Source organism: Corynebacterium sp. LK26 (assembly GCF_014335085.1).
GTDB classification, from domain to species: Bacteria; Actinomycetota; Actinomycetes; order Mycobacteriales; family Mycobacteriaceae; genus Corynebacterium; species Corynebacterium jeikeium_D.
In genome coordinates this window covers 1-57671 of sequence record NZ_PDHB01000017.1, presented here as the reverse complement: position 1 = coordinate 57671, position 57671 = coordinate 1, and the positions used below count along the sequence as shown (strand labels likewise).

Genomic DNA, 57671 nt, shown 5'->3' with positions numbered 1-57671 from the left:
TGCCGTTGGCTCAGCCGTCCTACTCACCGGCATCTGGTTCCACTTCCCATCACTTCTGGTAGGACGTCTTATCATCGGCATTTCGATGGGCATGGTAATGGCCGCCGGTGCCTCGTGGATCAAAGAAATTGCGCCCGTCGCACCTCAAATTTCTGCCCGGCGCGCAACCGTTGCACTCTCCGCTGGATTCTCCCTCGGCCCACTGGCTTCAGGGCTGGTCGCGGAGTTTGCTCCCCGCCCCGACGTCATCCCCTATCTTGTTCATCTCGCACTGCTGCTTTTTATCGCACCACCGACATGGAACGCCTCCGGCGGATTACCGGCGGCAGGGCACAGCGACTCTCCGCAACGGTTCTTCTCCTCCGCCACTCTAAGCCCGAGGTTCCTGTGGGCAGTCGCCGCTTGGGCACCGTGGGTCTTCGGTGCTGCATGCACATCCTTCGTCGTCCTGCCGACAATCGCCGAATCCCGCTACCCCATCGCCTTCGCAGGACTCATCGCCTGCCTTACGATGGGCACCGGTGTTCTGGTGCAACCACTGGTCACTCGCATCAGTTCCAGCAGCTTTATCCCGCCAGCTATTTTCGGTCTTGGCTTAACGACGGTCGGAATGCTGCTCAGCCTCATCGTCGCACTCACCCAGAATGTGTGGAGCGTTTTCCCCGCTGCCCTGGCTCTCGGTGCCGCGTACGGCGTGATGATGGTCTCCGGCCTCCGCGAAGTGCAAATTATCGCACCGCCAGCCGAGTTGGGTGCTGCCACCGCTATTTACTATTCGCTGACCTATGTTGGTTTCTTCGCCCCTTTTGTTATTTCTTTCGCAGCACCGAAATTCGGATTCGTGCCCGTTTTCATCTTCGGTGCGATTGTTGCGTTGGTATCCACGTATCCCGTGGCAAAGGTTGCACAGTCTGCGGTGAGGTCCGACGGAGCGTCGTAAAGCAGACGCGACTGAAATTCTTGTTTTTGGGAAGCGTGCCGAGGCGAGCTCTTGTATTCTTTCTTTCACAAAATATTGGCTCCGGCTCAGGACATCTGAGCAGGTTGCATAGGTTGTTGAAATTCAGCTCGATGGAATGAGGAATCATGAAGCAGCGCAGCTCTGGAATGTGGAAGAAAATTGCGACAACCGTCGTCGCAGGTTGTACAAGCGCCGCCCTGCTCACCGCATGCGGCTCGGGGGAAGAAAGCAGCAATGCCGGTGGCGAGGCAGGCAAAGAGTCGACCAGCAAGATGACGAAGGCAGACGGGTCAGCTCCAGCTGCAGCCGAAGATCAGCTCCTGCTCACTAATGAAGTTCAAGGTGTGGACTTCTCCGGAAACAAAATCACCGGGTTCAAAGATGCCATGGAGATGTTTTCGGAAGACTCAATGAAATTTGAACCGGCCGAATGCGCCACTTTCACCAACTCAACTGAGGAATTGGAGAATGCTGCCGGTGCTTACACGGACATTAAGGAAGAGAACGTCGCTGTCAGCGTCTCAGTATTGAAGAACACTGATGCGTACCAGAAGTACGAAGACAGCCTCGAAAAGTGCTCCGACGTGACAGCTACGATGGATGCTTCCGACATTCTGAAAGACTCCATGGAAGGTCAGGAGATTTCTCCTGAGATGCAGGACATGTTTAATGACATGGACATGACGACCACAATGAAACTGCACCGAGAAAAGTGGAAGCCAAATCTTTCCGTCAAGCCAGCTGAATTCACTGCACACGAGACCAGTGCGAACATCAACGCCGGTGGCACGGATACTACGGCCACCAGCTACGACATTGTCGGCATCGTCAACGGCGTAATGGTAATGGTGTCCGCCGCCCCGACTCCGGATGCATCAGCTGGCAACATGGAAAACACGACGGATCCCATGCAGATTCCAGAGGCGACCCCAGAGTCCAAGGAAGCGGCAAAGAAGCGCGCCTTGGAGGTCTTCGATGCCCAGGCAAAGAAGATTATGGATGCCGCTTAGTTTTTCTTCTTAGGCTACTGTTTTCTGAAACCACAGTTTTTGTGAAGTAGCGGGGACGTAATCGCTGAGGCACAGCAGCACACAAGTACTGGAGTCTCCCTAGAACTCCGTTAATTCCTGCACTTTGGGACTCCAGAACGCAGCGCGTGGTGCACTAAGAGTTTTGAAGTGCGGGCTTGTTAGTTCATCAAGAGCCCGGACGTAACCGGGAACCATATCCCGCGGGATTCGCAGCCCCATAGTCAGGTGCGGAATCCAGCGGGAGCCGCGACCTTCAGGGTTAAGACGACTGATCTCGCGAGCAGCTTCTTCCAGCTCATCGCTTGTTTCTAATAACCATGCGACAGTCTGTTTACTCTTTGTCCCGAACACCACCGTTCCTACCCTGCGAAATTCCGCAGGCATCAGCGGTGGGAGAATTTCGGCTGCTCGTTGGATTACCTCCGGGCTCATGGTCGGTGCGAAAGTAACGGTGATGTGGGGCTTTTGATTCTGCTGCGGGAATCCACGCTCTGCCAGTTGCACAAAGATCTCTTTAATCTGCGCCTCTTGCTCAGGCAGAAGGTACATCAGGATGTTGTCGGGTGACACCATGTGACGTTTACTCCTCCCCTATTGCTGTCGGTCGACACGTTTGAAGCACTTTCCAAGGGCGCCGTTACTAAAGCTCCTCACCTAAGGCACTTAGGACCTTGCACCCCAGAGCATAGCGTAGGGATTTTCCACAATTTATAACCTACCTATAGACATTTCTAGCCTCTTATTATTTCTCCTGGTAATAACTACTTTTATTGGGATAATGGAGATGGATAAGCTTCCTGAAAGCTTTCTAGACCATCTTCAAAGACAGTGTGGAGTGACGGCCAATTCTCCGCACTGCACAAATACCGACACGGCTGGAAAGGTAAGTAAAGACATGGCACCGAAACCTAAAAAGATTACGCCCCCGAAGAATCAAAAGCTGGTGAAGAGCAAGGCAAGCTTCAACCGCGATGAGCTCGCGGATCTACTGGAGACGCTGGCAGCTCGCATCCGCGCCGGGGAAATGACTCTCGGCACTGGCGAGTCCGCGGTGACGATGACCATGCCGACATCGTTTAATACCACGATGGAAGTCGTCGATTCTCGAAAGCGTGCTGGCATCGAGCGCGAGCTGGAGCTGGAAATTGACTGGATGGTCGACGAGGCTGGCGAGCCCGTTGAAAAACCTGGACCAGCATCTGGCTTCGCAATCTCCTAGCGGGCTTGTTGCTGTCCGGTTTGTTCCGCGCAGCACAGTAACCTGCATCGAAGGCGGCGTTCCACTGTTTGTACTGGTCGCCGAAACAACTCACTACCGCTCGCCATTTCCGCAGGTCACAGTAAACAGACCTGAGTCGTTTTGGTCGGTTTTGCGTCCTTTGGCTGTCATTTACCGCTGCGGCACTGGCCGACAAGCAAGCCGTCGTCAAGCAACACCCAATTACACCCGTCAGGCACCCACGCCTCCCCACATCGCATGAGGTGACGCTAACCTAATTCAGGAAAATTCGCGACGAAGGGAACGCGCATGGCCAAGGGCAAGAAAGGCGACAAGGGCAAGAAGAAGGACGCCGCCAAAGCCAAGAAGAAGGCTGCGGCAACGACCTCGCTACGCCTGCCCGAATACTCGAAGGCCGAGGCCAAAGCCGCGAAAAAGCTCGCCGGCAAGGACCCCTTTAAACTGGCTGCGATGACGCCGAAGAAGAAGTGCTGCAAATCCGGCATCCGCTGCCTGCGCTGCCCCGTGGTGCTACACAAGCTCAATCGCGAGATCAAAAACGGCGAAGTCGACCATGCCGCCCTGCTGCTCGTCGCCGCGAAAGCCCGAATCCGGTAGCCGGTCCTCGCCCCCCCAGCCCGCCGTCGGGCCCGTCCTATGAGCAGTGGTGTCGCGCACTGTATGGCACTGGTACCGATTCTCCCGGGCTGTCTGCTCTTCGGACACCGGCTCACACGCGTCACTCCAAGCACCGCGACAACGCTCCAGCGAACTCCCGCCAGGTCAGGAAGTTTTATTCCGTCGACATGAGGCCTCGGCCAGAACCGGGAATGCGGCCGTCGGAGGATGATACCTTGTGTATCCTTTGAGTGTCATTGAGCCCTGAAGGAGCAAGAAAGTAGCATGACCCGCCCCTCCTCCGCCGCCTCTACGGTGGGCTTCCAATCTCGTGCCCTGCGTTTCGCACCGCGCCGCTCGGACTGGTCCCGCGCGACGATTGGGCGCGACCTCTCGGCAGGCCTCATGGTGGCCCTCGTCGCACTCCCTCTCGCGCTCGGCTTCGGCGTTGCGTCCGGTGTCGGCGCGGCGGCCGGAATTACGACGGCCATCGTTGCGGGTATCCTGGCCGCGATCTTCGGCGGTAGTAACGTCCAAGTAAGCGGCCCGACCGGCGCAATGACCGTCGTGTTAATCCCCATCGTGGCCAACCATGGTGCCGATGGGGTTCTCGTCGTCGGCGTGCTGGCAGGGCTCATGCTGCTCGTACTGGCGTTCACCGGCGCTGGCCGCGCGATGAAGTACATGCCACTACCTGTCGTCGAAGGTTTCACCGCCGGTATTGCGTTAATCATCGGCTTACAACAGCTGCCTGCAGCACTTGGTGTTGACGTGGAGGGCGAGAAAGTCCTCGGGTTGGCGTGGGGCTCAATCAATGCTTGGTTAGATACTCCGGCATGGCAGGCGCCCGTGATGACCCTTGCAGTAGCGGCTGGAATCGTGCTTGCTGCGCGCGTCCGTAGTGGCTTCCCCGCGGCGCTAGTGTTGGTAGCTGCAGCAACGGCCATCAACATGCTGGCAGACAGCGGCCTGAAGACAATCGGCTACATCCCGTCGACATTGCCTGCTCCGCGCTGGCCAGAGATTCCGTGGGAGCACCTGGATTCCTTGCTGTTTGCAGCGGTCGCCGTCGCAGCTCTCGGTGCGCTGGAATCGTTGCTGTCTGCGACGGTTGCCGACGCAATGACTGTCGGCGACCGGCACGATCCCGACCGCGAACTCTTCGGGCAGGGCGTGGCCAACGTCGTCGCGCCCCTGTTCGGCGGGATTCCCGCAACCGCCGCGATTGCCCGAACTGCCGTCAACGTGCGTGCAGGCGCAGGCACACGCCTGGCAGCGGTGTTCCATTCGCTGCTCCTGCTCGTGGCCGTGCTCGTCGCGGCCCGGTGGGTGGGCGAGATTCCTCTCGCCGCGCTCGCCGGCGTGCTCATCGCCACTGCGATTCAGATGATCCACCCGCGGAACCTCCGCTCGGTGATACGCGCCACCAAGGGCGACGGGGCGACCCTGCTCATCACAGCTGCCGCCACCGTCGTGTTCGACCTTGTCGTCGCCGTACTCATCGGCCTTGTAATGGCGGGCTTCTTCGCACTGCGCGAGACCGCCCGCACTGCGGTGTTGGAAGCCGCCCCACTAGACGAGGGAGACCACCGCGACAAGGAACGCGAGCTCCTCGACGAGCACATCGCCGCCTTCCGTATGGAAGGCCCTCTCTTCTTTGGCGCAGCGCACGATTTCCTCCTCGAGCTCGCTGATGCCTCGTCGGTCAAGGTTGTCGTACTCCGCATGCGCTACGTCACGACGATCGATGCCACCGGCGCCCAGATGCTCGCCGACACAATCGGGCGCCTCGAACGCCGCGGTACCAGAGTCCTGCTCGCAGCCACGAAGCCCGAACATTTTCCGGTGTTGCGCGAACTCGGCGTATTCGACCAGCTTGCACACGAGAATCACGTCTTCGACAACACCCCTGACGCCATCGCCCACGCCCGACTGCATGCCTCACGCATTCAGCACGAAGAGTCTGATGGCACATCCGCAGCATCGCAGAGTCAATAGCTTGGCTGAGCCAGACAATGGTCACTCCGTCGCAGTCGACCCTGCAATCGTGGGTCCACGTCCCCATCGCGCGATGCTTGAAAAACCTTTACACGTTGCACTTAAACTCCACGACGTGTCGTTGCAAAGTCACCTTCTCATTCGTGAAGCCGATGTGGGTGTAACCGCTTGGCGCGTAGCATTGGCGACATGCGCATTTTCACCGTGGGCCACTCCAACCTCGAGTTCGAGGACTTCGCTGAAATGATCAAAGCTGCCGGTGTGGCATCCATCGTGGATGTGCGCAAGCTGCCCGGATCCAGGAAGTACCCGTGGTTCAACGGCGACTACCTTGCCGAACACCTTCCTACATGTGGCATCACTTACAGCAGAAGCGAGGGCCTCACCGGGCGGCGCAACGTGTCCCACTCGGTGCCGTTTGAGGTTAACGGCAACTGGCGTAACCGCAGCTTCCACAATTACGCCGACCATGCGCTGGGCGAGGAGTTCTCCGACGCAATCTCGCAGCTACGGGCGAACGCCGCGGAAACCCCCACCGCAATCATGTGCGCCGAGGCGGTGTGGTGGCGCTGCCACCGGCGTATCATCGCCGACCACCTCATCGCCCACGGTGACGAGGTTGGCCACATTATGGGTCTGGGTGCAGCCGGGGCGAAGGTGAGCGAGGCAACGCTCAACGACGGCGCAGTCATCGGCAACGATCTCCTCGTGCGCTACCCCGAGCGGGGCTAGCGCGTACACCAGAGGCCAGTGGGTGCGGAAACTCGGACTACGACCCAGTGAGCCACGGCATCCTCCTCGGCCTGACCTAAGGCGCGACTTACGCCTTGTATTCATGGAGCGCCCACCACCTTATGAGCAGCAGCATCGGAGGCACACCAGCGGATAGCACGCTCAAACGAGCTTTAGGTTAGGAAATCTGAACCGCGCAATCTAAGAAGAGCACCGGCAACCCCGGTAGTGTGCCCCAAAGCGTCGAATCGAAAAACGTACTACCGACTTGCCACGGCCCTAGACGTCGAGCTTGAACTCCACGGCATCTCGTTGCAAAGTTACCCCCTCTCGTTAACACCATCAAAAGGAGTGTTATCCAATGAAAGCGTTCGGCTTCTTAAGCTTCGGGCATTACGCCTTCGGCAGCTAGCGCGGGCCATCTGCAGAAAAGATCGCCAAGACTCATCTGGAGATCACCCAGGCTGCGGACGAAATCGGCGTGAACAACGCGTCCTTTCGTGTCCACCACTTCGCGCCGCAGGCCTCCGCCCCGATGCCGCTGCTGGGTGCTGTCGCGGCCACTACCAAACACATCGAGGTGGGCACCGGTGTCATCGACATGCGCTATGAAAACCCGCTCTACCTCGCCGAAGAGGCCGCGTCGCTGTACCAAATTTCCGGTGGCCGCGTGGCCCTGGGCATCTCGCGCGGCGCCCCCGAGGTGGCTGACCGCGGCTGGGAGGCCTTCGGCTACTGGGGTAAAGCGCCCAACGGCGCGGACGTGGCGCGAGCCCACCTCGAGGCGTTCATGGCTGCAGTGGACGGCAACGGATTCGCCACCGCCGCACCGCTGGACCGGCAGTACCCCAACATATTCCAACCCGGCTCCGCCCTGCCGGTCTTCCCCATGGCGCCCGAGCTGCGTAAGCATATTTTCTACGGCTCCGGCACCCACGCTTCTGCCGAGCAAACCGCCAAGGACGGGCTCAACCTGATGTCCTCCACCCTGGTCTCCGAGACCACCGCCGAGACTCTGGGCGAAATCCAGGCGGATCAGATCAGCCGCTATCGCGCCGCGTGGAAGAAGGCGGGCCACGATTGGACGCCGCGCGTGTCGGTGTCCCGCTCTATCTTCCCCATCGTCGACGGCGCGGACATGCAGTTGTTCGGCATGCAGGCCTCCGGCTCCGATCAGGTGGGCATGCTTCCCGACGTCGGCGCCTCCACCTTCGGCCGCACCTATGCCGCCGAGCCGGACAAACTCATTGAGCAGCTCAAAGCCGACGCCGCCGTCATGTCCGCCGACACCCTGCTCATCACCATCCCCACCGGGATGGCGTCGACGTCAACGTGAAGATCTTGGACAACTTCGCCACGCATGTCGCCCCCGCGTTGGGTTGGCAGCCGAATCACGAAGGCCCAGTTACCGGCTATCTCATCGACTAATTCCTGCAGTTCGCAAGCTCTTCGCTTCAATGTCAGTTCAGTGCGTGTTGAATAGTTCAGTAATTGCTGTATAGTTCAGTATATGCTGACTATTGCTTCACGCCTCGACGTCATGAACCGGCTCGGCCGGGCCATGGCGGATCCGACGCGCTCCAGAATCCTGATCACCCTACTCGACGGCCCGAGCTACCCGGCCGTGCTTTCGCGCGACCTGGACCTGACCCGCTCGAACGTCTCGAACCACCTGACCTGCTTGCGTGACTGCGGCATCGTCGTCGCCGAGCCGGAGGGCCGCAAGACACGCTACGAAATCGCCGATCCGCACCTCGCGACAGCGCTCAACGCACTAGTGAACGCGACGTTGGCTGTCGACGAAAACGCCCCGTGCATCGACCCTGAGTGCTCGGTGCCCGGCTGCGACGGAAAAGGAGCGGACGCATGAGTTCAGCATGTGGATGCGAACACGAACCAGCCACGGAGATCGAAGATCTCGATCGGCCATGGTGGAAGGACCCCGAGTTGCTACTGCCGATCTTCTCCGGCGTAGCCCTCTGCATAGGTCTGGCGCTGGACTGGTCCGGACTAGAGACACCCGCGACAGTTCTGTTCTGGATCGGCCTGCTGCTAGGGGCGTATACGTTCACGCCCGGCGCTATCCGGAACCTTGCCACGAAGCGCAAGCTCGGCATTGGTTTGCTGATGACGATCAGCGCGGTCGGCGCGGTAATCCTCGGTTACGTCGGAGAGGCGGCGGCGCTAGCGTTCCTGTACTCGATCGCCGAGGCACTGGAAGACAAGGCGATGGACCGGGCCCAGGGCGGACTGCGGGCACTGTTGAAATTGGTACCGCAGACCGCGACGGTGCTGCGCGACGGTACGACGGTCGAGGTCGCAGCGAAGGATCTCGTGGCTGGCGAGCTGATGCTCGTGCGCCCCGGAGAGCGGATCGCCACGGACGGCATCATTCGGTCTGGGCGCTCCAGCCTTGACACCTCAGCGATCACCGGAGAATCCATTCCGGAGGAGGTTGCGCCCGGCGACGAGGTGCCCGCGGGAGCAATCAACTCCGCCGGCGTGCTGGAGGTCGAGACGACCGCAGCTGGAACGGACAACTCGCTGACCACACTCGTGGACCTGGTCGAGCAGGCGCAGGCGGAAAAGGGCGACCGCGCCCGGATCGCCGACCGGATTGCCCAACCCCTAGTGCCCGGGGTGATGATCCTGGCGGTGCTGGTCGGCGTGATTGGCTCGCTGCTGGGCGACCCCGAGACGTGGATCACCCGCGCGTTGGTGGTCCTGGTCGCAGCATCGCCGTGTGCGCTGGCAATCTCGGTGCCGCTGACGGTCGTGGCCGCGATCGGCGCGGCCAGCCAGTTCGGCGTGGTCATCAAATCCGGCGCGGCGTTCGAGCGACTCGGCGGCATCCGCCACCTGGCGGTGGACAAGACCGGAACCCTTACCCGCAACCAGCCCGAGGTTACCGACGTGGTCCCGGCAGACGGATTCGATCGGGCTCAGGTGCTTGCTTTCGCGGCGGCAGTTGAGCAGCAATCGACGCACCCCCTCGCCGCTGCGATCGCGGCAGCGGGGCCCGAAGCGCCCGCTGCCTTGGACATCAGCGAGGAAGCCGGGCATGGCATCGGCGGCACCGTCGAAGGTCGACGGGTACTTGTGGGCAGTCCCCGGTGGATCGACGCCGGGCCACTGAAGGCAGACGTTGAGCGCATGGAGTCCGAGGGCCAGACCTGCGTCCTTGTCACCGTCGATGACGCTCTCGCCGGGGCGATCGGGGTCCGCGACGAGCTGCGGCCCGAGGTACCCGAAGCTGTGCAGACCCTGCACGCCAACGGCGTGGAAGTGAGCATGCTCACCGGCGATAACGCTCGCACCGCCCGGGCTCTGGCTGAAATCGCCCGAATCGACGATGTGCGCGCTGAGCTGCGCCCGGAGGACAAGGCAAGCATCGTCGCCGAGCTCTCCTCCAAGACGCCGACGGCGATGATTGGCGACGGCATCAACGACGCTCCTGCGCTGGCGGGCGCGACGGTGGGCATAGCAATGGGAGCGACCGGCTCTGATGCCGCAATCGAGTCCGCTGACGTCGCCTTCACCGGCCACGACCTCCGGTTGATCCCGCAGGCGCTGCAGCACGCCCGTCGAGGCAGCAGGATTATTAACCAGAACATCGTGCTGTCTCTGGCCATCATCATCGTGTTGATGCCGCTGGCGATCAGCGGCGTGCTGGGTCTGGCCGCCGTCGTATTGGTTCACGAGGTCGCTGAAGTTATCGTGATCTTGAACGGCCTGCGGGCTGCGCGAGCGAAGCGCTGAGGCGCACCTTCGCCCAGCGCGCTGGCTCTCCAGCGCGGATCTTTGAAGGATCGAGCTGCTCAGGGACCAAGCGTCGTCTCAAAACTTTTGATGCCGCGCTTCATCGACACGACCCGCGACTACCTAGGCAGCGTATTTAGCAAAAGGACCCGACACCTATCAGGGTTGCCGAACCGTCGCCGGTCCAGTTGCCGTAACCAACTAGATGGAGATTCTTCACCGCGGTTTCGCGGTCGCGCATGAGGTGGCGGAATGGGCCGAGGGCCGGACGGAAACCAGTGCACCAGATCAGATGGTCGTGGTCGAGCTCGCTCAAACTATCGAAGATGGGGGCAGCGGTGAGCTGGCCGGAATCGCGGAGCTCACGTAGATGAGGAAGCGCGAGAATGTCCCCGAGGTTCGGGCCGGAATCGCCACCGAGAATCCGGCGGCGGCTGCCCGCGTTAAACGTTGAATTTGAACTCGACCGAGTTTCAGTCGAAAGCTACCTGCCTTTTCGCACCATCAAGCGTGGTAAAATCCTCACCATGGAGCGCACGTATAAGTGGGAGCATGTCAAGACTCCCCTCATCCGGAACGAGGCCGCAGTTCATTTTTTAGGAGCCGGTTTGACCGCTTCCGGAGTGCAATACGGCGATGGATACAAGGCCACGTGGGAGCTGCGCGCCGCGGAGAACTGGGTGACCGAACGTGTGTCGGTGAACGTTGAAGGCGACGGATGGGGGCGAAGCCTCGAGCTGTTTAGGTCCGAGCAAGGCGTGTGGTCGGCGGAAACCAATGAAGAGGGCGCCCAGCCTGAAGATCTGCCCTCCCCCGGTATCGTCCAGTCAGCCGACCTGAAAGCCGCACTCGATTGCGATCTCGGTCTGTGCCCTCTCACCAACACAATGCCTATTCGTCGCTTGACGCTGCTTGAGACTCAGGTCCCGAAAACGCAGCTGATCATGGCTTGGATTGATATACCGTCCCTCCAGGTGATCGCATCAGACCAGTACTACAGCTCCGTCGATGCTGAAACTGTCCGATACAAAAGCGGAACACGGGGAGTCGACGTCGAGTTGGAGGTCGACGGTGACGGCGTGGTCGTACACTACCCTGATCTCGCACGGCGGGTCTGATCCGGAAACAACTCTAACTAAGCTGGGCGGTATGAACGACCTGACCATCGCGCCTGGCCCAGGGATCCCCGGGGGTCTGGTCATCGTCGCCGCCGACCTGACGGAGCGGTTCGCGAAGTCGTCGGGACCAGGCGGCCAAGGCGTCAATACTACGGACAGCAAAGTGCAGCTTTCCGTCGATATCGCTACGTGCTCATCGCTTTCCGACGCCCAGCGTCGCCGCGTCCTCCACAACCACGAGCACCGCCTAGACGGCACCGTCCTTACCGTTACCGCATCGACCCAGCGATTGCAGGTACGCAACCGCGCCGAGGCACGCGAACGCATGGCCGCCCTCTTGCGCGAGGCGCTCGCTCCGCCTCCTCCCCCGCGGCGCAGGACCAAGCCGACGCGGAGCTCGGTGCGACGCCGTCTCGAAGCGAAAAAGCGGCGCTCGGAACTCAAGTCCACGCGACGGCGGCCCCAAATTCCCTAGTTCGAACCATCCGCATGCATATCCTCACGCTGACGGACCTGGTTCGGGTAACCGCTACGCTGAGACAGCTTGGACCGGTTGAATCCGCTCGATTTCCGAGAGGATCTTGTCTTCCGCAACGTCCAAGTCATATTGAGTCTGTAACCCGAGCCAGAACTGGGGGCTCATTCCGAAGAACTTAGCCAAGCGAAGAGCAGTGTCCGCGGTTACAGCCCGCTTACCGTGAACAATTTCGTTGATCCGGCGGGGCGGAACGCCGATGGAGACTGCGAGCTTGTGCTGGGTGATCCCCATTTCCTTGAGAAAGTCCTCCATGAGGATCTCACCGGGGTGAACCGGAGGGAGCTTGTCAGTGGTAGTCAACGATCTCAACCTCCTCTGGCCCCGCGGCGGACCAACGAAAACAGATCCGCCACTGGTCGTTGATTCGAATGCTGAACTGACCCCGCCGATCACCTTTCAACGCCTCGAGCCGGTTTCCCGGGGGAATCCGTAACTCATCAAGAGTCTGCGTGTACCCAAGCTGGCGAAGCTTGCGCAGCGCTACTGAGTGAATGCGGGAATCGATCGAGCGAACTCGCTCTCGATTCCACAAACGCTCAGTGTCCTTGTCAGCGAACGACTGGATCATGCTTCACCCTATCCCCCATAACGCGAAGCGTCAATAACGCTACACGTTAAATTTGAACTCCACGGAGTGTCGGCGATAAATAACCATTTTATTCGCAAGTGCGGAAGTAGCAACGAAATACCGCTAAAACGGACAACATGGGGGTGCACAGAAATACATATAGGTTCTGCGGAAAACCTATAGGGATCGTCGCTATAAACCGCTGTGCGTGGAAAACATAAAGGGTTTACGGACCCGGTCCCAGCCCCCTCAATACTCTGAGCCGGGAGAATGGAAAATGGAAGTCGATGTATCCCCACTATTCATTTTTCCGTTCTTCGGAGTACACCGGGAGCTACTCCTTCGGACCAGCTCCGTGTGAACTAGATGAGAAAGCGCAGCAGCGAATCATCGACGCTGGACAGTTGGTACTGCGGGCCCGCGAGCGGCACCCCGAGGGGTCACTCGCGGAGCACTACAACCCGTTAGCGATGGACCAAACTCTGCTCAAGGCTCACGACGAAATGGACCGAGAAGTAAATAAAGCTTTCGGTGTGGCACGCAAACTCACCAACGAGCGCCAGCGCCAGGAGCTACTGTTCGCCAGCTACGGGGAGTTGTCGAGGGGCTAATCTCCTCGCTTCCATCAAAATCGAAACCACCAGCAGGGTCGTTCCCCGTGCGGGTAATTTTGATCGGCCCCGCTGCTGGGTATAGAACCCTGTCGCCGGCAACGCCGGGAACTATGACTGTGCCCGACGAGAACACGTCACTGTCATAACCCGGCTCACGGTAGACCAGCACTGGTCGTCCACTACTACTGGTGGATTTCGGTTTGGGTGGCGGGGAGATTAACGCCGCCGGCCTCGTTTTTTGCGTTGAGGAGGGCGTTGACTACTTCCCGATTGTGAAATTGGCCGATGGTGCGATGGAGAGGAACCAGTCACCTGAAAGAGATCGATCCAGTCGCTGGTGCGCAATCTGGGGGGTAGGGTTGCGGGGTCGATTCCTCGCGAGCGCAACCATGATTGTGTATCTGAACGTGATGAAAACAACCCTGCCCTTCGGAGAATTTCCCCTATCCCGCGTCCCCGGGCGGTGAAAACGGTGTGCACCATAGCCTGAAAGGCTTTGCGTTGCTCTATCGGGATCTTCGGGTCACCCACCCGGCGGATCACTAAGATCCCCCCGTCAACGTTAGGCTGTGGACGGAAAGCAGACCTTGGTACTCGGGAACCAAGGTGAAACGTGAACCATGGGGACCACTGAGCCGTCATCATCGTGCTTGCGCCTACCCCGGCCCGGCGGCGAGCGACTTCCCACTGCATGAGGAGTACAGCGTCAGTCCATGCCGGCGCATGCAACAACTTTCGAAGAATGGCAGTGGTGAGGTGAAAGGGAATGTTTCCCACAATGACGCAGGGAGTGGCGGGTAACGGGAAGTTAAGGAAATCATCATGGACCACTTCGACCGACGCCGAGGCGGTCTTTTTTGTGAGTTTGGCAGCTAGTTTTGCGTCTACCTCAACTGCCGTTATTGCCCTCCCCAAGCGGGATATCGGGTGAGTGAGGGCACCGCTTCCCGGCCCGATCTCGATGATGGGGCCGGTGGTTTGTTTTACAAGATCGACGATGGTGTTGATGATCTTTTGGTCTGTGAGAAAATTTTGGCCATGTTCGTGACGGCCGTATCCGTATGTAGACATCAGGTGTGCTCCGTGGAGTTGAAACGGAGCCGGGCATGGCAAATGGCCGCCCGGCTAAAGGACCGGAGCGGTTTTTGACCCGCGGGAGGGAGAAAACCGCCTTAGCGGTTGGTGAGCGGCCGCATGAAAACGGAACCTGAAATCAACATGGTTCTATCGTATCCAATTAATTTCGCAGGGTGCAATACGGTGAGAAAGAAGACAACCGCACCGCAACAGTGCAAGACCTCTCTGGATTGGAATTTGTCCTACCTTCGGGGCGTCATACAGACGCCACTGGCGTATTTTGTCTCTGGGCAACGAGGGGGAGTTACCCCCACCTCCGAATGTTTTTAAGGTGCACCCCTGATTACGCTGGGGTGCGGGAGTAATTCTGTCCGACCGATCGGACTGTCCAGCGAGGTCCCAGCAGATGATCGCGTCGATTTCGCCGCGTTCGAGGGATGCCACCATGGCGTCGTAGTTGGGGCGAGCCACATTCTTCTTTGACGCGGAAATGGACTGATCGACGTCGTTATGTCCTATGTCCAACGTGCAAGCCACGCTGCTTTGCAATGACTTCACAGTCCTGAGGCTGCAGGTCGATGGTGCGGCCATCCACGTCAGCGTCTCGTGAGATACGACGGCAAATAGGAGCGCGTGTTGTCAAACGCTATTAATAAGGCCTAGCTACACATTGAACTTAAATTCAACCACGTCGCCGTCGTGCATGATGTAGTCCTTGCCCTCCTGGCGGACCTTGCCCTTGGCCTTCGCTTCAGCGATTGAGCCGGCCTCAACCAAGTCATTGAAGGACACAATTTCAGCCTTAATGAAGCCACGCTCGAAATCAGTGTGAATCACGCCGGCAGCCTGCGGGGCCGTAGCACCCTTCGGAATGGTCCAGGCGCGAGACTCCTTCGGGCCAGCGGTCAGGTAAGTCTGCAGACCAAGAGTGCGGAAACCAGCGCGAGCAAGCGAATGCAGACCCGGCTCGGTCTGGCCAATTTCAGCCAGGAGCTCATTGCGGGATTCCTCATCCAGCTCCAGAAGGTCCGACTCAGCCTTGGCGTCGAGGAACACACAGTCCGCCGGTTCCACAGCAGCGGCCAGATCCGCGCGGCGGTTCTCGTCGGCAAGCACTTCCTCATCAGCGTTGAAGACGTAGAGGAACGGCTTTGCGGTGAGCAAGTGCAGCTCGCGCAGAGCGGAGAGCTTCACGTCATCGGAAGCTGCGAAGAGAGTGCGTCCCTCTTCCAGCACAGCGAGAGCCTGCTTGACGGCTTCAACCTCACCGACCTTTTCCTTATCCTTCTTGGCTTCCTTTTCCAGACGCGGCAGCGCCTTCTCAATAGTCTGGATATCAGCCAGGATAAGCTCGGTTTCAATCACACCGATGTCAGAGGCCGGGTCAACCTTGCCGTCGACATGCACAACGTCATCATCATTGAAGACACGGACGACCTGACAGATAGCGTCAGCCTCGCGGATGTTGGCGAGGAACTTGTTACCAAGACCTTCGCCCTCCGATGCACCCTTGACGATGCCGGCGATGTCCACAAACGACACCGTAGCCGGAAGAATACGCTCGGAGCCGTAAATTTCGGCGAGCTTATTCAAACGGGGATCGGGAAGCTCCACAACGCCGACGTTCGGCTCGATGGTGGCGAACGGATAATTCGCAGCCAGCACATCGTTGCGTGTCAAGGCGTTAAACAGGGTTGACTTTCCGACATTGGGCAGACCGACGATTCCAAGTGTAAGACTCACATTGCTCATCTTACGGGCTCGGGGAGAAAGATTTGAACTCGCCCTAACTTCGTGAAGTTGCCCCCTATCCCCTCCGAACCCCCATAATGAATACGTGAGCAATAAACCCAATGAAGGCGAAGAGTGGACTGCGCAGTCCGAAAAAGACGCTATCGATCACGTAATGGGATCGGAGCCTCTGCGGATAGAACAGTCTCTGTCTATCCCCTCCGACGCCCATAAGTCAGCGGCAACGCAACCGGATCTGCCGGAAGATGCTGAAAACCTCGATGAGCTTATGAGCGAAAATGACTCCGAGTCCATCGACCGCGCCGACGTCATTGGCGAGGGCGCCCGATGGTTCGCAGGTTGGTGCCTGCGTTTCCTCATCACCGCAGCGGCGCTGTACGTCAGCGCTATGATTCTGGGAAAGATTTGGGCTGGCGTTCTGCCGATTCTGTTGGCTTTGATTGTCTCCACGGTGCTGGCCCCGCCCGCCGTGTTCCTGATGAAGCACCGCTGGCCCCGCGCACTCTCCGCACTGACGGTCATCCTAGGCGCGCTGGCGCTGCTTGGCGGCGTTGTCGCGTTCCTCGCACCGACTGTGCAGTCGCAATTCCCAGAATTGCGTCGCCAGTTCACCGACGGCATTCAGGAAGTCCAGAACATCATTCAGGCTCCACCATTTAACGTCAAGGATGAGCAGATTCTCGACGCACTGGACCAGGGGTCCACATGGCTTCAGGAGCGCTCCGGCGATATCGCCAACACAGTCTTCCAGGGCATCTCGGTGGTCTCCTCGGCCGCCGTAACCTTGATGGCAATGCTGGTTCTGACGTTCTTCTTCATCAAGGACGGCCAAGACTTCCTGCCGTGGCTCCGCCGCCTGACTGGACGTCGCCTCGGCTGGCATCTCACGGAGGTGCTCACCCGCTCCTGGAACACGCTGTCGGGTTACATCCGCACGCAGGCTATCGTTTCGCTTATCGACGCGGTCTTCATCGGTGCCGGTCTTGCGATTTTGAATGTGCCGCTGGCAATGGTCCTGGCCGTGGTGACTTTCTTCGCTGGCTTCATTCCTATTGTCGGTGCGTTCACCGCCGGCTTCATTGCGGTGGTTGTCGCACTTGTTGCCAACGGCCTGACCACAGCAATCTTTGTCTTGCTCATCATCATTGCCGTCCAGCAGATTGAGGGCAATATTCTCTCCCCGATTCTGCAGTCCAAGGCTATGGACCTGCACGCCGCAATCGTCCTGCTGGTTGTCCTACTCGGTGGCGGTATCTTCGGCATCATCGGCGCCTTCCTGGCGGTGCCGGTCACTGCAGTCGTCGCGGTCTGGTTCCGCTACCTCGGCGACCTCACTGATTTGCGTACGGGCGACAAGACTGCAAAGGATATCGAGTTCGCCACGGACGCCGGATCAATCTCCGGCATTCAGATTGAAGCTGCCGGCCGTGCGATGCGCGACCGACTGGCTTCGTTCCGTCTGGGCAGTGATGACTCCGACAGCTCCGCGGAGAGCGCTGTGAAGGCAGATGCTCGCACCGCCGGTAAGGTTTCCCCCGATGCTGGTCCGACCAAGCAGGAAGAGGGAACGATGACCAAGGCCTTCCACAAGGTCACTGAAGTCGTCTCCGGGCCTTTCTCTAAGAAAAACAAGTAGGGCGAGATTCCAAGACACGGGCAGGCTCTTATACCGGCCTTGCCCGTTTTTATCACTAATAACCGGTAGGATACGCATTCGTGTCGAACAGATCAGCAATAACCCGTAAAGGCAGTGGGAACAAACCCCTGCTTCCACGCGTGCCAATGTTTGTGCCGCCGTTGCTGATGCTTCTGGCCGGAGTTTTTGGTTTGCTCTTTTCTGTTCCCAACGGTTCGCTTGGCAAGCCCTACTTCATTGCTTTTGCCGTGGCTGCTGTCGCCGGAACACTGTTGGTGGTTCCTCGCGGCCTGGTAGTTACCGTCGCTCAAATCCCCATTTTGTTCGCGCTTGTCACGTTTTTCACAGCGTGGTTTACCGGTTCTCTCGCCGATCCCGAAAATGGTGGCGCGACCGCGACGACCTCTAAACGCGCTCGCCTGGTGACCTCGGCATATCCCATCATCCAGCAGTTCCCGTGGCTGCTGATCTTGATGATCATCTGTGTCATCATCGCAGTATGGCGTTACCTCGAAATCACCCGCACCCAGGAGAAATCCCTCAACACCCAGCGCAAGGCCGCTAAACAGCGCCAGCATCGTGACGAAGCCGCTGTCGAATCCAGCTCTCAGGTGCGCCGTCGTCTCGCCGAATCTGATCGCCGCGTAGCTTCTCGCTCTCAGGAACGCCCTGCTTCACGACGTCCCGCTGCGGACATTATCCGAGATGCCGAAGCTCGCCGCCAGGCGCGCCAGCAGGCTGCACGCTCTCGGCAGGAGACTTCTCGTTCTGGTGCCCGACCGGCAGCGAGCGCCAGCTCGGCATCGCGCAACGCCGAGCAACTGCGTGAGCGACCAGTTGACCGCTCTGGGGAGCGCGCCCAGCAGCGCTCGAATTTCGCACAGCGGGCCCAGCAGCCAACATCCCGTTGGCAGTCTCGCCCGCATCCGGGACAGGCGCAGTTCACTCAGGATTCCACTTCGCCGAACTCGACTAGACAGCAGCCTCGTCGTCCGATTGAACGGCCAAACGCACCGCAGCGGCCAACGCAGGAGTTTCCCCGTCGTCAAGCGGCAGGAACGGCACGGATGTGGGGAGAACAGTCTTCGCCGGAGTCTCGGTCCGAAAAGCCTCAACAGAGTCCCGCACGCCCGGGGAGCAACCACCGTCGCACCGAGGAGTGGCCACCGCGACAGCAGCGCCCTCGCCAGGAACGCATAACCGGGCGCGATAGCAGGTCTCGTTACCGCAAGTAGCTCGGGCTTGCACTTTTACCGTCACAGTTGCCCACAGGCAGATTTAGCCTGTGGGCAACGTGCGTTTATTAGCAGGGCGATCCGCACCATCGTGTAAGTGTTGATGTATGTCGAAATTGGAAACGTCGGCCGAGAAACCGGTTCAGGTTCGACGCCTGAACCAGTTAGTCAAGGACTACATTGAGCGCCTTGGACAGATTTGGGTAGAGGGGGAAATCGCCCAGGTCAACTCCAAGCCGAGCTGGAAGCTCTCTTACATCACTCTGCGTGACACCTCCGCGGAGTTTTCGGTGTCGGTGACTTGTTCTACGGCGGCTCTGCGCAATAATCCGTTGCGCAACGGCGACCGCGTAGTGGTTTTGGGCAAGCCTGCGTTTTATGCCGGGCGGGGGCAGTTTTCCCTGTGGGCTACGGAGTGGAGGCCCGTGGGGTTGGGGCAACTATTGGCGCGGCTGGAACAGCTGCGCCAGGCGCTAGCGGCGGAAGGACTTTTTGATCCACGGCTGAAACGCCCTCTGCCCTACCTCCCCAACAAGATCGGGTTGATTACTGGTCGCGGTTCGGCGGCTGAACGCGATGTGCTTTCGGTCGCGGGTGCCCGCTGGCCCGAAGTGGATTTCCGGGTAATCAACACAATTGTGCAGGGCGCCAAGGCTGTTCCGGAGATTATTGAGGCGCTTGCACAGCTCGACGCCGATCCGGAGGTTGATGTCATCATCGTCGCCCGTGGCGGTGGCAGTGTCGAAGATTTGCTGCCTTTTTCAGATGAGGCTCTGATTCGTGCGGTGAGTAAGGCGACAACACCGATGGTTTCTGCAATCGGGCACGAGCCGGATACTCCGCTGTTGGATTACGTCGCTGATTTACGTGCTGCCACACCGACGGATGCAGCAAAGAAAACAGTGCCCGATGCTGCTGAGGAACGACGCCTCATTGCACAGCTGCGTGAGCGCTCCTCGGCATCCCTGCGGCGATGGGTTGACCGTGAAGTAGCTACTCTGAGGGATTTAACGTCGCGGCCGGTACTGCGCGATCCGCTCACTCCCATCCGCGTGCGTGAAGAGTTTGTCACGGCGCAAGTGGATCGGCTGCGTTTTCTCATCCACCGCAGTCTGGAACGCGAGGAGGCAGTGGTATCGGGATTGCGCGGCAAGGTTTCAGCACTTGGCCCCTCTGCCACACTCGCTCGCGGCTATGCCATCGTGCAGGCACAATCGGCTACTCAGCCGGAACCACAGATTGTGACCTCTATTGCAGATGCTCCGATGGGTTCCCAACTGCGAATTCGCGTCAGTGACGGCTCCATCTCTGCAGCGACGCTAGCTACGAAGCCGGCGAATTAGTAAGCAATGACTTTTCCAACCTTGAAGCTTTAACTACTAAATGTGAAGGACGTATTCGCTAATGAATGACAATGTTTTCGGCGCGGGTCAGGCTCCCTCTTCGGAGGAACAGGTACCGGTGGAGAACCTGAGCTACGAGCAGGCTCGAGATGCGCTGGTCGAGACCGTCAAGCTCCTAGAACTCGGACAGATGAGCCTGGATGAATCCCTGGCGCTGTGGGAGCGAGGCGAGGCGCTGGCCCGCCGCTGCGAGGAGCATTTGGCTGGCGCCCGGGCAAAGGTTGAAGCCGCCTTGGCCAGCAAGAATCAGGATGTCTCGGCTTCTGCCGAGAATGTGGGCGATGAGGACTAAAAAGAGACGAGAAACGATCGTCGGTTCATATCGTTTCTCGTCTCTTCGCTGATAGCTGAGTTCAGCTATTTTATGGCTCTAGTCGGGATTACCACTCCAGGTGAGTGCTCGACTCGGCCTACTTTGCTGGTGCCGACGGCATCTCGGACGCAGTCGGCTGCGGCTGTGACGAATCCGGCATTGTCGCGTCCGGATCGATTGGCTCGGCCTTCTGCATAGCCGCCGCCAACTGTGTGAACTCCTCGTCGTTGGCAGTGCCCTCGATAATTGCGCGGGAGTCACCGAGGTCCCCAACCCATACGCGACGCACGTTGTCCTCAGCCGGCTCATACTTAGTCCAGGTTGTACCTTCCACGTCAGTAGTACCGTCCCGGAGACGGTTCTTACCATCATCCGGCAGCTGACCTGCTTCCGCATCTGTTTGCGTGACCTGAATGAATGCTCCGCTAGCGGTGACATAGCCAATAATGGTCGTCTGCTTCCCCGCCGCCATACCCGCGCGGGTCGAGTTTGAAGTCCAGCCCTCAGGCACCTTCGGCAGGCGAACTGGATAGTCCACGCGCCGAGCCTCCACGTTCACGAATGGGGCAGCATCGACTTCGTGCACCGGACCGTTTTCCGGCTTCCCGGGGTTAAAACTGCACAGGCCGGTAAAGCCAATGGTGACAGCCACCGCAAGAAACATCACCACGAGGGTGAGAATCATGTCTCGACTGTCCTGCAAAATCCTAGGTTTCTCATTCGCCACGCGCTCAAGTATGCCAAAGGCCCCGCAACGAACCTAGTCATCATTCGCACCCGCACAGCTGCAGCTAGCAATACTTGATGACGGACGCTGTCGACGTCGTCAAGCGAACTGACACCGGAACAAACTTTTGATAACCGCGTGATGTGGGGGTTTAGCCCTGAAACTCCCCCCACTTTGGCGCTGCGTCCACCCCCGAACACCAAAAAGGTGGAACACTAGTAACAGATGCAAAGGCGCTAAAACTGATGCGCCAAACATCAATCAATAGAAATTGTTGCAACGCTAAACCCCAGTTTCCTGGCGTGGCGTCTCCCAGCACATTCTCAAACCTCAAAAGAGTTCTCAAAAACCACGGAAGGGCCAGAAGTCAATGAACGCCTCGAATCCTGAAGCACCAGATCGCAACCTTGCGATGGAGCTCGTCCGAGTTACTGAGTCCGCTGCACTGGCAGCTGGTCAGTGGGTCGGTCGTGGTCAGAAGGAAAAGGGCGACGGCGCTGCCGTCGATGCCATGCGTCAGCTCATCAACACCGTGGCTATGAACGGTGTCGTTGTTATTGGCGAGGGCGAAAAGGACGAAGCCCCGATGCTGTTCAACGGCGAAAAGGTCGGCAACGGCCAAGGCCCGGCCGTTGACATCGCGGTTGACCCGATTGACGGCACGACTCTGATGGCAGAGGGCCGCCCGAACTCTATCGCTGTTCTTGCTGCTGCAGACCGCGGCTCCATGTACGACCCGTCGGCTGTGTTCTACATGGATAAGATTGCTGTTGGCCCGGAGGCTGCCGGCAAGATTGACATCGAGGCTCCAGTTGAGCACAACATCAAGGTCGTTGCTAAGGCCAAGGGGCTGCGTCCGGAAGATGTCACTGTTGTCGTGCTGGATCGCCCGCGCCACGCTGACATGATTCGTGACATCCGCGAAGCTGGCGCCAAGGTTCGACTGATTGGCGATGGTGACGTTGCTGGCGCTGTTGCCGCAGCTCAGAACACGAACTCGGTCGATATCATGATGGGCGTCGGCGGCACCCCAGAAGGTGTCATCACCGCATGCGCCATGAAGTGTATGGGCGGCGAAATCCAGGGCAAACTGCACCCGCGCGATGAGGCCGAAATTAAGAAGGCTCTCGACGCTGGGCACGATCTTTCTCGTGTTCTGACCACCGATGACCTGGTCGCATCCGACAACTGCTACTTCGTTGCCACTGGTGTCACCAACGGTGACATGCTGCGCGGTGTCGCTTACCGCGGTAACGGCGCGTGGACCCGCTCGCTGGTTATGCGCTCCAAGTCCGGCACCATTCGTCGCATCGAGGCTTTCCACTCCCTGGAGAAGCTGCGCAAGTACGCCAGCATCGACTACGGCAAGGGCGAGATGCCTGACATCGATCTGTAAGTAACTACCCCTTTAGTGGTGCCCTCAGGGCACCACTTTTTTAACAAACTGATTCATACTTGAAGACGAATGCGCTAACGGTTCTGCATCGCATGAAAATTGCATGCGCAATGAGGGGTCGTTCTGCGCGCACTCAAGTTCCCCTAACTGAAAGAGGCAACGAATGACAGAGCAGCAGTTCCGCATCGAGCACGACACCATGGGCGAGGTTAAGGTTCCGGTTAACGCCCTGTGGCGCGCACAGACTCAGCGTGCAGTTGAGAACTTCCCGATTTCCGGCCGTCCGCTGGAGTCTGCACAGATTCGCGCTATGGGTCTGCTGAAGGCAGCTTGCGCCATCGTCAACAAGGAGCGCGGCCTGCTGTCTGCTGAGCAGGCAGATGCCATCGTCGCCGCTGCCAAGGAAATTGCCGAAGGCAAGCACGATGCTGAGTTCCCGATTGACGTCTTCCAGACCGGTTCGGGCACTTCTTCCAACATGAACACCAACGAAGTCATTGCGTCCATCGCAAAGGCCAACGGCGTTGAGGTTCACCCGAATGACCACGTCAACATGGGTCAGTCTTCCAACGACACCTTCCCGACTGCCACTCACGTCGCAGCAACCGAGGCAGCTGTCAAGGACCTCGTCCCGGGACTGAAGGTTCTGCAGGAGTCCCTGGCTAAGAAGGCCAAGGAATGGGAGACCGTTGTTAAGTCCGGCCGCACTCACCTGATGGACGCTGTCCCGGTGACCCTGGGTCAGGAGTTCTCGGGTTACGCTCGCCAGATTGAGGCTGGCATTGAGCGCATCGAGGCCACCCTGCCGCGTCTGGGCGAGCTGCCAATCGGTGGTACCGCTGTTGGCACCGGCCTGAACACCCCGGCGGACTTCGGTGCCAAGGTCACCGCTGAGCTCGTCGAACTGACCGGCATCAAGGAGCTGCGCGAGGCTCAGAACCACTTCGAGGCTCAGGCTAACCGCGATGCCCTGGTCGAATTCTCCGGCGCTATGCGCACCGTCGCAGTCTCCCTGAACAAGATCGCTAACGACATTCGCTGGATGGGCTCCGGCCCGCTGACCGGCCTTGCTGAGATTCACCTGCCGGATCTGCAGCCGGGTTCCTCCATCATGCCGGGTAAGGTCAACCCGGTTCTGTGCGAGACTGCCACCCAGGTCGCAGCGCAGGTTCTGGGCAACGACACCGCTGTTGAGTTTGCTGGCGCTAACGGCGCATTCGAGCTGAACGTCTTCATCCCGGTCATGGCACGTAACGTGCTGGAGTCCGCTAAGCTGCTGGCGAACACCGCACGCGTCTTCGCCGAGAAGCTGGTGGACGGCATCGAGCCGAACGTTGAGCGTATGAAGACTCTGGCTGAGTCCTCCCCGTCGATTGTGACCCCGCTGAACTCCGCCATCGGCTACGAGAACGCAGCTAAGGTCGCTAAGACTGCTCTGAAGGAAGGTAAGACCATCCGTCAGACTGTTATCGACATGGGCTTCGTCGACGGCGAGAAGCTGACCGAGGAAGAGCTGGACAAGCGCCTCGACGTGCTGGCAATGGCCAACACTGATCGTGACTAGTTCTTTCTGAACTCGAAGGTGTGAGAGCACCTTACGCATAAGACCCCGTAGTCTCACTTCGCTGAAAGACTTCGGGGTCTACTATTTTTCCTTAACGTCGGACAAGTTTCAGAGAGTGACTAACTATTCCCACCTATCGCCACACCATCGCATTTCCTCGCCGTTGCGTCGCCGAGTGGTTCTCCCGCCCAGGCGCTGTCACCCGCCTAACACCGGGGCTTCTCCCGATGTCACCGAAATCCGAATCCGCCAACCTCGCCGACGGCACGACCGTATTCTCCATGCCGGCTGGCCTCAAATGGATTGCACGTCACGACCCGGCCGGTTTCCTCCCCGGCCAGAGATTCATTGACGAAGTCACCAGCGAGCCCTTTCGCCGCATCACGGGGTGGAAGCACACCCACGTTCTCTCCGATACTCCGCTTGGCGACGGCAGCGCTGGCACGGTTTTAGAGGACACCGTTGACACCAAGGTTCCGGTACCCGGGTTGGATTCGATGTTCGCCTACCGTGCTACGAAGGTTGCTGGCGACCTTGCGGCCGTCGATAGGCTTTCGGAGTATTTGGGGCATGTGCCGGAGCCGCTGACAGTGGCGATCAGTGGAGCTACGGGGACCGTCGGAACGCAGCTGCGCGCGCTACTGACCACGGCCGGACATGAGGTGATTTTGCTGGTGCGCTCACGTGAACAGACGGGTGTGGACAAGCGATATTGGGATACTGCGGCACCCGCAGCTGACTTGCTGGAGGGAGTCGACGCGGTCATCCATCTGGCCGGCGCACCGATTGCGGGGCGCTTCACGGAGGCGCATCTTCGAAAGGTTCGCCATTCCCGTGTCGAACCAACGCGAGCTCTGGCAAAGCTCGTTGCATCTACTGACAGCGTGAAGGTCGCGGTTGGAGCGTCGGCGGTGGGGTTCTACGGTGCGGATCGTGGCCCAGAGGTGCTCACCGAGGACGCTGGCCCTGGCGCGGAAGCGCAGCGTTACGACGGCAGCGCCGCCGCGGACAGTCTCTCGGCTATCGTGCGCGATTGGGAAAATGCATGGGATCCCGCTCGCGATGCAGGCAAGCGGGTCGTAAACGTCCGTACTGGTCTCGTGCTTGCTGGTGGCGGCGGACTCTTGCCGCTACTAGCGGGCGTGGTGTTCACCGGACTTGGAGGAAGATTGGGGTCGGGCGAGCAGTGGTTCCCGTGGATTGCTTTGGACGACCTGTTGGACATCTATCACCGGTCGTTGGCAGATTCCGCACTTGCCGGACCTGTCAATGCGGTGGTGCCACTGGCTTCCGGAGTGAATAATGCGGAGTTCACGAGGGTATTGGGAGAGGTCTTGCACCGCCCGACGGCGGTTCCGATTCCTTCACTGGGGCCTGCAGTACTGCTGGGCAAACGCGGTGCTGCGGAGTTGGCTCTCGCGAATCAGAGAGTAGAGGCAGCAGCGCTGCAAAAGGCGGGGCACAGGTTCCGCTTCACTTCGCTTAACGACGCCCTGCGCCACGAGCTATTGAAGGAGACGTAGCCTTCCACCGTGCCTACACAAAACACGAAGGTTGTGTAATTGAATGGCGCGTTGCGACTATCAACAACCCGACCCCTGCGCCTGAGTCCACGGCATCCTGAACAACCCAAAGATGCTCTCTGCATAGGTACTCAAACACCTGTTGACTCATCAACTTGCCATCACATTGCACTCGGTGTAACTTTGCACCTCGTGCAAATTGATGAGAATACCTATCACAGATTGGACCCGGGCCAACACCCCGAGTGCGGTCTCCGGGAGCTCAAAAGGTTTCAAACACACTGCGCTTTGGCCGATGCCGCGACCGCCCTTGTATTGGATCGCGGATACGACCAAGTCAACATCGAAGACATCTGTCAGCGGGTCAATATCAGTCGACGCACATTCTTCAATTACTTCGACTCCAAGGATCAAGCCATCTTCGGCAACGGCATCATGTCATTCGATGCTGACGATGAAGAGGTATTCCTCGCCCAAATTCACCAAGACCCCATCGCGGACATGCTCGATTTCATCGAGAAAAAGCAGCAATCCCAGCTACTCCGATATAAAGAGCTGGGGGCAACCGAAGAGTTTCACCGTCTGCTCAAGGAGCGTATCCGCGAGATTTTGCGCAATGAGCCAAAGCTATCGACGGTTGTCATTTCGAATTTTGGCAACTCAATGCGCCGCGTCCGTTCTGCCTTTGAGCGCTATTTCGAGATGAATCCACAGTCGCGCACGCACCCCGAGCTGCCCGTCGGGCACGAGGTAGCACTGTCGGTCGGTTTCGTCCGCGAATGCGTGCTGTACTCATCGGCTCATCGGGACGAATTCACAACAGATACACCGCTTCACGACGCCGCCGACGTCGTTAAAAATTTCTGGAGGAGGAATAGTGACAGCTAGCAACACCACTGCTCAAGATCAAACCGACACCACGGTTTCTGACAACAAGTCCCACTTGGGAATCATTTTCTTCGCGCTCATTCTCACTATGCTGATGAGCTCGCTGGGGCAGATGATTTTCGCCACCGCCCTGCCGACCATCGTCGGCGAGCTCGGCGGAGTTGACCACATGTCGTGGGTTATTTCTGCATTCCTGTTGGCACAGACTGTGGCAATGCCGATTGTCGGCAAGCTCGGTGACATGATTGGGCGCAAGGGCCTGTTCATGATGGGCATCGCGCTGTTCATGGTCGGTTCCGTCATGGGTGCAATCACCAACTCCATGAGCCTGCTCATCGCCGCCCGCGCTTTTCAGGGATTTGCTGGCGGTACATTGATGGTTTCCTCACAGGCCATCCTGGCCGAGGTTATTCCCGCACGCCAGCGCGGTAAGTACATGGGCATCATGGGTGCTGTGTTCGGTCTGAGTTCCGTGCTGGGACCAGTGCTGGGAGGCTGGTTCACCGACGGCCCGGGCTGGCGCTGGGGCCTGTGGATCAACGTCCCGATGGGCGTGGTTGCACTATCGGCAGCTGCGGCCTTCCTGAAGCTGCCCCGACGCCAGAGTGAAGGAAACTTCGACTACATCGGCACGATGTTCTTGACTGCCGCTGCCTCGACGCTAATTCTCACCACCACGTGGGGCGGTACACAGTACGACTGGAACTCCGGGGTCATCATCTCGCTTATCGTTGCCTCTGTCGTTTCCTGGGTGCTGTTCTTCCTCACCGAGACTCGCGTTTCCAACCCACTGATTCCGACGCACTTGTTTAATAACCGGAACTTCGTGCTCACGACTGTGTCGGGTCTCATTCTGGGTATCGCGATGTTCGGCACTATGGCCTATATTCCGACCTACCTGCAGATGGTGCACTCAATGTCACCGACCGCTGCAGGTTTGATGATGACGCCGATGATGGTCGGCATGCTGCTCACCTCAATTGGCGTTGGCCAGATTATTTCGCGGACTGGTAAGTATCGCTTCTACCCCTTCGTCGGCCTGATGATTATGGCTGTCTCCCTCTACTTGCTGTCCACGCTGGAGACCACCACCCCGCTGTGGCAGGTTGGTGTGTACCTGTTCATCATGGGCTTCGGCCTGGGCACCGGCATGCAGGTTCTGGTTCTCATCGTGCAGAACTCCTTCCCGGTCGCCATGGTCGGTACCGCTACCGCTGCGAATAACTTCTTCCGCCAGATTGGTGGTGCGGTCGGTTCCTCCATTGTGGGTTCGATTTTCATCCACCGCATGAAGGACCTGGCAGGCGAACGCGTTCCGGCTGCTGTCGAACAAATCAAGGCCGCATCACCGGAGGCTGCAGCAGAGTTCGCAAAGCAGATGGGCCCGGAGGGCTTTTCCTCTAAGTCGATCGGTTCACTGACGCCGCACGTACTAGATAGCATGCCGGCGCCAATCCATGAAGCGCTGATCTCCAGCTACAACGATGGTTTGACGCCGATCTTCTTGGTACTAATGCCAGTGATTATTCTGGCAGCAATCATTGTGTTCTTTGTTCGCGAGGATCCGTTGAAGGAAACCGTCGAATAATTAATTCGCGGGAGCCGCGGCTCCCGGCAGCTATGCCCCCACCTGGCCGTCGGCGCGGTCGAGCTTGTCCAGAATCGGACGGTTCGGCTCACCGGCGGCTTCTGCTTCTTCCTGGACGCGCTTCAGTGCGCGCTCCTCTGGCTTTTCCAGGAGCTTTTCCAAAATAATGACATCGCGCCACTGCCCCGCCATTGGGCCGTAGGTCATCTTTGCCATGTGGTGGTAAATCCCCACTTCACGGAAGCCGAGCTTTCGATGCAGCTTTAACGATCCCACATTCTCCGGGAAGACCCACGAGTGAATCGACCAGCAGTCGAGCTCCGTGGCATCGTCGATAAGCTTCTGCAGCAGCGTCGCCGCCAGCCCCATGCCCTGCCCGTCAGGATGGACGTAGATGGAGTCTTCGATGACGCCATTGAAAATCGGGCGCTTGGATACCGGCGCTGCCGATGCCCAAGCCAGAATCTTGTCCGGGTTTTCTGCGTCGACGGCGACGTAACACAAATCCACTCGTTTGAGTGCGATGAATTCGTCCCACTCGGGAGCGGAGTGCTCCCAGGACGCGTGCCCCGTATCCAGGCCAATCTCGTAGATCTCTTGGATCTGTGGATAGTCCTCTTCACGCATCATTCGAATCGTGAAATCGCGCTTCTTTTCAGCCATAACTACAAGTGTGGCTAATTTTTCCGCGCACGTCGAACGAAACGGCAAAAATATTGTAAAAAGATTACTTTCGCCTGCGCGGTCGCCTGCTTCCGCCGCTGCTTCGACGCCCGCTACGGCTACTACGCGCATGCTTTACGACGGCCCCAGCGCGCTGCCGGCGGGCTTGCTTAGCAAGCGTCTTTTCTCGGGCCGACAACTTCTTCGGCTGCTCGTCAGCCTTCTTGCGCCCCAACTGCGTGCGCGTCGAGTCCTCCCTGCGCCCCTGGACAATGCCGACGAACTCCTGCCGGAGCTCGTCGTCCTCTACTTTCGGCCATACCAACCAAATAGCTGTCCGAGACAGCGGTTCTGTGGCACCTTCCTCGGCCACCAAGTTCGATGAGGCCACCGCCTTCTTCGACAGCGCCTTCAAAATCGTGCGAGGTCCCACCACGACACCTGCACCAGTGGCCGCAACGGGCAGCATCTGTCGCAGCTCATCCGGATCCACGGAGGTCAACAGCACAGTTTCGTCCGCCAACAGCTCCTCCGGCACGGACTCTGTGAGGGAGAACACGTGCTCTTTCTCGAAGGCCACGCCCCAGGCTTCGTCGTAAAGCCGGATGCGATGGAGCGACTCGGGCAGCGAGCTTTCGGACTCTAACCGAACCAGCGCCATGTCAGCGGCGCCGCCGACCAGGTCGGACATCGGATCGTCGGCGGCGTGGGTGTGCAGTGTTGCCGGAATTCGATCCCTAAAGCGGCGAAACCACTTCTCGGGACTGGTGCCGGTGGCGAACACGATGCGCAGGACGGCGGGTTCAGGAGTCGACATACTCCGCAAGGTTACTCGAATGGGTGCTAGCGTTGAACCCATGAAACCCCTAACCGCAGCCAAAAAACTTGGCATTTTCCTCCCGGCCACACCCGAGGAATTTCGCACTGGTGAGATTTCGCACGCGCAGTTTGCCGAACTGCAATCCAATCCGCCGGAATGGCTCGCTGAGCTACGCCGCAACGGACCGCACCCGCGTCCAGAAGTTGCCCGCAAGCTGGGCATCACTATCACGGCGTTGAAGAAGAACGACATGGACAAGCCGCTGACAACGGCGGAGATTAAGGATTTGCTCGAGCAGATGCCGGAGTGGCTGGAGGCCGCTCGTGAGTCCATGGCGAAGCAGCGCGTGGAAGCCGCTGAGGCAGAGGCCAAGAAGGACGACGGCCCTGGTCGGGCTGCCGCTGAAGCTGCTCGCAACGCCGAGAATTAGCAGACACAGCTGGCACAGCTGACACAGCCAACACCTTCAAGGAGGATCTCGTGGCCATCGACTACACCGCACATGCAATCAACCACAAGGACAACGGTACGGTTGTCCTGATTGGCTCGCTGGGCACCACACAGGAGATGTGGGAGCCCCAGGTAGCCGCTTTGAGCGAAAAGTACCAGGTCATCACGCCAGATGTCCGCGGCCATGGCGATTCCCCTATCCCCGAGGGTGAGTGGGACATGAGCCACTTGGCCGCCGACATCATCGAGGTCCTCGATGAGGAGGATGTTGACCGCGCACATTTTGTGGGACTATCTCTCGGCGGCGCTATCGCCCAGACCATCGCACTAGAACACGCCGATCGCGTGGTCAGTCTGACACTGTCGTCGACGGCGCCGAAATTCGGCACACCCGAGGCCTGGCAGGAAAAGGCCCAGCTCGTGCGTGACAAGGGCACAGGCGCGCTCGCGGACACTGTCGTCCGCAACTGGTTTACCGACGAGTGCTTCGACACTACCCCTGAGCTCCCCGCCCGCTTCCGCGACATGATCGCAGATTGCCCCGATGACGGCTACATCGGCGCCTGCGGAGCACTCTCTCGCTTCGACACCCGCGAGCGCCTCGCCGAGATCACCGCTCCGACGCTGGTCATCGCCGGTAAGCAGGACACCTCTACGTCTCTCGACGTCGTCACTTCGCTTCACGACGGCATCGCGGGCTCGACCATGGTCGTCATTTCGCCGGCCAAGCACCTGCTTAACCAGGAGACCCCGGAGTACTACAACTCTGCTCTGCTGGCGCACATTGATGGGATTGCCGACTAGGGGTTAAGTAAAGAAAAGACACACTTTTCTTTACTTAACCCAAGTTTCCGGCCTGCTAGGCGCGCAGGTCACAGAAAGCAGAAGACCCCGCCGGTGCGTGATGCACCATGCGGGGTCTTGCTGCGACGCTACCGGGAGGGGAAAGCCCCTCGCCGGGTGGCGTTGATCAGGCTTAAGCCTCCGTGACGGAGCCGCCTGCCTTCTCGATCTTCTCCTTAGCGGAGCCCGAGAACTTCTGTGCGGTGACGTTCAGCTTGACGCTGATCTCGCCGTTGCCCAGAACCTTGACCGGCTGCTTAGCGCGGACCAGGCCAGCTGCGACGAGGTCGGCAACTGCGACGTCGCCGCCGTTCGGGAAGGCCTTCTCGAGGTCGGAGACGTTCACGACCTGGAAGATGACCTTGTTGTTGTTCTTGAATCCCTTGAGCTTCGGCAGACGCATCTGCAGTGGCATCTGGCCACCCTCAAAGTATGCAGGAACCTTGTTGCGGGCCTTGGTGCCCTTCGTACCACGACCAGCGGTCTTACCCTTGGATGCTTCACCACGACCCACGCGGGTCTTGGCCTTGTTTGCACCCTTGGCCGGACGGAGGTCGTGGAGCTTGATTGGATCGCTCATTTTTACTCCCCTGCCACTTCTTCAACCTCGACCAGGTGGCGAACGGTGTGGACCATGCCGCGGGTGACAGCGTTGTCTTCGCGGATGATCTCCTGACCGATGCGCTTCAGGCCGAGGGAACGCAGCGTGTCACGCTGGTTCTGCTTCCTACCAACAGTGCCCTTGATCTGACGGATCTTCAGTGCCATGGGTTATGCCCCCTGTCCTGCAGCACGAGCGCGCAGCATGGCTGCCGGAGCAACCTCTTCGAGGCTCTTGCCACGACGTGCGGCGACCTCTTCTGGGCGCACGAGCTCCTTGAGGCCGGCCACCGTTGCGTGAACAACGTTGATGGCGTTCGGCGAGCCGAGCGACTTGCAGAGAATGTCCTGGACGCCAGCGCACTCCAGCACCGGGCGGGCTGCGCCACCGGCGATAACACCGGTACCTGGTGCAGCCGGACGCAGCATGACGACGCCTGCTGCGGCCTCACCCTGCACCGGGTGGGTGATGGTGCCGTTGATCATCGGGACACGGAAGAAGTTCTTGCGAGCTTCCTCGGCACCCTTCTGGATAGCAGCCGGGACTTCCTTGGCCTTGCCGTAGCCGACACCGACCATGCCCTGGCCGTCACCCACGATCACCAGAGCGGTGAAGCTGAAGCGACGACCACCCTTGACGACCTTGGACACACGGTTGATGGTGACGACGCGCTCGATGTACTGGTTGCGCTCGTCCTGCTGGTTGTTGCGACGATCGTTACGGCCACCGCGGTCGTTGCGGCCGCCGCGCTCGTTGCGATCGTTGCGGTTGTTATCGGCGGAGCGTCCGCCGTTACGGTCACGTTCCGACATCACGCGTTCCTTCCGTTGGAGTTCATGGTGTTGGTGGTCATTAGAACTTCAGACCACCTTCGCGGGCGGCGTCAGCCAGAGCGGCGACGCGGCCGTGGTACTGGTAGCCAGCGCGGTCGAAGACGACTGCCTCGATGCCAGCTTCCTTCGCACGCTGTGCGATCAGTTCGCCAACCTTGGCGCCACGTGCCTTCTTGTCGCCCTCGACTCCACGGACCTCTGCTTCGAGGGTGGACGCAGCGCACAGGGTGTGACCGACGGTGTCGTCGATGACCTGAACGTGCATGTGACGAGAGGTACGGTGCACAACGAGACGTGGAGTCTCTGGGGTGCCGGACAGGGTCTTGCGGATACGGAAGTGGCGACGTGCGCGAGCGTTGCGACGGCGGGTGGAGATGTCCTTGCCCACCGGCAAACGCTGGCCTTCCTTGTTCGTTGCGTTGTTGCTCATTACTTACCCGTCTTTCCATCCTTGCGACGGACCTGCTCGCCTTCGTAACGGATGCCCTTACCCTTGTATGGGTCATCCTTCCGCAGACGGCGGATGTTAGCGGCGATCTGTCCAACCTGCTGCTTGTTGATGCCTTCGATGGAGAACTTGGTGTTTCCGTCGACGGCAAACTTGATGCCCTCAGGCGCCTCAATCAGGACTGGGTGAGAGTAGCCCAGTGCGAACTCCAGGTTCTGGCCCTTGAGCTGCACACGGTAACCCACACCGAAGATTTCCATCTTGATGGTGTAGCCAGTAGTAACGCCCACGACCATGTTGTTGATCAGGGAGCGGGACAGGCCGTGCAGGGAACGGTTCTTGCGGCGGTCATCGGGGCGGGAGACGACGAGTTCTTCGCCTTCCTGAGCCACGGTGATTGGTGCCGGAATCTCTTCAGCCAGGGTGCCCTTAGGACCCTTGACTTCAACGTTCTGGCCGTTGATGGTGACGGTGACGCCAGAGGGGACGGTCACCGGTGCCTTGCCAATACGAGACATGGTTAAACCTCCTCTTACCAGACGTAGGCGAGGACTTCTCCGCCCACGCCCTTGTTGTTGGCCTCACGGTCAGTCAGCAGACCCTGGGACGTGGAGATAATAGCCACGCCCAGGCCACCGAGAACCTTTGGCAGATTAGTGGACTTTGCGTAAACGCGCAGACCCGGCTTGGAAACACGACGCACGCCAGCGATGGAACGCTCGCGAGATGGGCCGTACTTCAGGTTAAGCTCCAGGGTCTTGCCGACGGTCTCGTCGTTAACGGAGTAGTCGGCGATGTAGCCTTCCTGCTTCAAGATTTCGGCGATGTTGGCCTTGATCTTGGAGGATGGCATAGACACGGTGTCGTGGAACGCATTGTTTGCGTTGCGCACTCGTGACAACATGTCCGCAATCGGATCAGTCATGGTCATGTGAAGTGACCTGTTGCCTTTTTCGTTACGGTTCCCGTGCTCACCCTTGATGAATCGCGTGTACCGCACGATCGCTGGCTACTCACGCTCCGCCTAACTCAGTAGTTAGGGGTGCTCGCTGCCTTTATCCGTGCGGCCGCTTCGGGCGAGGGGCCTGTAACAAAGTGGATGTACAGTTTTTCTCCCTTGTAGCGGGAGACTCTTTCCGCAGGTCATGTGGCATTCCCGGGATTTTGACGCGTTAGCGTCGAAAAAAAGAACATGGGGGTACCTACCTACGGCAAGACCTGACTAGCCTAGCAACCAGCTAAAACATGTCCAAATCCCTGCTCAGAAGCATAGAGCTGAGGTGTAGGGTCGGCGCCATTCAGGGCCGACCGACCTCACTAGCCGCACCTGCTGGCTCACACACTCACCTGCACAGCTCCACAATCCCTCCTTGTAGTACTTTGATTAGGCTTACCTTGTTCATATAAGCTTGCTCCCGTTAAGATCATGGACTTTCACGCGTCAAGGAGGGATGCATGGCTATCTCTACCCCGCATGCGCAATCCCCTTCTCAATCACACCTGGGGTCTCGCGCGGACGCTACTGCGGACGCTTCTGCCAGCGCTCCATCAGGTAAAATCCCGCGTCGCCTCGTCGGCCTCGGCGTCCTTTTCCTCCTATTGCTCGCCAGCATCGTTGCCAGCATCGTGTTTGGATCACGGCAGATCCCTTTTGGAGAAGTGTCCGCCGTGTTCCGCGATCTCGGCACGGCGTTCGGCCACGCGGAGGGGCTGAATGTGGATCAGCGCGTGATCGTCGAGCTCCGCATTCCCCGCACCCTGTTGGGCCTAGTCGCCGGTGCTGCCCTTGGCGCCTCCGGTGCATTGATCCAAGGGCACACGCGCAACCCTCTCGCGGACACGGGCATTCTCGGCATCAACTACGGTGCGTCCCTGGCCGTGGTTGCCAGCTTCTCCTTGCTGGGTGTGACGTCCGTGTGGGCTACCAGCATGTGGGCGTTCGGTGGGGCCATCGCTGCTACTGCGTTGGTGTTTAGTTTGGCGTCCATAGGAGGAGGACAGGCCAATCCAATGACGCTGGTCCTCGGCGGCGCGGCTTTGTCCGCGGTCCTCAGCGCCATCATCAGCGGTTTTATCCTCACTGACGATGCCAATCTGGATCGCATGCGCTTCTGGACCGTCGGCTCCATCGCGGGCCGGGATCTCACCGTGTTCTACGGCGTGCTGCCGTTTATCCTGGTGGGCCTCCTGCTGGCGTTCATCACGGCACCGCAGCTAAACCTCCTGAATCTGGGCGATGACATCGCCTCCGGACTGGGCATCAACACCCAGCGCGCCCGCCTGATTGGCATGGCTCTGATCGCACTGCTGGCCGGTGCCGCGACAGCTGCCGCCGGCCCCATCACCTTCATCGGCCTGGTGGTCCCGCACCTCGTGCGCGCCATCACGGGCCCTGATTACCGCTGGATCCTCCCTTACTCTGCCCTGACGGGTGCGGTGATGATGCTGTTCGCAGACGTGGTGGGCCGTCTGATCGCTCGTCCGGGCGAGTTGCAAGTAGGCATCATCCTCGCGTTCGTGGGCGCGCCGTTCTTCATCGCCCTTATTTATCGACGCCGGGTGGTGGCCATTTAATGAGTTCCCTCCTTGCCCGCCCTACCTCTTCCACTATCCCTGGGCGCCCGCCATTCCGCGTGGGCTCATTTTCTGTGGTCTGGCGCCCTCGCGCGTTGACGGTGTCTCTATTGCTGCTCGTGGCGATCGTCTTGCTAGCGGCGGTCTCCATCGGCCTGGGTGACTATCCTGTGTCCCCGGCTCGTGTGCTGGAGGTGCTGTTCACCGGCCAGGGCACCCGCATTGAGCGTCTGGTGGTTTTGGATTGGCGCATGCCTCGTGCGCTGACGGCCATTCTGGTGGGCTGTGCGCTGGGATTATCCGGAGCCCTCACTCAGTCCGTGACTCGCAATGCGCTGGCCAGCCCGGATATCTTGGGCTTCACTACGGGCGCGTCCGCGGCCGCGGTCACCGTCATCACTCTGGGTGGTGGCGCTGGTGGTTTCCTCGGCTGGCTCAGCAGCATCGGCATTCCCTTGGCCGCGGTGCTTGGTGCGGCTGTCACCGCAACGGTGATGTGGGCTCTGGCGTGGAGGAGATCGACTGATTCCTTCCGGCTAGTGCTGTTCGGCATCATCATCTCTGCTCTGTTGACCTCGTATATCAACTTCCTGATGATCCGCACGGAGTTGCGCGATGCCGCGGCCGCGCAGTTCTGGCTTACTGGCTCCCTGAGCACTGCGGACTGGTCCAAGATGTGGCCCATCGCCATTGTTGTGTTGGTGTTTACACCGCTGCTGGCCTGGATTGGTCACCAACTTTTAGCCACCTTGCTGGGCTCGGATACTGCACGGGCTTTGGGACAAAACGTCCAGGGTGTGCAGGTGCTTCTGCTCGCCGCTGCCGTGGCTTTGGCAGCAGTGGCGGTCTCGGCCGCTGGCCCCATCGGGTTCGTCGCCTTCGTGGCCCCACAGGTGGCGCTGCGCTTGTGCAACTGCTCTGCACCACCGCTTCTGGCCTCTGCGCTGACCGGCGCTGCGCTACTCCTGCTGGCAGATATCAGCACCCAAACTCTTCTGCCCGTAGAGCTGCCGGTGGGCATTCTCACCTCGGCAATCGGCGGTGCGTTCCTTATTTATTTGCTGGTCCAACGGAATAGGTCAACCACGGCATGAGAAAAGATCCCACCCTGGAAGTTAGCAGTGCCGCGAACAAAGAAGGACACATGACTCAGAAGCACAGCATGAGCGCACGCGGCCTCGCCGTGGGCTACGGCGACCGGACGGTCATCGAAGGCTTGGACGTGGACTTTCCTCGCGGGCAGATCACCACAATCATCGGCCCCAATGGCTGCGGCAAATCCACGTTGTTGCGAGCCATGTCTCGTCTCCTTCCGGCGAATGAGGGCGAAGTGCTGTTAGACGGCGCCGATATCTCATCCATCAGGCGCAAGGACCTCGCACGGACCATCAGCGTGCTGCCACAAACCCCTACCGCCCCGGAGGGACTCAACGTGGCTGATCTCGTCTCGCGCGGTCGGCACCCACACCAATCGTGGATCCGTCAGTGGTCGTCCACGGACGAAGCCGAGGTGCACAAGGCGCTGGAAATGACTGGCTCGATGGGGCTGGCGGAGCGCACCCTGGATTCTCTGTCCGGAGGGCAGCGGCAGCGTGTGTGGATCTCCATGGTTCTTGCGCAGAACACGGACATCCTGTTCCTGGACGAGCCCACCACCTACCTGGATCTGGCCACGTCGGTAGAGATTTTGGAGCTGGTGCAGCGTCTACGCCGAGAGCTGGATCGGACTGTGGTGATGGTGCTGCACGATCTCAACTTGGCTGTACGCTACAGCGATAATCTCGTGGTGATGAAGGATGGACAGGTCCTCGCCACCGGGCGTCCCAGCGAGGTCATTACCCCAGAGCTACTGCTCGAGGCGTTTGCCCTCAACGCGCTAGTCATCGAGGATCCTGTCACCGGCGGTCCGCTGATCGTCCCCAAGTGACGATCAGGGCTTAGTCCTCCATCAGCTCCTGGGCGGGAGTCTTCTTGGACTTCCGCCAGTTGATCATCGCGGAAATCACCACCGGAGTCACAGACACCAGCACGATGACGATGGCGATCATGTCGATGCGATCCGCAATGCCCGGGATATCCCCCAGCAGCACGCCAATGCCGACCATGCTGACAATCCACAGCACTGCACCCGTGACGTTCCATCCCACGAACTTCTTGTACGGCATCTCCGCGGTACCAGCGGCCACGGGAATGTAGGTACGCACGATCGGGATGAAGCGCCCCAGTACCAGAGCCAACGGCCCGTACTTCAGGAAGAAAGCCTCGGCTTGTTCGAGGTGCTCGGTTATGAGGATCTTGGCGTCGGGCTTAAACAACTTGCGGCCAAAGCGGTGGCCGAGCCAGAAACCTACCTGGTCGCCCAAGAACGCCGCGACGATGGCCACGCCCACCAGAATCGGAACGTTCAAGCCCAGCTGATCGCGCAAGATTGCCGCGGTGACCAGCATGGAATCGCCGGGGAGGAACGGGAAGAGCACGCCGGATTCAATAAAGATAATCAGCGCAATGCCGCCGAGCGCCCAGCCGCCAAAGTTCTGGAGCAGGGTGGTGGCGTCCATGAGGTCGCTTAAGTGCACAGGGAATCCCTTCTAGAAAACAACTGGTCTATTCTTACCCCGGTTTCTGACCGGAATACAGGCAGCTCGCCCCTAGCGTGCATCCGTTATCCCCATGAGTGCCCGTCCCCTAGCCAGCAACAGCAAAACCGCCCCAGCACGTTCATGCGGGGCGGTTCGGCAGTTGATTCAGACTACTTCGTGGCGTCTGCCAACGGCTGCTCGATCTTGTCCAGCAGGTAGTTCAGGCTCAGCACGGTCTGCCATCCGAAGGCCTTTTCCAGGTCGCCTTCCAGGTAGACACTGTGTCCGTCCTTCACGGCGGGCAGCTTGCCCACGATCGGATCCTCGGTCACAGAAGCCTTGCTCTGCTTCGGAGAGTAAGACAGTTGATCCCACACCAGCACGTCAGAGTTGATCTGGTCTGCGTTTTCCTTGGAGACCTCACCGTAGAACTTGTCCTTGGTGATGCCCGCGTAGGCCGGGTTGATCTTGAATCCCAGCTCGGTGAAGAAGCGGCTACGCGGATCGCCCTCGGCAAAGACAGCCAGGCTCTCGTCGGAGACAGTGGCCACGCCGAGTTCCTTTTCGGCCCATTCTGGGTGGCGGCCCTTGAGCTCTGCGAACTTCTCCTTGACCTGCTCCACCTGGCGCTTTGCCTCTTCAGGCTTGCCCACGGCCTGCCCGATCTCTTCCGTGGTCACGTCCCATGGTTGCTGTAGTTCTTCGTATTCGCCCTTTTGTACGACGACAGGGGCGATCTCAGACAGCTTCTTGTACGTGTCTTCATCGATGTCCGAGTACACGGCCACGATGAGGTCTGGATTGTCCTTGGCGATGGCTTCCGCGTTGACTTCTGTGTCCTTGTCGATCCGAGGAGTGTCGCCCTCGATCTTGTCATTGGACCAGTTGCCCGCAGCCTGACCATCCGGGGTCATTCCGTCCCAGTACTTCACGGAGACAGGAGTAACTCCCAGCGCCAGCAGTGCGTCCTGATCCGTGTAGCCCAAGGAGACCACGCGCTGCGGGGCTTCCTTGATTTCGGTGGAGCCGTAGCGGTGCTCGATGGTGGTGGGGAATGCGCCCTGCTCGGCGTTGACTGCCTGGGAGTCCCCGGAATTTCCGGACTGGTCATCAGTCGAGCAAGCGGTCAGTGCCGCGCCCAAGGTCAGCACAGCAGCGGTGCTAACGAGAATCTTCTTGAGTGTCATTTTTCTCCGTTGTTACTGGTGACGGATTTCCGCGCGAGGCGTGGCCCGTACACAAAAGGGAAAGGTCAAACCTTTGGTTGGATATATCCAGCCCTATGTCCAAAGAATTCGGTGGCGGTCAGTTCCGAGTTGTCGTCGAGACGAACACGATCCAGAACAATCGCCGGCGCCGGCACGTTGGCACGGGGCGATCCACAGACCACCGCGATTCCTCCCTCGTGAGGGATGGTGACTCGGCCGGGGGTTCCGCCGAAGCGGCCCTGCGAGACGTGCGCGGAAAGCACGCGGACGCGCTGGCCTCGGAATTCAAAGTAAGCATTGGGGTACGGGTCGGACTGCGCCCTGACCAGCAAGGCGATATCTTCCGCAGGTTGGGTGAAATCTATGCGAGATTCCTGCTCGCCGCGCTTGTGGAAGTACGTAGCGCGGGTGGGATCTTGAGGTTGCGCAGTGGCGGTGCCTTGGGCGACGTCACTCAATGCGCGTTCCACGAGGGGCTCGATGAGGTCGATGGTCTTGGCCACGAGATCCGTGGTGGTGTCCTGCGGACCCACGGGGATCGCGCGCTGGGCAACGATGGGTCCGCCGTCCAGCACTTCATCCATCTCGTGCACAGTGACGCCCACGTGAGTTTCCCGGTTCAACAGCGCCCACAGGATGGGCGAAAATCCGGCGTACTCGGGCAGGAGACCATCGTGGACATTCAATGCGCCGTGCTTGGCCAGGCTGAAAACCTCGGGAGGAAGCCAGGTTCGCCAATTGTTGGCCACGATGATGTCTGGTGCAGCATCGCGCAACGCCTCAATGACGTCTTGACCCACGCGCTCAGTGACACACACCTGGAGCTCATGTTCGCTGGCGAGCTCCTCAACGGAGTCTGCCCACATTTGCTCATAAGGGTGATCGCTGGCAGGGTGCGTAACTACCAAAACTACTTCATGACCAGCATTGATGACCGCAGACAACGTCCGGTGTCCCCACGACTGATAGCCGAAAACAGCAACTCGCATGCAGGGGATGTTAGCTTAGGTTTACCTATGTAGTCAATGATGAAAGTGGCGCAGTTTTCATGCCAGACTCCCCGGACGTGACCACCCTTCACCGAATCTCGGTGCCCGCGGATGCGGAAGCCCTCGTTTTCCCGGACCCCTACCGCTCGAACGTCGAGCTCACCGAATCGATGTCCACCGTCGATGTGCGCATCCCGGCGCACTCAGCAGTGACCTATAGCTTTCAATCCGGCGAGCTGAAATATCCCGATCCACATAACGCACACGGCGCAGGCCCACAGGCGAGCCTATTGAGCGGCGATTCTGTGGACCAGACACTCTGGCCGCCTCGCTCCCCAGAAGTCATCGCGGACTTGCCCGGCGCACGCCTGTCCATCGACCGGAAGGTATTCGGCAGGCGCTGCACCGCGCGCCTCGATGACCGCGGTGCGGATACCACCGTGGTGTTTTTGGATGGCGATGACTGGATCCATCTGCATGACCTCACGGGCGCACTGGACCGGGCAGTCACGGCAGGGCTTATCCCCCAGATCAACCGCGTCTTCCTGCCGGCAGCCAAAGACCGCAGCGAGGAGTACACCTCCCAAACATTCGCCAGCGCACTGGCCACCGAGCTTCCGCCGATCATCAACAGCAGCCACATAGTCCTGGTGGGGCAAAGCTTCGGCGGTCTCTCCGCCCTGCGCGCAGCTCTTACGGCTTCCACCGAAACCACGCCTGCAATCAAAGGAGCCATCGCCCAGTCCCCTGCCGTCTGGTGGTCCGCTGACCGTTCTGCAGAGCTCGCGGACACGCTCTCGGACGGGCCCGCAGGAGGCGACATTGCCGCACAGCTCACTGGCCCCTCACTCGAAAATCCTGCGGCTCACAGTGGCTCCGGTCTGGCACGCATCGTACTGACGTGCGGTGCAGAAGAGCCGCCCATGCAACGACACGTGGATGCAGTGGCCGATGCCCTGACACGCCGCGGCTTTCCCACCACCAATCACCGCACGCCCGGTGGCCACGACCCTGCGATGTGGCGCCACGGGATCATCCCGGCACTCGCCGAATTGCTGGGCTGAATCTACGAGCGCGCCTCCACAAACTCCGCCACGCGCTCGACTGTCCGCAGACCGTAGAATTCGCGCACGCCAACCTCCACTCCCAGCTCTCCACGCAGCAGTGCGCAGAGCTTGATGACCGCCATGGAGTGCCCACCCATGTCAAAGTAATCAGCATCCACCGGCACGTCCTCGGGCTCAATATCTAGCGATTCGGCAAACAGCTCCGCCGTGATCTCCTCGGTTTCGTTCGCCGGTTCGCGGCCCTTCTCCGTGATCCTTTCTCCCTCACCCAGTGCAGCAAGGTCGGTCTTTCCATTCGACGTCACCGGCAACTCATCCACGATCGACCATCGATCCGGGATCATGTAGCTGGGCAGTTCCTCGCGCAATGCATTACGCACGCCAGTCAGGAAACTCTGCCGCTCCCCCTGGTCCGCATCGCGCAGTTGTGGGGCCACGAGGTGACAGGCCAGGAGTGTGGCGTCGGATATACGAACAGGAACGGTCACGCAGTGGAGGATGCGGGGATCAACGCCGCGGGACACGGCGGCCGAGACGTCGCCGGGATCCACGCGGTGACCACGAATTTTCACCTGATCGTCGCTGCGTCCGAGGTACTCGAACATGCCATCCGCACGCACGCGGACGATGTCTCCCGTGCGATACATCCGCTCACCCGGGGCGCCCCACGGGCAGGCGACCATGGAGCTGGCGGTGCGCGCCGCGAGCCCATGATACTCCTGCGCTAAGCCGCTGCCCGCGAGGTAGAGCTCACCCGGCGCTCCTGTAGGAACGGGGCGCAACCACGGGTCCAAAACGAACGCCGCCGTGCGATCCACCGGCATTCCGATCACGGGCGTGGCGCTCTCATCCGTGCCAGCACCCAGGGCGTTGATGGTGTACTCGGTGGGTCCATAGAGGTTGTATCCGCGCACGTCATCGGCCTTTCGCAAGGTCTCCCACACGCCGTGCGAGACAGCCTCGCCGCCCAAGAGCACCAGCCGCGGGCGATGCGCGCCGGATTCCAGCATCCCCTCCGCGAGCAGCTGCTCGGCAACGGTCGGGGTGACGTTGATGACATCCACCTGATGCGCGCGAATGGCCTCAACCATGGCCGCAGCATCGCGTCGCAAATCCTCGGAGAAGATCCGCACCTCGTGGCCTTCCACCAGCCAAAACAGCTCTTCCCACGACATATCGAAGGCGAAGCTGATGGCATGCGCGATCCGCAACGTCCGCCCATCGGCAGCAGCTGGGGCGAAGATCTTGCGCCGGTGATTGTCCAGCATGTTGTGCAGCCCGCGATGCTTGATCACCACGCCCTTGGGCTTGCCGGTCGATCCGGAGGTGTACATCAGGTAGGCATCGTCCCCGGGCACCGCCGCAGGCGTGTGGGTGGTGGCGTGGGAATCGGCAGTGGTGACGTCGACGCAAGGAAGCGCACCGATCCGCTCCATGCGCTCCCGAGAACTCGAGTCCACCAGCGCGGCTGCGGGCTGGCTGTCCTCCACGAGGACCCGGAGCCGCCCATCGGGGTGCGTCAGATCAAGCGGCGCGTAGCGCACCCCTGCCCACAGGGCTCCCAGCAGAGCCACCACCGAATGCGCGGAGCGCTCCACCGCAATGGCGACAGTATCGCCGCTGGTCACGCCGCAATTCTTGATCTTTTCCGCAATGTCGGAACAGCGAGCAATCAGCTCACCGAACGTCCACTGCTGTGCGTCATCCGCTAGCGCGATGCGATCTGGGAAGCGCTGGGCGGTGTCCTTGAGCTCATCCGCAATGGTGCGGTCAATGCCTTCGGCCTTCTGCCAGGAAGCCATCTGCTCCGTCGTGCTTTGCGGGGAAGAATCCTCCGCTCGGGCTGGCGCCAACTGGGCCAGCTGAGCGAGCGGGACCTCTGGTGTGTCCACAAACGCGGTCAGGACTTCGGTCGCGGCCTTGAGCACGGAATGTGCGAGGGACTCGTCCACCACGTCGTGGCGGAATTCCAGCTTGATGCCCAGCTTCGGCCCCGGAGTGAATACCCAGGTCAGAGGGAAGTGCGTGGAATCTTCCGCGCGCTCCTCCACAACCCCGTGGCGTTCCCGAAGTTCCGCTGCTGCCTGCGGATCGAGGAAGTTCTGCACCACCACCATGGAATCGAACAGCGTGCCTACCCCCAGCTGCCGCTGGATGGCGCCGAGGTCCGCGGAATCGTGGTCCATATCCTCGATGCGCTGGCGATAAACATCCTGGACCAGTTCTTCTATGCTCTGGCCGGGCCGAGCTGTCACTCGCACTGGCACTGTGTTGAGCAGCACTCCCACCACATCAGACATGGCGGGGTCGCTCAAGGCATCGCGGCCACTGACAGACTGACCAAACACCACATCCGAATCCCCTGTGACAGCACCCAAGGCCACGGCCACGGCTGCGTTGACCACGGAGGTCAACGTCACGGCCTGCGCCCGGATCTTTTCCTGCAGTGCGCCGGTCAGCTGCTCGCTGACCTCGGCAAACACCTGGCGAGGCAACTCGCTACCAGCGTGCTCTGAAGAGATATCCGCGGCCTGCGGGGCAACGAGCGTGGGCTGAGACAACGTCTCTAGGCGATGTACCCAATAGTCGCTATCTGCCTGCTCTTTGCGAGTGTCAACGGACTCGAGCAGGGCGTCAGCAATAGAACAACCGCGAGGAACCAACTCTCCCGCACCCTGCGTGCGGGCCTGGCCGGACCTCAACGTCAGCCTCTCGAGGAAGGTTTGCAGCATCACTGCACGCGACCAACCATCGACCAGAACCAGGTGGTAGGTAAGAAGCAGCGTGTCGCCAGGCTGTCCGTCACTTCGGCCGGTGACGATGGTTGCCTTCGCCAGCGGCACGGATGCGAGATCGATGCCCGCGCTGCGATCAGCGTGCATGATCGCCTCGAGATCCCCTTCGGTGGTCTCGACGGGGAGGTCAATGCCCTGTCCACTCCACGGCAAGTTCTGCACGGGTTGGCCGGAAGCATCGGTGTGGAACTCCGCGCCCATGGCTGGATGCACGGTCACTGTGTCCCGGAAGGCTTCCACCACGGCCTCGGCATCCAGTCTCCGGTCAAACGTCAACGCAGTCTGTGCAACGTAGGCACCCGGTGCTGCCACCTGTGACTGGAACCAGATTCCGCGCTGCAGCACGCTCAGCGGAGCGCGGCGTCCTGAGGATTGCTCGCGGCTGACGTGCTCCTGCAACTCGCGAGCAACCTCGCCGATGGCGCTGCGCAAACGCTCGGCGGAAATCACCGCATTCACCACGGACAGCTCCATGCTTACGGCCCGCTCGCTAGACCACACATCGGCCTCCACCAGGTAATCCGTCCACTGGCAGGCGGCATCGCCCGGCGCGTGGAGGACAGCGCCAGTCTCTCCCCGTCCGAGGTAGTTGACCAGGATCTGTGCCCCATGGGCCAGGGTTCGCTGCCCTTGCGGGTGTGTGTATCGCAGTGCCTGATAAGTGCGGCGGTCCGGGGCTGTGCCGTCCTCGTGGAGCGCGCGCATTTCCGCTGCGGCACGTGCTGCATCCGCTGGATCAGCCAACGGGATTTCCACCGGCGCGATGGTGGTAAACCATCCGAGGGTTCGACCATAGGAATGATCAGCCGGACGTCCGTGGCCTTCTACGTCCACGGCCCAGCTCCGCGCGTCCGTGCCCATTGTTCGAGCCACCGCGACGGTCACCAGTCCTGCCACGAGGTCCTGAACGTCCACACCCATCACGTCGGGTGCAACGCTCTGCAGGACCTGCGCGGTCTGTCCGTCAATGTTCACTTCGAGCGTGCTCACATGATCCGTACTCCACTGGTTCGAGTCCTCGACGGGCCGTGGCAGCGTAGCCAGTTCACTCCAGTGCAGGGCATCCTGAGCTGCTGCGGTGTGAGCATCGTGCAGTTCTTGCAGGCAAAGATCCTTGTAGCTCGCCTGCCCGGAGAGAATCCTGCGCCCTGCGAGCGCATCGCGCAGATCGTCTTCCAGAATCATCCAACTGGCGCTATCGATCACCGCGTGATGAGCAACGGCCTTGACGTACCCATCCACACACCCGAGCACCACGCTACGACCAGCAGCAATATCGATGTGATCGATCAATGCATCCACGTCCAAAGCCCGCACAACCATAGGGCCGTCTCCCTCGGCACCAACAAAGTGCGCGAACGCAGAACTGGTGTCCACGCGCGTACGAAGCATCGGATGTGCCTGCGCTACCTGCTGCAGGGCCTGTTCCAAGTCCTCCACAGCGACTGGCCCCAGATCCAAGCGGCGCGCCTGCACAAAGCGGTCGCTCATGCCTCTTTCCATCTGCCTGCGCAGCATCGCCGGGATGGGGAAAGCCCCCGAGATCTCCTGGTGCCCGTCCTTGGGCAGGGCTTCTTCCTGGCTCTGCCTTGTTTCCTGGATTTTCTGCTGGGTGGCCTGCGGCGTGACCCGCTCGGCAATCTTGCGTGGCGTGCGGCCCAAGAAGAAGTCCCGCGGAGTCACGTTGAGATCAGCGCGCGCCAGCGCGTGAGTAACGCGGATGGCAAGAATACTGTCTCCACCTAAGCGGAAGAAGTCCGAGTCCGGCTCCACCTCGGCGCGGTCCAAGCGAAGTGCATCAGCAATTGCCTGCGAGATCGCCTCCACCAGATCCGAGGTGCCCGAAGCCTGCTGAGCAGCAGGAATCTCACCCAGAAGGTCCAGGATCGCGCGCTCATCCCGCTTGCCATTGATGGTCTGCGGCACCTGCGTACTCACCGCGAATAGCTGCGGAACCATGTAGGCAGGGAGCGCGTCTCGGGCCGCTGCGGCAGCTCGGGAGGTGATCGCCTTTGCGTCGGCACGAGAATCCGTAATCAACAACGCACCCGGCACCTGGCCTTCGGGCAGATCGACGACCACCACGGTGGCCTCCCGCACACCGCTGACCTTCTCCAGCGCGCTCTCGATCTCCCCCAGCTCCACGCGATAACCGCGCAGCTGCACCTGCCTATCGGCGCGGCCCACGTAATCCAGATGACCGTTGTTCAGCACCTTTGCCATGTCATTGCTGCAGTACATCCGCGCGCCGCCGCCAACGAAAGGATCGGCCACGAAGCGGGAGGCCGTGGTAGAAGCAAGCCCCCAATAACCCGCGGTGACCTGCGGCCCGGCAACGTACATCATGCCGGTCTCTCCAGGCTGCACCGGCTGTAATTGCGCGTCCAGAACATAGGTACGCAACCCGTCCATCGGGCGGCCGATCGGGCTGCGGGCCTCCCCTGCATTCTCGGAGCATTCGTGTGCTGTGACGTGCACTGTCGTCTCCGTGATGCCATACATGTTGATAAACCGAACATTCGGATGAGCACTGCAGTAGGCAGCCTCCGCGCGGGCCTCCAAGGCCTCGCCGCCGAAGATCACCGTGCGCACCGCAGAGTCCTGCCCGAGGTGCGGCTCCAACGCGGCAAAGGCGGTTGGGGTCTGGCTCAGCACCGTGATGGCTTCGGCACGCAACACCTCTGCGGCATCCTCGGGCGAGCGCATCAGCGCATACGGCATCACCACGGCACGCCCGCCGGAGCTCAGCGCTGCCCACATCTCCCACACCGAAAAGTCAAAGGCGAAGCTGTGGCTGATCGACCACACGTCCTCCTGCGAAAACTCCACGTGGCTGCGAGCATTGCCCAGCATCGCGGTCACGTTGGCGTGTGTGACGGCCACGCCCTTCGGCCGCCCTGTGGAGCCGGAGGTGTAGATCACGTAGGCGATGTCATTGGCACGGGCCACGCTTGCCGACCGGCCCGCAGGCGGCTTCGCTTCCCCGCTCATCGTCTGTTCACTGACCACGAGGACGGGACAATCTACCAGCTCAGAGACCATTTTTTCCGCGCTGGGAGACACCAGCACGGCATCGGGCTGGCAATCCTCCAGGATCAATTCCACCCGCGCTTGCGGGGACAACGGATCCACGGGAACGTAGGTGCCGGCGGACATCGTGGTCGCCAGAATGGCCGCAACCTGCCACGCATCGCGCTCCATGAGCAGGGCTACTCTCGGGGTGTGGATGGCAACCTTCCGGTCCAGCACAGCGCGTATACGCTGAGCGGCGTCGTCTAGTTCTTCGTAGGTCCAATGCTCCGCAGCACCGTCTTCTCCGATGCTGGTCAGGGCGGGCCGGTCGCGGGAGTGCTCGAAGCTGCGTCGCCACAAAGAAGGAAGCGTGTCCACACCAGATACCGCACCCAACGCCTCTGCAACCTCACCCACGGTCGCCACCGCACCGGATTCAGACAGCAAAGAATCCACACTCACCGCGAGCATCTGCGCGATCCTTTCGGCACGTACCTCGGTGATTCGCTGCGGATCGTAGATCAGGCGCAGTGGGTGCTCAGCGGAAGGGTTGACCACGACGGACAGGGGAAAGTGCGGCGCGCCATTGTTGCGCACGTCAGCAACCTGTAGTGGCGAGCCGGGGCAGCCCACGTCCTGTGGAGATAGCGGCACCTCCACCACCATCAACGTATCCAGCAGTTCGCTGGCGTTGGTTCCCAGGTCGCGGGCAATATCAGCCAGGCTGACGTGCTGCACATCGCGGACCTGATTGTTGTGATGGACCATGGCGTGCAGCATGCTGGTCACCGGCAGGGTGGGATCAGATTGCCCCGGCGCGACCACCGGGATGGTGTTGAGCTGCATGCCCACGGCATCGGCCACGCCAAGAACGGGAATGTCACGGCCGGAAACGGAAGTGGCAAACACCACGTCAGCCCCAGGTTCGCAGCCCACCAAGGTGCGAAGGACCAGCCCCCACGCCGCGTGCACCACATCCGGCAGGCCCACACCCGCTGCCCGAGCACGCTCAGACAAGCCAACAGTCCGCGGATCGTCTACCAGCAACTCCCGGCGCTCGAGCGAACTCGAAGGATTAGGGCACAGCACCGTGGGGCGTACCTCGCGCATTTCCTCGCGCCAGACGGACATATCGGCTTCCGCGTCTCTGCGCGCCACCCATCGCACGCTGCCGGCCATTCCGGCGTCCGGGTCGTAGCGCGGGATTCGGGCATCGTCATCCCGGTAGATCTCCAGGAGATCCCGCAGCATGATGGGCACGGACCATCCGTCGGCGATCAGGTGATGCACCGTCTGGATCACGGCGATGTCCTGGCCACACACCGCACCATCGACACTGGTCGGGAGCACAACGGTCCATCGCATGAGCGGCTCGGGCGCGGCATCACCGGGCGGCTGCAAGGAGATTCCCCGCGAGAGGTCATCAGCGGCAATCTCTTCCGTACGCTGCACGAGCCACCCGTCTAATCCAGGCCCAGCCAACTCGGCAGGCACCGTCACGTCCCGAAAGTCCACCCGCAAATGCTCGGCAATCCCCGGATCAATCACGGCAACCACATCGCCACCGTCAGTTTCCCAAGGGCGGGTGCTCAGTGCGGGGTGGCGTCGGATCAAATTACGCGCAGCGCGGGCGAATCGCTCCCGGTCAAACGGTTCGCTGCATTCCACCCGCAAGACCTGTTGCTCCACATACGAGCTGGCCGATTCCTCGAATAGCGAGTGGAAGTACATGCCGTGCTGCAGCGGGGTCAGCGGCAGCACGTCCTGCAGCTCCGCGGAGCTCTGCGCAGTGATTCGTGCCAGGTCCGCAGAGTTCACGGGTGCGGGGGCAACGTCGCCCACGGACAACACGCCGTGATCGGCAAGCGCTGCCACCTCGCGCAATGCCACATCCCAGTGCGCGACCAATTCGTCGATCCGTTCGGGGGAGATCCTGCCGCGCGCCCAGGAGATCGTGGTGCGCAGGACGTATCCCTCGCCGGTGTCTTCGGCGATCGCGTTGAACTCCAGCTCGCGGACCAACGGCTGGTCCGGGTCGCGTTGCTCGCCGAGTTGGCCGGTGGAACCCGCGGGAGCGAAATCTTGTGCTCCTGCGGATACGCGCCCCAAGTAGTTGAACAGCACCTGTGCCTGCGGAGGGGTCTTCGCGGACTGATGCAACCAGGTGTGGGCCTGGTAAGGAACGCCGTTGCCGGGGATGGCCGCGAGCTGGTCTTTCACTGCGTTGAGTGCCAGCGCTAGCGGGGCGATGCTGCCCTCGACCTCTGTGGAGGCCTCCTGCACTGCCGCCCGGGTGGGGTCGATCAGCATGGGATATAGGCAGGTGAACCAGCCCACCGTGCGTGAAAGGTCTGCTTCCCTGCCCTGTGGCCCGGGTACGAATCGGGTTTCGCGGCCGTGCCCCTCCATCTCCACCAGGGTCCATGTTTGTTTGTTTCGACGCCAACGCGCCAACGCCACGCTCAATGCCGTAAGCAATACGGAATTCGCCCCCGTGCGGAAAGCGTGGGGCACCGCACCCAGTAATTCGTCCGTGATCTGCACTGATGCCTCATGTACCACGCTGCGCTCCTCACGGACTGTGGGCGCTTTCTCGGGACTATCAGCAAGCGCTGGCACCTGCGGGTCCCGCAGAGGTTCATCTGCACTCGGCAATGGGGGCAGGGAACTATTGGCATCCTCCGCGAATTCGCCAGTATCAACGGCCTGTTGCAGCAGCTGCGTCCATCGGCGCAGGGACGTCCGCTCCGGCGCGAGCTGTTCCCCGCGATACGCCGCGGCGAGGTCCTCGCCGATAATGTTCCATGACACGCCATCGACCACCAGGTGATGCACCACAAGGCGCAATCTTCCGGGCACCAGCCCAGCCGCTACCACCACTCCGACTGCCGGATCCAGCAGTTCAGAAAGCGCAGCGATGTCCGTGGTGGGGTGGATCGCCACCGCTTCTTCGGCAGATTCCTCCGGGAGTTCCAGCCGCAAGGGATTCCGCTGCACACGGGCCCGCAGTGCAGGGTGCGCCTGCAGCACGTCAGCCACCATTCGCCCGGCCAGCTGCGCATCCACATCTTCTGGAACTGAAAACTCCACGGACTGAATGAAGCCGTCCACGTGATCAGTAATGGAATCGAACCAGCGCAGAATCGGCAGCGACTGCACCTCACCGGTTGGTTCATCGTCTGGATCCTGCACGAAGGTTCCGCGCTCTTCGGCGCACCGAGCCAGTTGCTGTGGAGTGCGCGCAGAGAAAATATCTCCCACACTCACCTCCACCCCGCGCCGTCCCAGAGCCGAGACCAGGGTGATGGCCCGCAGGCTATCGCCACCGATATCGAAGAAGTCCGTCTCCGCACCCACCGCGCTAACCCCCAATGCTTCAGCCATTGCCTCCGCGAGCAGAGCAACGGTTTCCCCGTCACGTTCAGCATCGGCCGGGGCATCAGTGAGCGAGCTCCAATCAGGTTCCGGCAGTGCCTTCCGATCCACTTTTCCGTTGGCCGTCCGCGGCAACTCATCCATGACGGTGATAATCGCGGGCACCATGTATTCGGGCAGTACCTCGGCACACCAACTACGGATCGCAGCACCCACGAGGCCCGCAGTCACCGTCACGTAGCCCAGCAGTCGCCCCTCCCGAGCAATCACGCTCGCCGCCTCCACATCTGGGTGTCCCACCAGCGCAGATTCCACGTCCTCCAACTCCAGACGCATGCCACGGATTTTCACCTGATTATCGGCCCGCCCCACGAATTCCAGCGAGCCGTCGTTGTGCCGGCGCACCAGGTCTCCCGTGCGGTACATCCGGGTTCCGTCCGACGCAAACACATCCGCAACAAAGCGGCTGGCCGTGAGTCCTGGGGCATTGATATACCCCTTGGCCAGCAGGAATCCGGCCACATAGAGTTCACCAATTTCTTGGTCTGGAACCACCCGCAGGTGCTCATCGAGCACATAGAGCCGACAGTTGGGATTGGCCACACCGATGCTCGTGTTGAGGCGATCCTCGTCGTCACGGTAGATGACGTGGGAGACACCGATGGTAGCTTCCGCTGGCCCGTACCCGTGGTACAGCGGGATGGCCAGCTGCTGGCGAAAGCGACGGAACAGCGCCTGGGTGAGCATCTCTCCGCCACACCAGACATGCCGCAAGCTGTCTAATAGATTCGTGCCTTCGGCCTGTTTGAGCATGACGTCGAGAACACTCGAAACCAGATACGCAAACGTCACGCCCTCGCGATGGATGAGGCGGGCCAAGCGTTGGGGGTCTTGCTCCACGCCCGGCGCGGCCACCACCACGCGGCCCCCGCAAACCAGCGGCAGGAAGATCTCATTGATGGAGATATCAAAGGCCAGCGGTGCCTTGAACAGGGAGGCATCATCGCGGCCGAAGAACAGGATCTGATCGCGCTGCCAGAGCAAGCGCTCCACGATCGCACCGTGGCGGATCATTGCGCCCTTTGGGCGGCCGGTGCTGCCAGAGGTAAAGATGACGTACGCAACGCTGTCCGTGGACGGCGGGGTGAACAGCTCGCGGGTGGCATCGAGGTCGAATAGCGCGTCTTCGGTGAGCGCGCAGTTGTCCGGCGTGAGTACGAAGCTCAGGCTGGCATCGTGGGTGACGGATTCCCGGCGCGCCTGCGGCCACGAGGGGTCTAGCGGGACAAAACTGCCACCGGCGAGCAACGTGGCGACGATACCCACCACCATCTCCGCGCTGCGCGGCAGGGAGATTCCCACACTCTGACCAGCGTCAATACCGTGTTCCCGCAAATTTCGCGCTACAGCAGTTGCATGGGCGACGAGCTGCGCATAGGTCAGTCTGTGCCGGTCATCCACCACTGCGAGCGCATCCGGGGTCTCCTGCGCATGCTGCAGGAGCAGGCTAATCAGGTCCGGGCGATCGCGATCCTGATCCGTGTCATTCCATATGCGCTGCTGGGCGATCCGATCCTGTTCACTGCGGCCATGACCGATGACGGCGCCGCCATCTCGAGAAGCAAGCGTATCGCCAGAGGAAAACGGAGTGTGAGCAGACGATCGGGTGGGCACAAAGAGCCTTTCGGTTGATGGGGAAACAGGGAATCAGACGCGGATGGCGGACGTCGGGCTAGGTGTCAGCCAACCTCAAGCGGAGCACGGCTCGGGAAAATCAGCCTGCGATCAGGTGCGAAGAATCCCGATGTTGCTCGGAGCGGAGATCTTCATCCGCCGGCGCACGATGCGTGCGTTGCTGACCCGTGATGGCCTCCACCAGTTCCCCGGAGCGGGTCGCGATGTTGGAGAGCAACGTGGAACCGAGTCCATGCGTGGCCTCAGTTGCTCCCTGCACGAAGAGTCCTGGCACGCGCTCGCCATTGAGCACGGCGCCGTAATCCCTAGTGACGGTGAATTCTTCACTGCCGTGACTATCAGCGTGAATCCCCGCAAGACCGCGAGATCGGAAGCCCGTGGCGCACACCACCACGTCAAAGTTTTCTGTCACCACGTCTCCGGTTACTCGGTGGCGAATGTCCACGTCGACGCTGCCGTCGGAACAATTACGCGCACCGAGCACCTCCGTGGTCCGGCGAATATCGAGCCGCTGACGCCCGGTGACGCTTTCCCGATACTGACGGTCGTGGAGCTCATCGAGGAGCTCAGATTCCACGCAGGCGTAATTGGTGTACCGGTGGCGGATCAACAGCTCGTTGCGGATCGCATCGGGCGCATGGAAGAAGTCATCAACGGCCTCCGGGTCGAACACCCGATTGGCGAAGGGGCTGTCATCGGCGGGGATGAAGCCGTAGCTGTTCAAGCTGCCCGTGACGGTATCGATATGCGGGCAATCGTGGAAGTACCGGATGGCCTCGGCTGCGGACTGGCCCGCGCCGATCACCAAAGCTCGGCGGATATCCCACCCACTGTTCAGCAGCTTCTTGGTGCGCGGGAGCAAATCGATGTTGTGGAAGATGCGCGAGGTGTCCAAGGAGCTGTCCTCTGCCCACGCAGGCATCTTGGCTTCCAGCCCGCGGGCAACCACCACGTTGCGGCAGCGAATGGACTCCGACTGCTGAGCTCGCTGCCCTTCGGACTCACCGCTTCCTAACTTCCTGCGGACGTGCACCACAAAACGAGCTCCGTCTGCGGCCAGTTCCGGAAGCGTCTCGATGGACGTCACGGTGGTGTTGTACTGCGTGTCCACGGTGATGTGATCCGCGATCCATCGGAGGTAATCGGCGAATTCCACGCGTTCCGGGGTGAAGGTTTGGCGGTTAATGAAATCAATCAAGCGGTCGCTGTGATGCAAGTAGTTGATGAAGCTGAAGCGGCTCTGCGGATTGCGCACCGTAACCAGGTCTTTAAGGAAGCTGATCTGCATGTTGGATCCTTCGAGGAGCATGCCTGGGTGCCAGTTGAATTCCGGGCGGGCTTCCACAAAGAGTGCATCGAGTTCTGGAGCTTGCTCTTCGATAGCTACCGCGAGCCCGAGGTTTCCGGGGCCGATGCCGATCCCGACGATGTCGCGGACGGAATTTTCGTGGGTACTGCGCTCTGCGGATGTCTGAGCTTGACGATCGATGATGGTCACTATGGCCTCTCTGTAGGATGCGCCAACCAACTTCTTAGGGTAGGCAATGCAAAGGGTAGGCTAACCTATCTTCTATTGCTCAACAACCCCCTAGCGGGAATTGCTCACCCCGCGTCCGCAAACTCCCAGCTAGAGGCTTCACATCAACTACGTCCTCGGCTACCGACTGGAAGGCCCTCCCCACACACAGGACCACCGTGGTACGCCCGCGGCGAATATCTCTCACCGCACGCGCCACTTTCATGCCCGTCATTGAATCCACTGACGAGACCGGATCAACCATCACCAACATCTCCGGCTCAGCCAGTAGCGCTCGTGCCAATCCCAGCCGCTGCCGCTGACCACCGGAAAGATTGCGCGCACCTTCGGTCAGCTCGTGATCCAATACCCCGGCTGAATGAGCCGCCCCCGGCGCCAGTTCATCGAGCCCTAAGGCGTTAAGAATGTCTACTGCATCCTCCGCCCTGCCCTCTCCAGAGCTCCGCAGCACCGCCTGCCCCACTGTGTCCCCAAACAATGCCGGCTTCCGAGGCTCGGCAAGCACAGCGGAACGCACATCGTCTACCGAGATCTCGCAAATATCGCGCCCCCGGATCCACAGTTGTTGAGTTTGTGGCCTAGTCAGGGAGCCAAGCTCCATCGACTCCCCCGCGACCAACGCATCCACCAGAGCATCTGCCCATGCGGCTGAACAGTGCACCACCGTCAGTCGCCCCTCTGCGAACGCCACGGAAGCCTGCTCTGATCCCTCGACCTCGCCGTCTCCTTCGGCCTCACCGTCTCCACCGCGCATGGAAATGGCAGGCGTGCCAATCTGAGCAGATGGCACGCCCTGCCCCTCACGCAGCCGCTGAGCTTCCGCCACGCGCTGCAGCCTCCGAACGGAAGCCCTCGCCAATCCAATGAAGCGCGGCATTCTGCTGCACTGCCGCATCGGCTCCGCGATAAATTGTGACAGCGCCACCACGGTGACCAACTCCCCCAACGTCACATCGCCGGAAATGGTTCGATAGCCCGCGTACAGGCCCACCGCACTCAGCAACAGCACATTGCTGCCCATCGCCACGGCTTCATAACCTCCGCTGACCCACGCGAGCTTCCGAGCATCCGCACACGCCTCTTCAGATTTACGCGCATATCCACGGTAGGCCGGATGCGCGCCAGCCACTCCCGAGATCACCGGCAGCCCCTGCAGAATGTCGGTCATGCGCGCGGTCACTCGCGCGAGCAGAGTTTGTTGCCGCTCCGCGCGGCGTTCAATGATCTGAGACAGCCGGTGCAGGACTATCAACACCACCGCGCTGAGCACCAACACCACCACTCCCAGTGGCAGATCAATCAGCGCCAGAACAATCGTGCAGAAAATGGCTCCCACCAGCGCACTGATCCCCACCGGGACCACTTCGATGATGTCTACCGCCTGCACCACGTCTTCACCCACCACCGTGGGCAATTCCTGGCGAGGCAGACTGTCCGCATCGTCGGAATGCCCACCATGGCTCACCACCTGCGAGGTGATGCCTGCCCGCAATTCACATACGTTCCGAGCCGACGTAGCCTGCAGTATCCGGAACCCTGTCTGCCAGCTCACAGACACCGTCGCCAGCGTAGCGCCTAAGGCTGCGATTCCACCCACCAGGTGCCACACATTCTCGCTAGCGATAAGACTGTGCGCCAACCATCCCAGTAACACCGCAATCATGGCTTCTGCCACGTGGTAGATGCTCAGCAACAAGCCACTCAGAGCCATCGCGCGAGAATTTTTTCTGACCAGCCCGCGCAGCGTCACCACCTTGTTGTCAGACACGCGCCTGCCTCCCCTGCTCATTCCAGGCGGTCCACATATCGGCATATGTTCCGTTTCTTGCTGCCAGCTCCTCGTGCGTACCTGTTTCCACCACGCGCCCGCGCTCCATCACCACCACGCTATCGGCGGAGGTTGCTTGGCTGAGCCGGTGCGCAATCACCATCGCCGTCCGTCCGCGGATCGCCGCGCGGGCAGCGTCCTCCAAGGACATCGAAAAGGCCTCGTGTGATTGCTGTGTTTCCTCGAGGTCACCGTCATCTTCGGCCGTTGATTCGTCAAGAATGACGACGCCAGCCCGAGACAATGCCACCCTGGCCAGCGCCAGACGCTGTGCCGCCACCGCATCTACGTGCAGGCCCCCTTCGCCCAGCATTGTGTCTAAGCCCTGCTTGTCGCCATGGGACAAGGATGTGCACCAATCTTCCGCACCGGTTCGGCGCAGCGCATCCCATATTTCTGCGTCGCTGGCACCTTCGGCTGCCAGCAGGAGATTATCGCGCAAACTCATCGCGAAGACGTAGTTTTCCTGGGAGGCAACGCAAAAGATCGAGCTTCTTTCTTGCGCACTCATTCCCACCACGTCGCACCCCCCAACGGTGATCACACCCGGCTCTGCCATCTCGAGGGTTCCAGAGACAATTTCCGCAACCGTGGACTTGCCAGCTCCCGATCCGCCGACCACGCATACCGTGCACCCCGCAGGGATGTGGAACGCCAAGTCATGCAAGATCTCTGGGCCATCCTCGTACCGATAATTCAGGCCCTTGACCTCTACAGCTGGACTCTGCCGATGCGAGGAGTAGTCATCAATCGGCTGTGGCGTATCCGCACCCGCGGAGCGAATGAGTCCCACGATGCGCCCCAAGGCCGCCCCGCTGCGCTGCAGTTCATCAAAGGTGAACAGAATCGTGCCGATCGGCACGAACTGACGGTGGAACAGAATCAACGCTGCCGAGATCTCGCCCACCGTCACCGCATCTTCGCGGAAGAGCAACCAGCCTACGACAGACAGGGCTGACAACCCCATGAACTCCGCGAAGTTCTCCCGCGCCACCAGCCCGGAAAACACACGAAACGCAGCGATTGATTCGTCCCGCGAAGCCTGCGCGTAGCGCCTGGTGAGACCTTGGCGGCTATCCACCAGCCGATGCGAACGAACCGAACGAATGCCCTCCATAGAACCTTGCAAGGAACCGATGACACCGGCTTCTAATTCGCGTTGGCGTCGATACAAAGGGGCAGAACGAGGAAGATACCATCGCAACCCCAGCGCATAGAACGGAATCCCGCACAGCCCCGCCAACGCGAGGCGCCAATCCAACCCCGCTATTCCAGCGCTGGCCACCACGACCATCACCAGCGCGCTGAGGGTCGATGGAACCGACTTGCGGGCACTGCTCACCAGCGCGGCGACATCCGCACCAACTCGGCCCAGCACCTCTCCCCGGCCCAGGGACTCCACCGTGGTGGAAGGCAGATTCAGCACCGCGGCGACGGCGCGCTCACGCAACTTCGCAACTACCTGGGCAATCGTCACACCCGTCAGCGCCTCCGCAAGGCCAGCGACAACGGCAGTACCAACACACGCCACGGCAGCCCACACAATCACCTTCAGCACGCCAGACTTGCCGTCACCGGCGGCTACCGCATCGATGACGCTGGCCAGCAGATAAATGGGCACCAGAGAGAGCAAGGCACCGGCGAAAGTGAACAGCACCGCACTAATTGCTGGAGTTGCGGTGCGACGGAGCAGGCGGCCAATCTCCGCAGCGGACTCACCAGGCAAAGCAGTGGGAAGTACGGCACTCACTTAAGCGTGAGACTTTCCTGCCGGTTGCAAGGTGGTCCACTCGCGGTCGATGAACTCCATCGCCTCGTCCCGCGATACCCCGCCGTCTACGCCACGGGAAGGGTCTCCCAGAGCCACGGTCCATCCGTCTGGCACGGCGGCGAACGTAGGCCACAACGAGTACTGTCCCTCGTCGTTGATAAGGGCGAAGAAGCTGCCCTGTTCGTCATCAAACGGGTTGCTAGACAACACGCGCTCCTTGTCTCATGATGCGGAAATAACGGGTTTATGGGCTGCGTTGGCCAAAGTGGTGGCACAAGTGCAGCAAGCGTGAATTAACTTAGCATAACCTAATATGCAGCTTTTG

50 protein-coding genes and 2 pseudogenes (1 of these 52 running past the window's edge) are annotated in these 57671 nt (G+C 60.4%); 28 read left to right on the top strand and 24 right to left on the bottom strand.

Features of this window, described 5'->3' with window-relative positions; all coding sequences use genetic code 11:
• A protein-coding gene (locus tag CRD13_RS09420; protein ID WP_255467840.1) for an MFS transporter crosses the window boundary here: on the top strand, window positions 1–940 show its 3' portion. 200 nt of this gene lie to the left of the window's left edge; 940 of the gene's 1140 nt are visible here — the last part of the coding sequence; the start codon falls outside the window, past its left edge; its stop codon occupies window positions 938–940.
• 146 nt (window positions 941–1086) lie between these two features.
• Entirely contained in the window at window positions 1087–1971 is an 885-nt protein-coding gene (locus CRD13_RS09415; protein ID WP_187401553.1) for a hypothetical protein, read from the top strand.
• Window positions 1972–2070: 99 nt separating this feature from the next.
• Here the strand turns inward: CRD13_RS09415 and CRD13_RS09410 are convergent, their stop codons facing one another.
• Complete coding sequence (locus tag CRD13_RS09410; RefSeq protein WP_049189371.1) at window positions 2071–2565, bottom strand: 2'-5' RNA ligase family protein; 495 nt, start codon at window positions 2563–2565, stop codon at window positions 2071–2073.
• A 322-nt stretch (window positions 2566–2887) separates the two neighbouring features.
• Here CRD13_RS09410 and CRD13_RS11065 point away from each other — a divergent pair, with 322 nt between their 5' ends.
• A complete protein-coding gene (locus CRD13_RS11065; protein WP_049189370.1) occupies window positions 2888–3211 on the top strand; it encodes an amphi-Trp domain-containing protein in 324 nt (107 codons plus the stop codon).
• A 16-nt stretch (window positions 3212–3227) separates the two neighbouring features.
• Here the strand turns inward: CRD13_RS11065 and CRD13_RS11060 are convergent.
• Window positions 3228–3326 (bottom strand): annotated as a pseudogene (locus tag CRD13_RS11060) (YtoQ family protein); the annotation flags it as partial.
• Window positions 3327–3520: 194 nt separating this feature from the next.
• Between CRD13_RS11060 and CRD13_RS09400 the strand changes: the two are divergent.
• The 9 genes and pseudogenes from CRD13_RS09400 to arfB all read left to right on the top strand — a co-directional run bounded on the left by CRD13_RS09400 (window position 3521) and on the right by arfB (window position 11911).
• A complete protein-coding gene (locus CRD13_RS09400) occupies window positions 3521–3829 on the top strand; it encodes a hypothetical protein (RefSeq protein ID WP_005510705.1) in 309 nt (102 codons plus the stop codon).
• Window positions 3830–4114: 285 nt separating this feature from the next.
• Window positions 4115–5827 (top strand): SulP family inorganic anion transporter, encoded by a 1713-nt coding sequence (locus CRD13_RS09395; protein WP_049189369.1) that lies wholly within the window; start codon window positions 4115–4117, stop codon window positions 5825–5827.
• 189 nt (window positions 5828–6016) lie between these two features.
• On the top strand, window positions 6017–6559 hold the full coding sequence (locus CRD13_RS09390) for a DUF488 family protein (protein ID WP_049171224.1): 543 nt from the start codon (window positions 6017–6019) through the stop codon (window positions 6557–6559).
• Between the two features lie 361 nt (window positions 6560–6920).
• Window positions 6921–7987 (top strand): annotated as a pseudogene (locus CRD13_RS09385) (LLM class flavin-dependent oxidoreductase).
• Between the two features lie 82 nt (window positions 7988–8069).
• Window positions 8070–8429, top strand: coding sequence for a helix-turn-helix transcriptional regulator (locus CRD13_RS09380; RefSeq protein WP_012359887.1), 360 nt, complete (start codon window positions 8070–8072; stop codon window positions 8427–8429).
• Window positions 8426–10318 carry a cation-translocating P-type ATPase gene (locus CRD13_RS09375; RefSeq protein ID WP_049189368.1) on the top strand — a complete coding sequence of 631 codons (1893 nt, stop codon included), beginning with the start codon at window positions 8426–8428 and terminating at the stop codon, window positions 10316–10318. The genes CRD13_RS09380 and CRD13_RS09375 overlap by 4 nt, the downstream gene beginning before the upstream one ends.
• Before the next feature lie 205 nt (window positions 10319–10523).
• Window positions 10524–10688, top strand: a complete 165-nt coding sequence (locus tag CRD13_RS09370; protein ID WP_160310014.1) for a hypothetical protein — start codon at window positions 10524–10526, stop codon at window positions 10686–10688.
• Between the two features lie 157 nt (window positions 10689–10845).
• Window positions 10846–11436, top strand: coding sequence for a putative glycolipid-binding domain-containing protein (locus CRD13_RS09365; RefSeq protein ID WP_180950653.1), 591 nt, complete (start codon window positions 10846–10848; stop codon window positions 11434–11436).
• Window positions 11437–11467: 31 nt separating this feature from the next.
• Window positions 11468–11911, top strand: coding sequence for an alternative ribosome rescue aminoacyl-tRNA hydrolase ArfB (gene arfB, locus CRD13_RS09360; RefSeq protein ID WP_010187974.1), 444 nt, complete (start codon window positions 11468–11470; stop codon window positions 11909–11911).
• Window positions 11912–11965: 54 nt separating this feature from the next.
• Here the strand turns inward: arfB and CRD13_RS09355 are convergent, their stop codons facing one another.
• Window positions 11966–12226 carry a HigA family addiction module antitoxin gene (locus CRD13_RS09355; protein ID WP_049189394.1) on the bottom strand — a complete coding sequence of 87 codons (261 nt, stop codon included), beginning with the start codon at window positions 12224–12226 and terminating at the stop codon, window positions 11966–11968.
• Between the two features lie 34 nt (window positions 12227–12260).
• Window positions 12261–12542 (bottom strand): type II toxin-antitoxin system RelE/ParE family toxin, encoded by a 282-nt coding sequence (locus CRD13_RS09350; protein WP_049189367.1) that lies wholly within the window; start codon window positions 12540–12542, stop codon window positions 12261–12263.
• 287 nt (window positions 12543–12829) lie between these two features.
• Between CRD13_RS09350 and CRD13_RS11055 the strand changes: the two genes are divergently transcribed.
• Entirely contained in the window at window positions 12830–13153 is a 324-nt protein-coding gene (locus tag CRD13_RS11055; protein ID WP_049189366.1) for a type IIL restriction-modification enzyme MmeI, read from the top strand.
• A gap of 219 nt (window positions 13154–13372) precedes the next feature.
• Here CRD13_RS11055 and erm read toward each other — a convergent pair whose 3' ends face one another.
• The 3 genes from erm to ychF all read right to left on the bottom strand — a co-directional run bounded on the left by erm (window position 13373) and on the right by ychF (window position 15976).
• Entirely contained in the window at window positions 13373–14227 is an 855-nt protein-coding gene (gene erm, locus CRD13_RS09340; protein WP_070429178.1) for a 23S ribosomal RNA methyltransferase Erm, read from the bottom strand.
• A gap of 153 nt (window positions 14228–14380) precedes the next feature.
• Window positions 14381–14824, bottom strand: coding sequence for a recombinase family protein (locus tag CRD13_RS10910; RefSeq protein ID WP_223845690.1), 444 nt, complete (start codon window positions 14822–14824; stop codon window positions 14381–14383).
• Window positions 14825–14896: 72 nt separating this feature from the next.
• Window positions 14897–15976: a redox-regulated ATPase YchF gene (ychF, locus tag CRD13_RS09335; protein WP_042389448.1), complete on the bottom strand. Its 1080-nt coding sequence runs from the start codon at window positions 15974–15976 to the stop codon at window positions 14897–14899.
• Window positions 15977–16070: 94 nt separating this feature from the next.
• Here ychF and CRD13_RS09330 point away from each other — a divergent pair, with 94 nt between their 5' ends.
• From CRD13_RS09330 to CRD13_RS09315, 4 genes are all read left to right on the top strand, one after another.
• The gene (locus CRD13_RS09330; protein ID WP_049172279.1) at window positions 16071–17621 is read left to right on the top strand and encodes an AI-2E family transporter; all 1551 of its coding nucleotides are present in this window, start codon (window positions 16071–16073) and stop codon (window positions 17619–17621) included.
• An 80-nt stretch (window positions 17622–17701) separates the two neighbouring features.
• Complete coding sequence (locus CRD13_RS09325; protein ID WP_016423169.1) at window positions 17702–18856, top strand: DUF6542 domain-containing protein; 1155 nt, start codon at window positions 17702–17704, stop codon at window positions 18854–18856.
• A gap of 107 nt (window positions 18857–18963) precedes the next feature.
• Entirely contained in the window at window positions 18964–20199 is a 1236-nt protein-coding gene (gene xseA / locus CRD13_RS09320; protein WP_005510622.1) for an exodeoxyribonuclease VII large subunit, read from the top strand.
• A gap of 61 nt (window positions 20200–20260) precedes the next feature.
• Window positions 20261–20551: an exodeoxyribonuclease VII small subunit gene (locus CRD13_RS09315; RefSeq protein WP_005510689.1), complete on the top strand. Its 291-nt coding sequence runs from the start codon at window positions 20261–20263 to the stop codon at window positions 20549–20551.
• Between the two features lie 118 nt (window positions 20552–20669).
• On the opposite strand, the gene CRD13_RS09310 is transcribed toward CRD13_RS09315, so the two are convergent.
• Window positions 20670–21299 (bottom strand): DUF4245 domain-containing protein, encoded by a 630-nt coding sequence (locus tag CRD13_RS09310; protein ID WP_005510716.1) that lies wholly within the window; start codon window positions 21297–21299, stop codon window positions 20670–20672.
• Between the two features lie 370 nt (window positions 21300–21669).
• Between CRD13_RS09310 and glpX the strand changes: the two genes are divergently transcribed.
• The 5 genes from glpX to CRD13_RS09285 all read left to right on the top strand — a co-directional run bounded on the left by glpX (window position 21670) and on the right by CRD13_RS09285 (window position 28258).
• Complete coding sequence (glpX, locus tag CRD13_RS09305) at window positions 21670–22695, top strand: class II fructose-bisphosphatase (protein WP_005510610.1); 1026 nt, start codon at window positions 21670–21672, stop codon at window positions 22693–22695.
• A 163-nt stretch (window positions 22696–22858) separates the two neighbouring features.
• Entirely contained in the window at window positions 22859–24259 is a 1401-nt protein-coding gene (locus CRD13_RS09300) for a class II fumarate hydratase (RefSeq protein ID WP_016423173.1), read from the top strand.
• Between the two features lie 227 nt (window positions 24260–24486).
• Entirely contained in the window at window positions 24487–25782 is a 1296-nt protein-coding gene (locus tag CRD13_RS09295; protein WP_255467839.1) for a TIGR01777 family oxidoreductase, read from the top strand.
• Between the two features lie 192 nt (window positions 25783–25974).
• Window positions 25975–26670 (top strand): TetR/AcrR family transcriptional regulator, encoded by a 696-nt coding sequence (locus CRD13_RS09290; protein WP_049172273.1) that lies wholly within the window; start codon window positions 25975–25977, stop codon window positions 26668–26670.
• Window positions 26660–28258: an MDR family MFS transporter gene (locus CRD13_RS09285; RefSeq protein ID WP_049172271.1), complete on the top strand. Its 1599-nt coding sequence runs from the start codon at window positions 26660–26662 to the stop codon at window positions 28256–28258. The genes CRD13_RS09290 and CRD13_RS09285 overlap by 11 nt, the downstream gene beginning before the upstream one ends.
• 30 nt (window positions 28259–28288) lie before the next feature.
• Here the strand turns inward: CRD13_RS09285 and CRD13_RS09280 are convergent, their stop codons facing one another.
• Both CRD13_RS09280 and CRD13_RS09275 read right to left on the bottom strand, forming a co-directional pair.
• A complete protein-coding gene (locus CRD13_RS09280) occupies window positions 28289–28921 on the bottom strand; it encodes a GNAT family N-acetyltransferase (RefSeq protein WP_016423177.1) in 633 nt (210 codons plus the stop codon).
• Window positions 28922–28985: 64 nt separating this feature from the next.
• Window positions 28986–29738: a LysR family transcriptional regulator gene (locus tag CRD13_RS09275; protein WP_070862894.1), complete on the bottom strand. Its 753-nt coding sequence runs from the start codon at window positions 29736–29738 to the stop codon at window positions 28986–28988.
• Window positions 29739–29778: 40 nt separating this feature from the next.
• Between CRD13_RS09275 and CRD13_RS09270 the strand changes: the two genes are divergently transcribed.
• Both CRD13_RS09270 and CRD13_RS09265 read left to right on the top strand, forming a co-directional pair.
• Window positions 29779–30171 carry a DUF5997 family protein gene (locus CRD13_RS09270; RefSeq protein ID WP_042389451.1) on the top strand — a complete coding sequence of 131 codons (393 nt, stop codon included), beginning with the start codon at window positions 29779–29781 and terminating at the stop codon, window positions 30169–30171.
• A 50-nt stretch (window positions 30172–30221) separates the two neighbouring features.
• A complete protein-coding gene (locus CRD13_RS09265; RefSeq protein WP_016423180.1) occupies window positions 30222–30995 on the top strand; it encodes an alpha/beta fold hydrolase in 774 nt (257 codons plus the stop codon).
• 172 nt (window positions 30996–31167) lie between these two features.
• Here CRD13_RS09265 and rplO read toward each other — a convergent pair whose 3' ends face one another.
• The 6 genes from rplO to rpsH are packed head-to-tail and all read right to left on the bottom strand — an operon-like array spanning window position 31168 to window position 33847.
• On the bottom strand, window positions 31168–31614 hold the full coding sequence (gene rplO, locus CRD13_RS09260; RefSeq protein ID WP_012359606.1) for a 50S ribosomal protein L15: 447 nt from the start codon (window positions 31612–31614) through the stop codon (window positions 31168–31170).
• Between the two features lie 2 nt (window positions 31615–31616).
• Window positions 31617–31802, bottom strand: a complete 186-nt coding sequence (gene rpmD / locus CRD13_RS09255) for a 50S ribosomal protein L30 (RefSeq protein WP_048733820.1) — start codon at window positions 31800–31802, stop codon at window positions 31617–31619.
• Between the two features lie 3 nt (window positions 31803–31805).
• The gene (rpsE, locus tag CRD13_RS09250; protein WP_012359604.1) at window positions 31806–32447 is read right to left on the bottom strand and encodes a 30S ribosomal protein S5; all 642 of its coding nucleotides are present in this window, start codon (window positions 32445–32447) and stop codon (window positions 31806–31808) included.
• A 40-nt stretch (window positions 32448–32487) separates the two neighbouring features.
• Window positions 32488–32898: a 50S ribosomal protein L18 gene (gene rplR, locus CRD13_RS09245; protein WP_035004242.1), complete on the bottom strand. Its 411-nt coding sequence runs from the start codon at window positions 32896–32898 to the stop codon at window positions 32488–32490.
• Window positions 32898–33434: a 50S ribosomal protein L6 gene (rplF, locus tag CRD13_RS09240; RefSeq protein WP_035004244.1), complete on the bottom strand. Its 537-nt coding sequence runs from the start codon at window positions 33432–33434 to the stop codon at window positions 32898–32900. Before rplF ends, rplR begins: the two co-directional genes overlap by 1 nt.
• Before the next feature lie 14 nt (window positions 33435–33448).
• Complete coding sequence (rpsH, locus tag CRD13_RS09235; RefSeq protein ID WP_034986964.1) at window positions 33449–33847, bottom strand: 30S ribosomal protein S8; 399 nt, start codon at window positions 33845–33847, stop codon at window positions 33449–33451.
• A gap of 524 nt (window positions 33848–34371) precedes the next feature.
• Between rpsH and CRD13_RS09230 the strand changes: the two genes are divergently transcribed.
• Genes CRD13_RS09230 through CRD13_RS09220 form a run of 3 tightly spaced genes read left to right on the top strand, consistent with a single transcriptional unit; the run spans window position 34372 to window position 37417 of the window.
• Window positions 34372–35490, top strand: coding sequence for an iron ABC transporter permease (locus tag CRD13_RS09230; protein ID WP_005325331.1), 1119 nt, complete (start codon window positions 34372–34374; stop codon window positions 35488–35490).
• Window positions 35490–36584, top strand: a complete 1095-nt coding sequence (locus CRD13_RS09225) for an iron chelate uptake ABC transporter family permease subunit (RefSeq protein ID WP_005325330.1) — start codon at window positions 35490–35492, stop codon at window positions 36582–36584. Before CRD13_RS09230 ends, CRD13_RS09225 begins: the two co-directional genes overlap by 1 nt.
• A gap of 50 nt (window positions 36585–36634) precedes the next feature.
• Complete coding sequence (locus tag CRD13_RS09220) at window positions 36635–37417, top strand: ABC transporter ATP-binding protein (RefSeq protein WP_019176090.1); 783 nt, start codon at window positions 36635–36637, stop codon at window positions 37415–37417.
• Between the two features lie 10 nt (window positions 37418–37427).
• Here CRD13_RS09220 and CRD13_RS09215 read toward each other — a convergent pair whose 3' ends face one another.
• The 3 genes from CRD13_RS09215 to CRD13_RS09205 form a co-directional block, all read right to left on the bottom strand.
• Entirely contained in the window at window positions 37428–38066 is a 639-nt protein-coding gene (locus tag CRD13_RS09215) for a DedA family protein (RefSeq protein ID WP_005325329.1), read from the bottom strand.
• Between the two features lie 173 nt (window positions 38067–38239).
• A complete protein-coding gene (locus tag CRD13_RS09210) occupies window positions 38240–39256 on the bottom strand; it encodes an iron-siderophore ABC transporter substrate-binding protein (RefSeq protein WP_005291893.1) in 1017 nt (338 codons plus the stop codon).
• Window positions 39257–39321: 65 nt separating this feature from the next.
• Entirely contained in the window at window positions 39322–40266 is a 945-nt protein-coding gene (locus tag CRD13_RS09205; protein WP_005325328.1) for a methionyl-tRNA formyltransferase, read from the bottom strand.
• Between the two features lie 77 nt (window positions 40267–40343).
• Between CRD13_RS09205 and CRD13_RS09200 the strand changes: the two genes are divergently transcribed.
• Window positions 40344–41330: an esterase family protein gene (locus CRD13_RS09200; RefSeq protein WP_224784305.1), complete on the top strand. Its 987-nt coding sequence runs from the start codon at window positions 40344–40346 to the stop codon at window positions 41328–41330.
• Between the two features lie 2 nt (window positions 41331–41332).
• On the opposite strand, the gene CRD13_RS09195 is transcribed toward CRD13_RS09200, so the two are convergent.
• The 5 genes from CRD13_RS09195 to CRD13_RS09175 form a co-directional block, all read right to left on the bottom strand.
• Window positions 41333–52189 carry a non-ribosomal peptide synthetase gene (locus CRD13_RS09195; protein WP_011274123.1) on the bottom strand — a complete coding sequence of 3619 codons (10857 nt, stop codon included), beginning with the start codon at window positions 52187–52189 and terminating at the stop codon, window positions 41333–41335.
• A 100-nt stretch (window positions 52190–52289) separates the two neighbouring features.
• Window positions 52290–53708 carry a lysine N(6)-hydroxylase/L-ornithine N(5)-oxygenase family protein gene (locus CRD13_RS09190; RefSeq protein ID WP_011274124.1) on the bottom strand — a complete coding sequence of 473 codons (1419 nt, stop codon included), beginning with the start codon at window positions 53706–53708 and terminating at the stop codon, window positions 52290–52292.
• 79 nt (window positions 53709–53787) lie between these two features.
• Window positions 53788–55515: an ABC transporter ATP-binding protein gene (locus CRD13_RS09185; RefSeq protein WP_011274125.1), complete on the bottom strand. Its 1728-nt coding sequence runs from the start codon at window positions 55513–55515 to the stop codon at window positions 53788–53790.
• Window positions 55508–57325: an ABC transporter ATP-binding protein gene (locus tag CRD13_RS09180; RefSeq protein ID WP_011274126.1), complete on the bottom strand. Its 1818-nt coding sequence runs from the start codon at window positions 57323–57325 to the stop codon at window positions 55508–55510. The genes CRD13_RS09185 and CRD13_RS09180 overlap by 8 nt, the downstream gene beginning before the upstream one ends.
• The gene (locus tag CRD13_RS09175) at window positions 57326–57553 is read right to left on the bottom strand and encodes an MbtH family protein (protein ID WP_011274127.1); all 228 of its coding nucleotides are present in this window, start codon (window positions 57551–57553) and stop codon (window positions 57326–57328) included. It abuts the gene before it with no gap.
• Window positions 57554–57671 lie beyond the last annotated feature (118 nt).

What these genes read in the sequence shown, in the direction of transcription:
- CRD13_RS09415 (WP_187401553.1), top strand. Translation starts at nt 1,087, where the DNA reads ATGAAGCAGCGCAGCTCTGGAATGTGGAAGAAAATTGCGACAACCGTC.
- CRD13_RS09410 (WP_049189371.1), bottom strand. Translation starts at nt 2,565, where the DNA reads ATGGTGTCACCCGACAACATCCTGATGTACCTTCTGCCTGAGCAAGAG.
- CRD13_RS11065 (WP_049189370.1), top strand. Translation starts at nt 2,888, where the DNA reads ATGGCACCGAAACCTAAAAAGATTACGCCCCCGAAGAATCAAAAGCTG.
- CRD13_RS09400 (WP_005510705.1), top strand. Translation starts at nt 3,521, where the DNA reads ATGGCCAAGGGCAAGAAAGGCGACAAGGGCAAGAAGAAGGACGCCGCC.
- CRD13_RS09395 (WP_049189369.1), top strand. Translation starts at nt 4,115, where the DNA reads ATGACCCGCCCCTCCTCCGCCGCCTCTACGGTGGGCTTCCAATCTCGT.
- CRD13_RS09390 (WP_049171224.1), top strand. Translation starts at nt 6,017, where the DNA reads ATGCGCATTTTCACCGTGGGCCACTCCAACCTCGAGTTCGAGGACTTC.
- CRD13_RS09380 (WP_012359887.1), top strand. Translation starts at nt 8,070, where the DNA reads ATGCTGACTATTGCTTCACGCCTCGACGTCATGAACCGGCTCGGCCGG.
- CRD13_RS09375 (WP_049189368.1), top strand. Translation starts at nt 8,426, where the DNA reads ATGAGTTCAGCATGTGGATGCGAACACGAACCAGCCACGGAGATCGAA.
- CRD13_RS09370 (WP_160310014.1), top strand. Translation starts at nt 10,524, where the DNA reads ATGGAGATTCTTCACCGCGGTTTCGCGGTCGCGCATGAGGTGGCGGAA.
- CRD13_RS09365 (WP_180950653.1), top strand. Translation starts at nt 10,846, where the DNA reads ATGGAGCGCACGTATAAGTGGGAGCATGTCAAGACTCCCCTCATCCGG.
- arfB (WP_010187974.1), top strand. Translation starts at nt 11,468, where the DNA reads ATGAACGACCTGACCATCGCGCCTGGCCCAGGGATCCCCGGGGGTCTG.
- CRD13_RS09355 (WP_049189394.1), bottom strand. Translation starts at nt 12,226, where the DNA reads ATGGAGGACTTTCTCAAGGAAATGGGGATCACCCAGCACAAGCTCGCA.
- CRD13_RS09350 (WP_049189367.1), bottom strand. Translation starts at nt 12,542, where the DNA reads ATGATCCAGTCGTTCGCTGACAAGGACACTGAGCGTTTGTGGAATCGA.
- CRD13_RS11055 (WP_049189366.1), top strand. Translation starts at nt 12,830, where the DNA reads ATGTATCCCCACTATTCATTTTTCCGTTCTTCGGAGTACACCGGGAGC.
- erm (WP_070429178.1), bottom strand. Translation starts at nt 14,227, where the DNA reads ATGTCTACATACGGATACGGCCGTCACGAACATGGCCAAAATTTTCTC.
- CRD13_RS10910 (WP_223845690.1), bottom strand. Translation starts at nt 14,824, where the DNA reads ATGGCCGCACCATCGACCTGCAGCCTCAGGACTGTGAAGTCATTGCAA.
- xseA (WP_005510622.1), top strand. Translation starts at nt 18,964, where the DNA reads ATGTCGAAATTGGAAACGTCGGCCGAGAAACCGGTTCAGGTTCGACGC.
- CRD13_RS09315 (WP_005510689.1), top strand. Translation starts at nt 20,261, where the DNA reads ATGAATGACAATGTTTTCGGCGCGGGTCAGGCTCCCTCTTCGGAGGAA.
- glpX (WP_005510610.1), top strand. Translation starts at nt 21,670, where the DNA reads ATGAACGCCTCGAATCCTGAAGCACCAGATCGCAACCTTGCGATGGAG.
- CRD13_RS09300 (WP_016423173.1), top strand. Translation starts at nt 22,859, where the DNA reads ATGACAGAGCAGCAGTTCCGCATCGAGCACGACACCATGGGCGAGGTT.
- CRD13_RS09295 (WP_255467839.1), top strand. Translation starts at nt 24,487, where the DNA reads ATGTCACCGAAATCCGAATCCGCCAACCTCGCCGACGGCACGACCGTA.
- CRD13_RS09280 (WP_016423177.1), bottom strand. Translation starts at nt 28,921, where the DNA reads ATGGCTGAAAAGAAGCGCGATTTCACGATTCGAATGATGCGTGAAGAG.
- CRD13_RS09275 (WP_070862894.1), bottom strand. Translation starts at nt 29,738, where the DNA reads ATGTCGACTCCTGAACCCGCCGTCCTGCGCATCGTGTTCGCCACCGGC.
- CRD13_RS09270 (WP_042389451.1), top strand. Translation starts at nt 29,779, where the DNA reads ATGAAACCCCTAACCGCAGCCAAAAAACTTGGCATTTTCCTCCCGGCC.
- rplO (WP_012359606.1), bottom strand. Translation starts at nt 31,614, where the DNA reads ATGAGCGATCCAATCAAGCTCCACGACCTCCGTCCGGCCAAGGGTGCA.
- rpmD (WP_048733820.1), bottom strand. Translation starts at nt 31,802, where the DNA reads ATGGCACTGAAGATCCGTCAGATCAAGGGCACTGTTGGTAGGAAGCAG.
- rpsE (WP_012359604.1), bottom strand. Translation starts at nt 32,447, where the DNA reads ATGTCGGAACGTGACCGTAACGGCGGACGCTCCGCCGATAACAACCGC.
- rplR (WP_035004242.1), bottom strand. Translation starts at nt 32,898, where the DNA reads ATGAGCAACAACGCAACGAACAAGGAAGGCCAGCGTTTGCCGGTGGGC.
- rplF (WP_035004244.1), bottom strand. Translation starts at nt 33,434, where the DNA reads ATGTCTCGTATTGGCAAGGCACCGGTGACCGTCCCCTCTGGCGTCACC.
- rpsH (WP_034986964.1), bottom strand. Translation starts at nt 33,847, where the DNA reads ATGACCATGACTGATCCGATTGCGGACATGTTGTCACGAGTGCGCAAC.
- CRD13_RS09230 (WP_005325331.1), top strand. Translation starts at nt 34,372, where the DNA reads ATGGCTATCTCTACCCCGCATGCGCAATCCCCTTCTCAATCACACCTG.
- CRD13_RS09225 (WP_005325330.1), top strand. Translation starts at nt 35,490, where the DNA reads ATGAGTTCCCTCCTTGCCCGCCCTACCTCTTCCACTATCCCTGGGCGC.
- CRD13_RS09220 (WP_019176090.1), top strand. Translation starts at nt 36,635, where the DNA reads ATGACTCAGAAGCACAGCATGAGCGCACGCGGCCTCGCCGTGGGCTAC.
- CRD13_RS09210 (WP_005291893.1), bottom strand. Translation starts at nt 39,256, where the DNA reads ATGACACTCAAGAAGATTCTCGTTAGCACCGCTGCTGTGCTGACCTTG.
- CRD13_RS09205 (WP_005325328.1), bottom strand. Translation starts at nt 40,266, where the DNA reads ATGCGAGTTGCTGTTTTCGGCTATCAGTCGTGGGGACACCGGACGTTG.